Raw genomic sequence first — 57,671 nt, 5'->3', positions numbered from 1 at the left:
ACTTAACTATTCAAGAATGAATGATCGCTGTTTAATAAAACCTATAGCCATGAGTAAAAATGCCTTGAAACGAAAAAGCCTTCCTAGAAGTTACCCCCCAGAAAGGCTTTGGTCAATTAGGAAATTACCAATTGTTTCGTGTACGTGGTTGATAACAGTCACGGCAATATACAGGTTTATCATTCGTCGGTTGGAAAGGTACAGTCGTCTCTTTCCCGCAATTAGCACAAATTGCTGGGAACATTTCTCTTTGTGGACGAGAGTATCCATTGTTGTTTCTGCCTTGTGCCTTTCTAGCGGAACGGCATTCTGGGCATCGGCCAGGTTCATTGGTGAATCCCTTTTCTGCGTAGAATTCTTGTTCTGAAGCGGAGAAGGTAAACTCACGACCGCAATCCTTACACGTTAAAACTTTTTCTTCAAACATTAAAAAAACCTCCAAAATTTATTACCCGCTAAATGGGAAGTATTTATTGCTTCCTATAGCTTTAGGCAATAGAGGAAGGTTTACGTAAATCCACAAATACTAACGAGCTTGCTAATTATAACTTTAATTTAGAAATAAGTCAAATATTTTAATAAATATTTTTTAAGAGCAGCCTCTCACAAGGGCTTGTTCCCATCCCAGTGGAAAAGATTAGCTCTAAGATTTCAACACTTCATCCAATAAATTAACTGCTTGTTCTTCTTTAAGGCCCTTAACCTCCATTATTTCGCTGACAAAAACATGACGTGCACTATTCAACATGTTTACGTCATCGGCACCAAGTTTATTTATTTGCCCCTTACGTGTTAAATCACGGATAATTTCCGCACCTTTATAAATGTCACCACTTTTAAATTTCTTTTTATTAATATCTTTGCACCATCGTTGATTTTCAAAGATAATAGGGTCAGTATTTCCAAGGTTAAAATCACTGAGTATATTTTCTAATATCTCAGGGTTAACTATTTGGCGCATACCTATTTTGACAGCTTTGTCCATTGGAATCATAACTTGCAATTTCTCCCGAGGGATGTTCAAAATGTAGCAGAGTTTTCTTTCCCCTAAAATCTCCTTTTCTTCAACTGCTTCAATAAAACAAGCCCCATAAACTGGATATACAATCTTGTCACCAACGTTAAACATCATAACACCTACCTTCAGAGTACCTCTTAAGTATATCATGAAACGTTGAAAATTAAAAATAAATATTCTACCATATTATATTTATTCATGTCAATAATTATGTGAAAAAAATAATTTGAATAGGATAATTCAAATGTAACCTCCTAATAGAAACGAGATAGCATTAGCTATCCCGCCAGTTATTCAATGTATTAAGCTTGCTAAAACAAAGTGGTAACTAACAAATATATGCCTGTAAAGAATAGCAAAGTATATATTATTTTTTGAAACAGTTGTTGATTAAGTCTTGAAAATAACCATTGGCCCAGATAAATTCCTAATAATGTAAACGGTAACCCCCATAAAGCCGAAATCCATACGCCTTTTGAGATACGATACATTGAGAACTGAAGCAAGAGGCTAATAGAATATACGAATACATAATAAGCTAACGTTGTACTGCGAAGAGTTGATTTATCGACCTTTGCCCCCGCAAAATAAATCAATAAGGGGGGGCCTGGCATACCTAAACTTGTGGTTAGAAAGCCCGATAATACTCCTGTTAATAATTCTTTTGGGTTACTTTGCTTGACAGTAACTTTAGCTGCTAATAGACCCGTAGATACGAGGATCAGAACACTAACAAATATTTTTAAAGGACGCATATCAAGAAAGATAAAAAGCAAAAGGCCGGGTAAGATTCCAATTAAACATCCTTTTACCAATCGTTTTAGGCTCTCTTTATTAATTTCATTTCGTATTTTAAAGGTCATAAGAAGAGATATCAAAAGAGAAAGTATTATATTCAACTGGATTGCGTCGTGTGACTCAAATATTAACAGTAAAAACGGAGTAGCCATAATTGAAAATCCAAATCCGGTTCCTGCCTGTAATATTGATGCGGCTAAGACTATGATGACTAGAATAACTATGTGCATACAATGTCCTTTCAATAGTTTTAAATCAATAAGACATTATAAATTAATAATAGCATATTATAAATGAAATAGTTTACATGCATTCGCTGCATTGCAGTCTATCTTTGAGATTGTAACAATAGTTTTATCTGGGCCATTTCACTTTCAATTCTATGGAGATGTTCTTGTATGTCATCAACTTCGAGTTCCGCCTTATAATTAATTGCAAAATCTATGATAGACTCTCGTTTATCACGAGCGGTCTGTCGGTTTTGGCTCATCATGATGATTGGAGCCTGAAATGCAGCAATAAAGGATAGGATAAGATTGAGCAATATAAAGGGCGGAGGATCAAAATGGCCTAGGATATTTAACGTATTGATAAGTATCCAGGCAGATAAAAAAGTAGCAAACATAATGATGAAGCTCCAGCTACCGCCAAACGCTGCAATCCGATCAGCCAGCTTATCTTGCCACTTTGTTTGTTTCAGATAATCCTCGTTTAGGTGCTCTGCAATGGTATGTTCATAATCAACTATAACTCGTTGCAGCCTTTTTGCATAATCTTTAACGTATTTGCGCTCATCAGGCATATTCTTCAACCTCTCTCTGACTGTTTTCTGTTAATTTTATCACTAAGTAGTAAGAGGAACAAAAATAATGGCCGAAATTCGTAAAGGATGTTGGCTTGATTTATTGATCTTGGATAATACTAAGGAAAAAGTTTCTGAAAAGAAGGCAGAGGCATCCCTCCATAAATCCGTTCGCGGCGCAATGTCAATAAGTCATCTCCTGAATGAACCCTTCCTTGCTTAGTAGTAAACCCTAATTGATATCCTGTTTTTGCCATCAATTCCAGGGTTGTTTTGTTGAATTTTCCTGAGGGAAAGCAAAGGGCTTGTACCTTAATACCAAGATGATTTTCCAGAGCTTCCTTTGAACTTATAAGTTCATTTTCTTGTTTATTATAAGAAAGCTTCGATAAATCTAAATGGTGAACGGTATGGCTGCCAATAGAATTTCCTTGTTTCACCAAGTCGCTAAGTTGGTCCCAACTCATCATTCCTTGACCTACTGAGTTCGTAACAATAAAAAAGGTTGCTCTGAAACCACTTTTTTGTAGAATCGGCCAGGCTGAAGTGTAATTATCGCTATAACCATCGTCAAATGTGAGTAATATTGGCTTTTCCGGAATAGGAGCTTTATTTGCTAATGTTTGATACAGTTCGTCAGTTGTTATGGAATGATAGCCTTTATTGTGAAGCCACGTTATTTCTTCGGTGAATTGTTTTACTGGAACGCCCAATGAGTTGCCCGGAAGGGTTTTGATGGAATGATACATAAGTACAGGTATACCAGCTTTGGGAAATGTAGTCATTTTTGGTTCAGCTTGATTTACAACAGCTAAAGATGGGGGTGCGGGGGAAACCAGAGGTTTACTAGAGTTTGATTTTAGGGAATCTCCCGGTAAATAATCATTTGCTGCAGGGCATTTGACAGCAAATGAGACGATGATTAAAACTAGAGTACAGAGGCTAGCGAGAAATAGCTTGAATTTTAGGTTCATGTAGTTGTGCCTGCCTTAGAATTTATTTGTTAATAGGATAACGACTGTTTGATAACTTTATGCATTTATATAACATAGATACGATTGCCCCCCGACCATTTTTGAAATCACGAAGGGGGCTGTTTTTTGTACAATCAGAAATTATTACTTTCAGTTAAATACTAAAAGAAGGGCTAATTGGTGCGAAGACAGTGCCTGCGGGGGCCAGCCAAGTTTTTATAAAAATGGTTATTAACTTAGGTTTCAAGCCAAACTAACCAGAGATTTAATTATGGAGGATAAGTTTTGGCAGAAAGAAAAAATATAAAAGTTCAGTTGCTATTTATGCTGATAAATATTTGCATCATACTTCCTATTAAACCTTCAACTGTTCAACAGACAATTCCTACGGATTCTAATATAATTACCCCCCCGATCAAGGCTTCAGCGACAAATTTAAGAGATCAGCCACTATTGCAGTTTGGAGTTGTTAGTGATATTCACGTTCAAGCCAGCGACAAGTTGGCAAAGACCAAATTTTCTAAGATGCTTTACGACATGAAAGAACATTTGAATATCAACAATATCATCATTAACGGCGACTTAGGAAATGGAAATTTACAGGACTATAATGTATTCCATAACTTTATAACGACTAAAGGAAAGAACATTAGATTTTACTATACGATTGGGAACCACGAATTTTATAATGCTTTTAGAAGCAAGAAAACAAACGGATGGAGTCCGAAAACCTTTCCAAATGGTGAAACAGAACAGTTAGCTATCAAGCGGTTCTTAAGTTTAACTGGTCAACCAAACGTATACTATGACAAATATATATCTGGCTATCATTTTATCTTTCTTGGTTCGGAAAAGTCGGCAATGAGCGGAAAAGAATATAAAGACAAGGCTTATCTTTCCGCCAATCAATTAGCTTGGCTTCGGGCAAAACTTAAAGAAAACTATTCACCCCATAAACCAATGTTTGTTTTCTTACATCAACCGTTTCCCAATAATACCACCTGTAGCTGGTATCGTTCGATACAGGGTTATGTTATTCAGCGGGATCAATTAAAAACGTTGTTAGGGCACTACCCGGAAGTAATTTTTTTCAGCGGACACACTCATTGGCAGTTAGAGCTGGGTCGGGAGATTGCGAAAGGTCCGTTTTATATGGTCAACGATTCATCCGTGGCAATGCCAATTGATGTTAATGGCAAGAAGTTATCTAATAAAAGTGAGGGTCTCGTGGTAAATGTTTATAAAAATAGAGTAGTCATCAAAGGGAGAGATTTTAGCGGTGAAACATGGATTTCCAACACAAGTCATGAACTAATTTACAAGAAGGAATCTTGAACTATCCGATTGAATTCGATAGGCGCAACTTAACGACTTAAAGACAGCTTTAGATAAGCTAGTCACAGCAGGGACTATAACTCAAGCTCAAGAAGATGCTATCTTAACAAAATAAGACAATCAACGTCAAAAGCGTCGGAATAAGTTATTCCGACGCTTTTGACGTTGATTGAAATAAGTACTTTCCTTTAGGCTTTCACATCAAGGTTGCCACCAAGATTCGGGTTCAATGACCGTTCCATCATCTGTACTAGTGCATTACCTTCCATTTTAGCGGTGTCCATGACTTTTTTTAGTACTGAAACAGATGCTTGGTTTTGAACTTGGCCTTGGCTCATGATAGACGCTGTAACTGCTAAATCCATTTGCATTTCCCTCCTTTATACTGAAGACTTTCATAAGATTTTGATCGAAAGACGAAATAAAAAATCGCCATATCTTTTTAATACAGCGACAAAAATAACTGTTCGGTAACCCAGCCATCCTTACCTTAAGTAGAGGATCTGTGGCTTTGCGTCCCCTGCTTTCGCAGGGTTTGCCATTGTCGCAGCTATATTAAATATAGTCTATAGTAATTGAGTATTGTGGTACTTTTATGATAGTATCTTTTGAGCCTTATAGTATTAGTATAACACAAAATAGTGGCCTAAAGCTTTATTTTCACTAAGACTCGCATTCTATAAGTGGGAGTTACCCTCTCTCTTTCTTCGGTAGGGGCAGTGTCTCCCTCCGCTGCGTAGTTTCTTTTCTGGAATAGAGGGCTTCGGCCTAGATAATATTAATGGGCGGTATTAGAGATAGTTACCACCATACTGACTTCACCGGATGTTTTGGCAGCATCAAAAACCTTCTTGATACCATTCCATACTTGCTCATCATTTCCATCAATGTGAGTGCTAAGGGAACCGACTTTGTACTGGATGTTTTCATTGGACAAAGAATTAATTGAATTGTTAATAACCTGGCCGGGACTGTTTGTTTTCTGTGGGTAAATCGATACTTCAGCACATAACATGGCAAAATACCTCCTAAGCTATATTATCTGAGAGTCTTTTGAATTTTGAACCTTGGGATAGCCTTCCCAAGTTAATTGAATCTATTAATGCTGGTATATTTAAATTAGGGATTACTGAATAACCTCGAAACCTGCATGGGAGTAGGAACTAAGGCCATTTTCGTGGTATAATAAAGCAAGATAAAGGATGAATATGGTCGAAAAACCTTGCAGATGGGGGACGAAAATGTACCGAAAACCTACAGGTCAAATTAGCTTACTCGAAGACTTCAGATTTTTTGCAGGCGGCAAACTTGATGCGAATAACCGTTGGGTCAAGATGGCCGATTTGATTCCCTGGAACGTTGTTGAAGAGCGATATGCTTCTCATTTCCCAAAGCATACTGGAAATGTTGCGAAACCAGTTCGTGTCGCATTGGGTGCCCTCATCATCAAAGAAAAGTGTGGATTTTCCGACGAAGAAACCGTCCAACAAATCATGGAAAACCCCTATTTGCAATACTTCATCGGGCTGGAGGAATTTCAAACCACTCCACCGTTCGATTCATCGAGTATGGTCCATTTTCGGAAACGCCTCGACGCTAAGGTAATTGCTGAACTGAACGAAGCCTTATGTAAGGGAGAAACAAAGACGGAAACTGAAGATCATAAAGATCAAAACACTCCCCCACCAAGTTCAGGTTGTACAGACGACAATCGTCGTGAAGATCAAGCAAGCAGTGAGCAACCACCCCAACAAAACCACGGAAAACTCATTTTGGATGCCACATGCACCCCGGCCGATGTGAAATATCCCACGGATTTTTCTCTACTAAATGACGCACGGGAAAAGTTAGAGGCCATGGTGGACACCTTGCATGAGAATCAAATAGGGAAAGAGCTCAAGCCAAGAACCTATCGACAAAAGGCACGTAAACTCTATCTGAAGTTAGAAAAGAATCGGAAACCCAGAAGTCGTGAAATCCGCAAGGCCATTCGGAAACAGCTGAGCTTCGTTACAAGAGACCTTCAGATCGTCTTGAAACTATCAGCCAAGTACCCAGAAGGACTCAGTAAACGGCAGCAAAAAGACTTAGAAACCATACAAACACTCTTTGAACAGCAAAAACCATGTATGACAAACGAGTCCACACTATAGAAGAGCGTATCGTGAGCATTAGCCAACCGCATGTTCGCCCGATTGTGAGGGGTAAAAAAACAGCAGCCACAGAATTTGGAGCGAAAGTTGCCATAAGTATCGTCAACGGATTTGCTTGGATCGAGAAGTTGAGTTGGGAAGCCTTTAATGAGGGCACCACCCTGATTGATTCGGTAGAAACCTATAAGGAGCGCCATGGAAACTATCCTGAATCCGTGATTGCCGATAAAATATATCGGAACCGAGACAACCTGCAGTACTGCAAGTTACATGGCATTCGGCTTAACGGGCCCAAACTAGGTCGACCCTCGAAGGATAAAAAAGAGCATTTAGAACAAAGGCGGCTAGAGAAACAAGAGGCAGGCCTAAGAAATGCAGTCGAGGCGAAATTCGGTGAAGGAAAACGTCGTTATGGACTAGGTCGAATAATGGTACGTCTCAAAGAAACGAGTGAGACGGTCATTGGCTTACAGTTCATCATCATGAACCTGGGGAAGCGCCTCCGGGATCTTTTGTACCTTTTTTGGGAAACGCCTTTTTTCGAGTTGGGAGATTTTGTTTGTTGCCTAGAAACTAAAAATATGGGGACTGTTCAGTAATCCCTAAATTATTCAAGGCTGAAAAAAACTATATACGTCAAATAGAGGAGTTTTTTCATAATTGGAAGAATACATAAAATGCGCTTAGTTACTAAGAAAGTAGGGATATAATAGTGCAATATGCTGAATTTTTAGGATTATTGGAGAAGGAACTCGTAGTTTCCTTAGGTTGTACTGAGCCTATGGCGATTGCCTATGCTGCCGCTTTAGCCAAAAGTTATGTCCGGGGAGAAGTCACTTCCGTCAAGGTCCTTGCAAGTACTAATGTCATAAAGAACGCCATGGCTGTAACCATTCCCGGCATTGAGGGAAGTGGAGTGAATCTTGCTGCCGCCCTGGGGGTGATTGCCGGGGATTATAGAAAAGGACTGGAAGTCTTAACGGGATTGACTGCGCTTGATGTTGAGAAAGCCAAGAAAATGATTGCGGAAAAATTAATAGCTGTCGAGGTTGCTGAGACCCCGAAGAAACTATATATAGAAGTAACTATTACGGCACAGGAGTCATACGCCAAGGTTATCGTTGCTGATGAACATACACGGGTTGCTCTCATCGAAGTTGACGGCAAAACAGTTCTTGATACATTTGCGGAAGATAAGGCTGACGAGCATGAGGAGAGTCAATACTCATTTTTATCAATTGATTCTATCTGGGATTTTGTGCAGAATGTCAGTATTGAGGATTTGTCCATCATCAGGAAGGCAATCGAACTTAATAAAACGATTGGCTTAGAGGGATTACTTAACGAGTATGGTTTAAGAGTGGGTAAAACGATCAAGGAAAGTGTCCAGAAGGGGATTTTTGCGGATGACTTGATCACTCAAGCCATGGCTTTGACGGCCGGTGCCTCCGATGCCAGAATGTCTGGCTGTCCTTTGCCTGTTATGAGCAATTCGGGCAGCGGTAATCAGGGGATTTCTGCAACCTTGCCGGTTGTGGCTGTCGGGGAAAAATTGGGGGCGGCTCATGAACCATTAATACGGGCAGTAACGTTGAGCAATCTCATTGCAATTTATATTAAAACAAAAATCGGCCGGCTCTCGGCCTTATGTGGGGCTACAGCATCGGGAACAGGTGCGAGCTGTGGTATTACCTATTTGCTTGGCGGCGGTAAGCAAGAAATCCAGACAGCCATTCAAAACATGCAGGGTAATGTGGCCGGAATGTTCTGCGACGGGGCAAAAGCTGGATGTGCCTTAAAACTGTCAACGTGCACGAGCACTGCGGTTCAGTCGGCCGTTATGGCGATTAAGGGGATTGCCATCCAGTCCACAGATGGTATTATAGAAAAAACGGCCGAACAAACGATTGCCAATCTCGGTCGTCTCGCAGCTCAGGGCACCCAAGAAGTCGATCGGATCATTTTAGATATTATGGTCAATAAGAAAGTCGGATAATAATGGCGGTTGCACGAGGTTTATGGGGTAACTTAAGTTCTGACCTGCAGAAGTAAATCTCTTAGAAAAAGTCCTATAGCGATGCCATGGATTGACATCGCTATAGGACTTTTTTCTTTATAGGTTTCTCTGAAGAATCCTTTGTCAAAGCATGATATAATATGAGGTATTTGGAGGAACAAATCACATGAATATCATGACTGTTGAAAATTTAACTAAAAGTTATAGCGATAAGATTCTTTTCAAAGAGATTTCCTTTGGAATTGATGAAGGGGAAAAGATCGGAATTATTGGGGTAAACGGTACGGGCAAATCTACCCTGCTCAAGATCCTGGCAGGAGTTGAGAAACCGGATCAAGGCAGTATTACGATGGGCAGCAATGTACACTTAGAGTTCTTACCCCAAAATCCTGAGTTTGAAGATAGTGCGACGGTTCTGCAGCAGGTCTTCAGAGGGAATTCTCCTGTCATGAACTTGCTGAGGGAGTATGAAAGCGCCCTGGAGAAATTAAACAATCAACCGGAGAATTCCGGTTTGCAGAAAACCGTGATAACTCTCGGTCAGCGGATGGACGAACTTGATGCCTGGCAGCTGGAGAACGAAGCTAAAACAATTCTTACGAAATTAGGAATTGCTAAGTTTGATCTGGTGGTGGGAACCTTGTCAGGGGGACAAAGAAAACGCATCGCTTTAGCCAGTGCGCTGATTAATCCCGCAGATATTCTGGTTCTGGATGAACCGACGAACCATATTGACAATGACACCGTGGATTGGCTGGAACAATATTTAAATAAGCGCAAGGGCGCCTTAATTATGGTTACCCATGATCGTTATTTTCTTGACCGGGTTGTGGGCCGTGTCTTGGAAATTGATCGCGGCAAATTATACCCGTATCCCGGGAATTACAGCCGCTTTCTGGAATTAAAGGTTGAACGGGAGGAACAGGCGGAGGCAAGTGAGAAAAAACGCCAAAATCTTTTGCGCAATGAACTGGCCTGGATGCGCCGGGGGGCTCAGGCCCGTTCAACAAAGCAGAAGGCCAGAATCGAGCGGTTTGAAAAACTTCAAGCTGATAAGCCTTTTGAGAACAGCGAACGTTTGGAAATGTCGGCCGTGGCTTCACGTTTAGGAAAAAAGGTTTTAGAATGCAGTGCTGTACAAAAAGGGTTTCCGGACCGGGGAATGGTGATTAAAGATTTCAGTTATGTGCTGCTGAGAAATGACCGGGTGGGGATTATCGGACCGAATGGGAGCGGTAAATCCACGCTCTTGAATATCCTGGCGGGGCGTTTGTCTCCGGATCAAGGCAGTATCGATGTGGGATCTACGGTTAAACTAGGGTATTTTGCTCAGGAAAACACGGCCTTGAATCCGGAAAATCGTGTTATTGAGGAAATAAAAGAGATAGCAGAAGTGATTCCCACGGGGGACGGCGGAGTTTTGACAGCCTCGCAAATGTTGGAGCGCTTTCTATTTCCCCCGTCTTCCCAGTGGACGCCTATCAGCAAGCTTTCCGGCGGGGAAAAGCGCAGGCTCTATCTTTTGAAAGTTTTAATGGGGGCTCCGAATGTTCTTTTATTGGATGAACCCACCAATGATTTGGACATTCAGACTTTGACGGTGTTGGAAAATTATCTGGATGACTTTCCGGGAGCTGTGGTCGCCGTTTCCCATGACCGTTATTTTCTTGATCGGGTGACGGAAAAGATCTTCTCCTTTGAAGGGGAAGGAACGATTCGTCAATATGTGGGAAACTATTCAGATTATCGCGAGCAGCTCTATGCAGCAGCTCAGGAGGAGGCTCAGGCGGCTCAGCAAGCAACTCTGCGCGCAGCGATTTCCAAATCCGGTCAAAGCGGCAACAAATCCTCAAGTCCTTCCGGCATGAGAGGTCAGGCAGAAAATCAAGAAGCTGACAGGAAAAAGGAACGGCCCCTGAAAATGACCTTTAAGGAGCAGCAGGAATTTGCTCAAATTGATGCTCAGATTGCCCAGGTTGAAGAAGAATTGCAGACGAATTCACAAAAAATGAATGAGGCAGGCAGTGATTTTGGCAAACTAAATGAGTTGGCAAAGCATCAAGAAGAATTAGAACGACATCTCGATGAACTCATCGAGCGCTGGACCTATTTAAATGAATTAGCCGAAAAGATTGCTCAAAATAAGAAGCAATAACTAAACTTGAGGGGATAGCTCTATGGATGATAAGACAATTGCCCAGATGAAAAAGATTCTTGCGGATAAAAAAATGAAGAGTTCTCAACAGGGAGGGCCGGTTAAGTCCACCCAAAAGATCGGTGAAACCCGTAAGGGTATTAAGCGGCGAAAAGCCGGAGGCATGTTTGATAAGTAAGGAGAGAAGAAACGGTCAATGAGCGTATTAAATGTTGAAAACGTGAGCCATGGATTTGGTGGACGCAAAATTTTGGAAGATGTCAGTTTTCGCTTGTTAAAAGGGGAACACGTGGGTTTAGTGGGGGCCAACGGAGAAGGAAAGTCTACCTTTTTAGATATTATCATTGGGAAACTCATGCCTGATAAAGGGAAGGTCGAATGGTCGAATCGAGTGACGGTTGGATATTTAGATCAGCATTCGGTTTTGAGCAAAGGGAAAACCATCCGGGATGTTCTGAAAGAAGCCTTTCAAGGAATGTTTGATTTGGAAGCGGAGATTATGACCTTATATGACCGCATGGGAAGCGCTTCTGAAGAAGAGATGAATAAACTTTTGGACGATGTGGGAGAAATTCAAAGCATCTTGGAGCATAATGGTTTTTATATGCTGGATGCTAAAATTGAAGAAGTCGCCAATGGTTTGGGCTTAGGGGAAATCGGCCTCGATAAAGATGTCACAGACTTAAGCGGAGGGCAGAGAACCAAGGTACTGCTGACGAAACTCCTGCTGCAGAATCCTACGATTCTGATTCTGGATGAACCGACGAACTTTTTGGATGCTGAGCATATCGAGTGGCTGAAACGTTATCTCATTAATTATGAAAATGCTTTTATTTTGGTTTCCCATGATGTTCCTTTCTTAAACGCCGTGATTAATGTGATTTATCATGTAGAGAATGCTAATTTGACTCGCTATACAGGGAATTATGAGGAATTTGTCCAGTTGGCTGAAACACGCAAACAGCAAGAGCTTAAGGCTTATGACAAACAGCAAAAAGAAGTCGACCGTCTGGAGGATTTTATTGCCCGCAATAAGGCAAGAATCTCCACCACGGGTCGGGCTAAGAGCCGGCAGAAGCAGTTGGACAGAATGGAATTGATCGAGAAACCTAAGGAGAAAATTACTCCCACCTTTAAGTTTCGCGAAGCCCGGGCACCGGGGAAAATGATTTTCACGGCTCAAGAGATTGTTCTGGGTTATGATGAGCCTTTGACCCGTCCCTTAAATTTGGCTTTGGAGAGAGGCCAGAAAGTGGCGATTCGGGGAGTTAATGGTTTAGGAAAATCTACGCTGCTCAAGACCCTTTTGGGCTATATTGAGCCGATTTCCGGAGCAGTAGAATTGGGCGACTATCTGTATCCAGGTTATTTCGAGCAGGAATCAAGCCGGAAGAATGAGAAAACGGCTTTAGAAGAGGTTTGGGATGAATATCCCAGTATGGCCAATGCCGAAGTTCGAGGAGCCCTGGCTCGGTGCGGTTTAACCAGCGAGCATATTGCCAGTAAGATGATGGTTTTGAGCGGGGGAGAAAACGCTAAAGTGCGGTTATGCAAGCTGATGCTCAAAGATGTGAACTGGCTGGTTCTGGACGAACCGACGAATCATCTGGATGTGGAAGCGAAAGCAGAGTTGAAGAAAGCGATCATGAATTATCGCGGAACTGTGCTTGTTGTTTCCCACGAACCTGATTTCTATGAGGATTGGGTGACGGATGTGTGGAACTTAGAAGAGTGGACGACTAAAATCGTTTAATCATTGTTACAAAGACAACCTTGTGCCAGGGCAGTATTTAGATGAGGTTAACTGTTGAATTAAATAGGGATAAACTAACATGCCGTTCAAATCGTTATTTTGAACGGCATGTTAGTTTATCCCCAACTATGAGGCTCAATGAAAAAACTTTCACGGCAGACGATCGTCAACAAAGCCACGAGGTCGGTTTCAGCTGAATGAGTCCACTTTAGTATGGAATTGAGTTCTCTATAGCATTTAATTACTACGGTTTATGAAATTTGTGCCAATGGCACGATTATTTGAGACCTTTGGTCCTATTCATGAATCGCGGCATTGACTATAATGGATGTTAATGAAATCTTAACATAAATTCCATAAAATCTAAAGATAGCGCTAACCTGAACACTTTGAGAAAGAAGGCGAGTCCATGAAATTTAGCATCAAAGCAAAACTGATTGTCATTATTGTGACATTAGTACTTGTATCGACATCAGTGATTACGCTATTTGCAGTTGAAACCTTTCGCAATGGCATGGTAACTGTAGCGCAAGAAAAGTTGCCATCAGATCTTGCGATGTCTAAATATATGATTGATAAGTTATTTCCAGGGGAGTGGGCCATTAAAGATAACAAATTGTATAAAGGCGAGAGTATTTTAAACAGTACTGACATTGTTGATCAAATTGGAAAATTGGCCCATGACAATGTCACCATTTTTCAAGGAAATATAAGGGTTGCTACAAATGTAAAAAATGCTGATGGTTCTCGAGCAGTGGGGACTAAGGTTTCGCCTGCAGTTGAGCAAGCGACCCTTAAAGAGGGGAAAACCTATACCGGCGAAGCAATTGTCGTTGGTGTAAAGAATCAAACGATTTATGAACCCATTAAGGATCAACAAGGGAATATCATAGGGATGTTATTCATTGGTGTACCCAGTTCAACCATTGATAGTTTTATATCGCAGCTCACGACAAAAGTAATTATGTTTATTATCCTTGAACTCTTGTTATCGGCCTTATTGATTTGGTTTATCGTCACAAAAACTCTAAGACGTTTGCATCGAATCATGGATTCGGCAGAGCAAGTTGCCAAAGGGGATTTATCCTTAGAAATACAACAGGCAAACGAACATGATGAATTTGGCCAATTAAGCAGTTCATTCCACGTTATGACGAATAACCTAAGACATTTAGTACGAAGTGTCCAGGAATCCTCTGTAAACGTCGCTAAATCTTCTGATGAGATGTCAGCCATTACCGAGCAAAGTGCTCTGGCATCATCTCAAATAGCTGCTGCTATTGAGAAAGTTTCCAGCGGTTCCGAAAAACAGGTTAGTGCTATAGCTGATACCGTAAGTGCAATTGAGCAGTTGTCAGCCAGCACGCAGCAAGTTGCCGCTTCGAGTAATGATATTTCCTTATTAACGGTTCAAACCGCTCAAACAACGGATAACGGTCAAGAGGCAATTAATAAAGTCATCGCTCAAATGGATAGCATTCATAACAAGACGGAGTTAGTACAACAGTGTGTTCAAAAGTTGGAAGAGAGTTCTGACCAGGTTAATAAAATAATCAATGTAATTACGGGTATAACAGAGCAAACAAATCTGCTTGCCCTGAACGCAGCGATTGAAGCGGCACGGGCAGGGCAACATGGGAAAGGATTTGCGGTGGTTGCGGATGAGGTTAGAAAACTCGCCGAGCAGTCGAAAGAAGCGGCTCAACAGATTTCAGCTTTGATCCAGGAAAATGGAGTAAATATTCAAAAGGCCGTAAGTGCCATGAATGATGAAGTGAATGATGTCCTTGAAGGCATAAATATCGTTGATCTGGCAGGAAAGTCATTTTTGGAGATTACAGAACTTGTCCAGCAAATATCGAGTCAGATACAAGAAATATCATCAACAACCCAAGAAGTTGCGAGCGGTACCGGACAAATTGCCTCTTCTATTCAAGAAATTGAACGTATTAGTCAAGATACTGCGGATCAAACCCAAACTGTATCTGCGGCAGTGGAAGAGCAAGTTGCTTCCCTTGAACAGATTAACTCAGCCAGTAAAGGATTGAGTTCAATGATTCAAGATTTGGAGAAAAACGTTAATAGTTTTACAATCTAGGTTGCTAAAATAATCTCTGGGTTTGGCAAGAAATTGAAGGAGATGGGCCTAAAGAAATACTTAACTATAACAAGAAGTTAATATCAGTTGTACAGAAAAAGACTCTATGGTTAAACATTTTATCAACTGTTTGATCCATAGAGTCTGTATATTCTTTTCCATAAACTCTTCTATGATTCCATAACGGAATAAGTGCAGAAGATTGCAAAATTCATTATCCCATAGGGATAACCGTGCTACTGTTTTTGAGGATAAATATTATCCTTAGGGGATAATTGTTTAGCTAAAAATATGATGTAAAAATAATAGTAATGGTGATTAAAGAAATAGAATAAAAGGAGAATCAATATGAACTGGTTTTTAAATCGGCAGATTAGAACTAAAATTTTTGCGCTGATTGTCATCATGGCAATCTTTATGGGAGGACTCGGCTTCGCAGGTTACTATTATAACGAAAAATCAAATAGGGACTTAGTCCTTATGTATAATAGCTACATGTTTAAGGCGAAGGATAATTATGATATGCGCAACCAGCTCCGAGCAGGAGAAGCTTCAACGTTAATGCTTTTACAGGGGCCATCAATTATAACTAAAGAGGACCTTTTAAAAGATATCAAAAGTCGTAATTCAAATTTTGAGGCAGACCTGAATGATCTGGCGTCACGACAGACAGACGCCTACGAGAAGGCCAAAATTGCGGAAATTAGACAATCCCTTGCGCTCTATGAAAGATCCCAACAGGCTGCCATTAACATGTACATCTCGGATGCACAATCTTCGGAGTCAAAAGATGGCGCCTATCTGTACTATTTAAATACAGCATTTCCATACCTGAATTCTACCAACAACCCCCTCATGGATATATCAAACTATGAAATGAAAGATGCGGCGAATGTTTATTCACAGAACGAAGCAGATATATCAAGCGCAATCCGAACAATATTTGTATTGTCAATAGCAGCTTTGGGGATCTCTATTGCATTGGGCATCCTAATTGCAAGTTTTATTTCGAACTCCTTGAATGAAGCCATCGTTCAGATAGAACAGATTGCAAACGGCAATTTGCTGATTGAAAATCTCAAAAGAAGGTCCAATGATGAGGTTGGACGCTTGACTAGAGCGTTTAACAAAATGGCCCAGAATCTGCGTAGTCTGGTGACTGAGGTTGCTGAGTCCTCTGAGAAAGTTGCCGCATCCTCCGAAGAGCTGCTGGCAATCACTGAGGAAAGCACAGCGGCTTCAAATCAAATAGCAACGGCGATGGCAGATGTGACCAAGGATGGCAAGAAACTAACTGCAGCTATCGATGAAACATCTACAGATATCAAGAACGTGTCTGCCGGTGTGCATGAGGTTTCAGAGAATAGCAGCAATGTCGATAGACTTATGCAAAGAACTTCCTCGGCAGTAGTGGAGGGGCAGAGAGCAGTACTAACAGCAGTTGAGCAGGTGAACAGAGTCGGGCAAGGGACGGAAGTGGTCAACCAGGCAGTTGGTGTAGTAGCAACCAGTTCAGGGAAAATTAGAGATATTATTGCTGTGATCAGTGCCATTGCGGAACAAACAAACTTGTTGGCACTTAATGCGGCAATTGAGGCGGCTCGCGCCGGAGAGCAAGGACGTGGGTTTGCGGTTGTCGCCGAAGAAGTGAAAAAGTTAGCGGAACAATCCCAAAAAGCGGCTGAAGAGGTTGCATTCTTAATCCAGGAAAATCAAATCAATATTGATCATGCGGTCAGTGCTATGAGTTCCGGAGCAGCAAATGTCCAAGCCGGTGTTGAAACTGTACGTAAAGCAGGAGATGCTTTTGAAAAAATAGCTGAGCTCGTCAACGAGGTATCACCTCTTATCCAAGGAATTTCCCTTTCGATTCAGGAAATTCTGAGTGGCGAAAAGAGCATTGAGTCGTCGATTGAGGTTGTCGGCGTTATCAGTCAAAAAACTTCCCACCAATCTTTGATAGTTTCTGCATCCGCAGAGGAGCAAATGGCTTCTATGGAGCAGATTTCAGCATCAAGCCAGACGTTAACCGTGTTGGCCCAAAATCTTCAAGAAGCTATTAGCATGTTTAAATTTTAGTATTTTTCTGCTTAAAGGCCCTGTGCAACTAAGTGCACAGGGCCTTTTTCCGTATTTAATAAATTCGAGTTATTATTGAATCTGATGAAATATAATTCGCTGTATTGGTTCCAGACTATTTAAGAGCATTCTGTTCCATGGCTCCATAATGGAATAGGCGCAGCCCAAAATCTGTGATTGGTTGAAAGATTGAACTGAACTTCCAGAGCAATCTGCTGCAGAGAGTACCAATGACCATTCCGGCAATGACATCGGTTGGCCAATGCACTCCGACATACACGCGGCCGACCGCATTTAGGATGGCTAAAATAGTAAAGCTGATGGTAATCCAGCGGGGTGCCTTTCCCCAGGATGCGGCAGCGAAGCCAAAGCTTCCGGTGGTATGATCGCTTGGAAAGGACGCGTCGGCACTATGGGGAATAAGCTGAGTAAATGTCCCTTTCTGAAGCACGGTAAAAGGGCGTGGACGGAAGTAAACGTGGGATATCAGGACGTTGACGATGAGTCCTAAAACACCGGATAGTCCCATTATCAGTAAGGCATGCCGCTGCTTAATTTCGGATTTTGGCATGGAAAACCAGGCGATAATAAAGAGGACGATATAAAGCTCAAGGGAGTACTGGGCGAAAAAAGAAAACATCTTATCAAGTATTGCGTGATGCCCGGCAAATTGGTTTAACAGATGGTATCCTTGCAGGTCAAATGAGTTCATTAAATTGGTTCCTCCTTAAGATATTACAGGATTGGTTGTTCTTCTTTTCTTTGTCAGAAGCGTATGCCTGTATTTTTGCGTTAGGCAGTATGTTACAACATAAACATTAAAAACAGATTAAAAAAGTAAAATAAAAAACATTATAAAAAACAAAAAGGAAAAAAACGAAATAAAAAAACGGATAACTAGGTTCAGCAGTTTATATTTCTTTTTTGTCAAATAAGTAATATCCGCCAGTGAAGAAGATAATTCCGTAAGCCAAGAGGAGCAGGAGCAAGTTTAGCCCTCTTAAAAGATTTGTTCCATTGGGAAGCCACAGTGAGTACCAATTCAAATAGGTCGTAAAAATGTTGTTATTTAACAAGGTGTTAAAGAGGGACAAAGCTTTAATGCCAATAAAGATGAAGATCGAGCTGATGAGAGCCGTACTCCCGCTGCGAAAAAATTGGGCAATAAATGAGGCAAAAATAACTAAAATAAGCGCCGGAATAATGTCGGTTAAGTAGCCAACGACAACACTTGTGATACTGGTGACAGTAATTTTTAAGAAAAAGGCAGAGGCCATGGAAACAAGAAAGATTAAGAAGAAATTGAAAATGACATAAATGCTGACAGCCAGTATTTTCGAGAGATAGATCTTGAAACGGCTTACCGGCATGGTTAGAACCAGCTTTAGCGTTCTGTCTGCGACTTCGCCGGAAAATAAATCTGAGGCTGTCATAAAAACAAAGAGAGGCAGAAGAATATTTGTAAAGATGGCTAAAAGCATTAAGGGATAGCTGAAGGAATTGACAGCAATAAAAATGAGTTTGGCTTGAATGTTTGCTATAAAGAAGGCTGTTAAAAAGCTTATTATAGCCATAATTACCAGGAATACCACTGCCTTTTTCTTTAGGAATAATTTTCGAACTTCGTTAATGACATTTGCCCTTAGACTATCCATCAGACCATTCCTCCTTCCGTCACCTGATTCAAATAGAAGTCCTCTAAAGACTGATAGGATTCTTTAATGCTCTCGATGGATACGCCGTTATTGACAAGTCTTCCTTCATGAATGATGGCAACTTTGTTGCACATAAGTTCAATTTCATGGACTAAATGACTCGATATGAAGAAGGTCATTTTTCTTTTTGCGGCGAGTTCCTTGATGAGATTCCGCATTTGGACCGTACCTTCAATATCCAAGCCATTGGTGGGTTCGTCTAGAATTATCAGCTTAGGATTTGGCAGTAAAGCTCTGGCAAGGGCCAGCCTTTGTTTCATGCCCAGGGAAAATTTACTTGCCTTTTCTTGTTTATAGCTTGTCAGATTCACCAATTCAAGAATGTTATCGATATCTTCTTCATGAATAGTTTGATGGAAACGTGCAATGAATTTTAGGTTTTCATAAGCACTCATATATTCATAAACATCAGCGGTTTCAATAATTGCACCGACATTTCTCATGGCGTTTTCAAACTGGGAGTCCAAATTATACCCTAATATTTTAACATGCCCCTTTTGAAGAGTATTTAACCCTGTAATCCCTTTCATGACAGTGGTTTTGCCTGCCCCATTGGGACCTAAAAAGCCGAAGATATCACCTGTGCAAACGTCAAAGGTAATATCCTTCACTCCGCGTCCATTCTTGTAAATCTTCGTGAGCCCAGCCACTTCTAATACCTTTTCCACTAGCTTCACCCGTTTTTTGTTAATTTATCAGAAAATGAGCAAATTAAGATTGCTCATTTTCTGGCATTTTTTTTATACTTTCAGCGAAGACAATGTCTTCGTCTTCTAGCATCCGTGCAACTTAGCTGCCGCTCTCGCCGGAGGCTTGGCGCCAGCTAAGTTTTCTTTATAACCTGATGGTGAGTTACTCTTTGTGAAATGACATGGTTGTTACTTGCTTTCCTGTTAAATCAATTTTATCAGGAGTCGTGCTGTTGATATTGGACAGATTCAAATTAAGATTAAAGATCAGATCATGCTGAGTACCCTGAGCATCTGTGCCTGATACCTCGATCTTTGCAGTCTGGTCTGTAATAATATCGTCTTTATTGATACTCCCTGTAGAAGTAACGCTGACAACTTTGATATTGCTTTGCAGCTGAGGAATCGCGTCCTTTAAATCTTTGGTGTTATTGGAATCATTGCTTTCGTGATGAAAGGAACCTCTGTGATTTTCTGCCGTGAAGACTAACGAGGTTAAGGCATTGACGAGAGGTGTTACATCATTTTCCCCTAGGTTGATAGCGACGGTTTTAGTTCCATCTGGGTTGGCAGTAGTATTTACTTTATTTTGCATGCTTCCGGCCAAGGTATCGGCCACAACTTCCATACTCTGTTCAACCACGGGATTTTGACTTTCTTTTATAGAGTTAGAGGTAGAATGGCTGTCGTCTCTTACATAATATTGATCACTATTACTGTTTTTAGTGATTCGTTTTCCGTCTTGTTCATAACTGCTTTCAGTTTGGGTGGTATTACCCGAAGTTATAGTAGTTACTTTACTCATGGCATTAGCGCTCTCATTAAGTTTCAGATTCGAAGTAACGTTTAGCAAGCTCTCGCCATTATCCGTAAGGGAAGCTTTTAAATCGACGGTTTCATTTTGGAGATTTTTCGTATCCTTTACAGCATTTTTATAGGTTTCATAGCCGGATAATTGCGAAGCGTTTGTTAACACTGCTCCAAAAAGCAGAGATCCGCCGATGGCTAGACTTGCAGCCATGGCCATAGTTTTTTTGTTCATTTATATGCCTCCAGTTATTAGCTTAAATTGATTCAATCTTGAGATTCTCACCGAAGCCCCGCTGTTCAGCTTATGCTAAACTAGTTCACTAAGGAAAATTGATCTGTTATGTTCAGAGTGTGAGAGTATTGTGATCATTAAATTCGCCACTGTCTATTTTTTAGACTTTAGTGATTTTCTCTTGCGGATAATCCAGAAACCAACCAGCATCAAAATTAGAAGAGCGACGATTAAATCAAGGCGATGAAACAGTGGTTTAAGGGTATTCCAATTTTCCCCCAGTTTCTGGCCGGTAATAATAAGCATTAGGCACCAGGGCAGAGCTCCGGCGACAGTGTAAACAGCCATTTTGAAAGCGTTCATTCTTGCGATGCCTGCGGGCAGGGAGATAAAGGTTCGTACTACAGGCAAGAGCCTGCCAATAAATACGGTTAATTCGCCGCGTCGTTCAAATAATTTTTCGGTGTTGGACAATTCTCGCTCACGGATAAAAATATAGCGTCCAAACTTCTTGATGAACGGTCGGCCTCCCCATAGTCCGATATAATAGGCAATAAGTGCTCCAAAGAGGTTGCCTAAGGTAGCAGCCAGGGTTGCTTGCCAGAGAGTGAACCGGCCCAAAAAGACCATATAACCGGTGAAAGGAAGAATGATCTCACTGGGTAGGGGAATGCAGGCACTTTCAATGGCCATGGCCAGAAAAACTCCCAGATAACCGAACAGAGAAATAACACTGACAACAAATTGCCCAAGGTGGGATAGAATAGTTTCCACTTTGATTCTCCTATATTCAATTTCTTAGACTCTTTAAAAATGACAAATGTCCTATGGTATCGTCTTCACCTCCCTAAAAAGAATTTGCCGTCGCCACAAATTTTGAATAACAAGTTTCAAATCTCTAAAATCTGTAAGGCAAATTTATATTCGATTACCTTGATCATCCCCATGATAAAGTACCAACCTTTAATTTTTCTTAGAATTTTTCCCTGAATTAATACTTTTTTCATAAGTAATGGGGCCTTATTATCAGTGGCCAGGGGAGATAAAACTTTATTTTTTAAGCTGTTTTTAAGACATTAATAGTAAGGTTATGTAGGGACATCGATAGGTGAAGGAGGAGTAGTAGGGTTGAACTTTTTGGAAAGTATTAGGATTTCACTCAGGGCTTTGCGGGCCAATAAACTTAGGTCGGCTTTGACAATGCTGGGGATGATTATCGGGGTAGCGGCTGTCATAGCCATGGTCGGCATCGGTAATGGTGCAACGGCACAAATCACCTCGCAAATTCAGGGACTTGGTTCGAATCTTATTACCGTTAGTCCTGCACGAACTAACTTCGGAGGAGTCCACGGGGGAGCCGGTAGTTTAACGACTCTGACAATAAGTGATATCGATAAGATCAAATTAGATGCGGCTGTGAAAGCGGCAGCCCCCTATACGGATAATGATTATCAGGTGGTGTTGGGTGCCGGAAACACCTCAACTCAAATTAGCGGAACCAATGAGAGTTATCAATTAATTAAAAACGTCACCATGGCCAGAGGCCGATTTCTTACCAAAAACGATGTGGATAGATATGCCAGGGTTGCTGTCCTGGGGCCGAATGTAGTCAACGATCTTATGGGGGACCCCAACGCCGATATCATTGGCAAGAACATCAAGATCAACGGCGTGCCTTTTCAAGTCATTGGAGTGACAACCAGTACTGGGTCAACGGGCTTTCAAAGCAGTGATGATATGATTCTTGCGCCGATCACAACTGTTCAGGAGCGTTTAGTCGGAAGGAAAAACTTACGCAGCATCTTGGTTTCGGCTGCCTCCCCGGATTTAATGCAAACTGCACAAAATGAAATCACCTTAGACATGCGCAAAGCTCATAAAATTAAAGATGGCGAAGCGGATGATTTCACCATTCAGAATCAGGCGGATGTTTTGGCTTCCATGCAAGGGGTAACCCAAACTCTAACCATGCTCCTCGGCGGAATTGCAGGTATTTCTCTCTTGGTTGGAGGAATTGGCATTATGAATATCATGTTAGTTTCAGTGACGGAACGAACCCGGGAGATAGGGATTCGTAAGGCCATCGGAGCAAAGCACAGTGATATTTTATTGCAATTTCTCATCGAAGCTATTGTACTAAGTGTTTTGGGCGGAGGCATCGGCGTTGTTCTTGGCTCCGCAGGCTCTTTTTTGATAGGAACGGCGCTGAAGATGAGCACCAGTATTTCATTATCTTCTGTATTGGTAGCCTTTGGTTTTTCCGCCGCTATTGGTATTATTTTCGGCGTATTCCCCGCACGGAAAGCTGCCTCAATGGATCCGATTGATGCTTTAAGGTTCGAGTAAGCTAAATTATTATGATCCATGAAATCCGACAGGGTTGTTCCTGTCGTATCGGTAGTAAGAAAGACTGCCCATTAGAGCCATGGGCGGTCTTTTTTCGTCATTTTTCATCTTGCTTTAATCTTTGAGTGGTAAAATAGCATAGCCTTTGGATTTGAGCAGTTCTCAGTGATTTAGTTTAGAAAAGGGGAAGACTTTCTTACATGAAAAGAAAACGCAGAATTCGAGTGAAAGTAATTATTACATTTTTAGCCTATAACCTCATCCTTCTTATGATCTTAGCTCCGTTTGTTTTGTTCTGGGGTCCTTTTCAGGCGCTAAAAGTAATGGCAGTTGGTTCAGTTTATACTTCCCGTCATCCTCAGGTTGTCAAGGCATTTCTCTCCCAAGCAGAAATCGACCGAATTATGAATCAGAATGATGCCCAAGGAGTTAGCAGCAGTCAAAGCATTGGGCGTAAAAAAGTAATGGCTGATGCCAGTTCCGGTATTACCATTGAAGATATTCAAGGTCCAAGCTTCAAAGGGAAAGTAATGCTCATTAAAGACCCGAAGCGCGTGAAGGCAGCGGTTACTAAAGAGATTGGCGTAACGGGTGAAAGAGTCAGCGATCTTGTAAAGGATACGGGAGCAGTTGCCGGTATTAATGCGGGGGGATTCTACGATCCTAATGGCAAAGGAAATGGAGCATTTCCAGACGGGCTCACCGTGCAAAATGGAAAAATAGTCCACAACAATGTGGGCAATCAGGCGGTTAATATTGTGGGGTTTAATGATCAAGGCAAATTGATTATCGGAAATTTGACTGCAGCACAAGTAGCTCAGAAACATATCCTTGAAGCGGTTACCTTCGGACCGAATTTAATTGTCGATGGAAATCCTGTCATTTCAGGGGATGGTGGCTGGGGGATTGCGCCTCGCACAGGAATTGGGCAGATGGCTGATGGAACGGTGATTTTTGTGGTTATTGACGGCAGACAGCCAACTTGGAGTATTGGAGCAACCTTACGGGACCTGATGAATGTTTTCGAAAATTATCATGCCGTCAATGCTGTTAACCTTGACGGCGGCTCTTCATCAGAACTTGTCTATAATGGACAAGTTGAGAACAAGCTCTGGGATATTTTCGGGGAACGCTATATTCCTACTGCCTTTGTCGTAACTCCTTAGGGTTTGCTTTCAGCTAATTTATTCAGGAAGACTTGGCCTGATAACGTTAAGGTCGTCTCTGCAAAATATAAAGGAGAAATCTGGGATGAAGAAAAGATTACGTACTTTTTTTGTTTGGACATTCACTTCCGTATTACTGCAATTTGGCGGTTATTCTATTTTAAATAACCAAGTCCAAAACGTTTTATCACCGCCTGGGGTCACTGCCCAACCGATAACGACTCAGATTAAAGCCACTATCCCTGCCGCCGATCTTACAAATATTAAGGTTTCCTATGCTAAGGATTATGTCGCTTATATGGAAAACGGTACCTTGAAAGTTTTTAATCTCAAACAAAATAAAGTAGTCTTTCAGAAAGCACCGCCAAGTCATGATAAAGGTTTAGGTGTTCTCATATATCAATGGCTGCCGGACCGCAACATGTTACTGTATTTCTATGCTAAGAAAAACCCTCATTCGGTAACTTATAGGACCGTTTACTCTCCCAAAAGAACGATTCAAGTACCGGCTCCAACGTCTGGTTCCACCCAGCTCATACCGAAAACAGAAGATCCCAATCAAAAGATCGCCCGGGAAGTTCCCCAAACCGTTACAAAAGAGATATCCGGGGCGCCTCATCTTGAAAAGCAATATGGAAATCCGCAAATCACTGAGCTCTATTCCCTGGATCTCCCCAATAGCGATGAGACCACTGCACCTGACGATCGCTTTAATCAAACAATAAACTCGTTCCCTGCCGGAGGTAAAATCGAAAACTTAGTTGTCTCCACGTCCACTAATTTGATGTACCTAACGGTAAAAGGTGTGTCGAAAGAATTGCTTTTGGAAATCGACGTGATGAAAAACGTTCGTACCTTAAGCAGATCGGGAGAGACCATTGACAATATGGCGGCCTCAGACCGGTATGGAACGCTTTTTCTGGATAGTGACGAAGGCGGAGTTCACCGCGTTATTGCGCTTGACGGCAGCAAACGGCAAGTCATTTCTGAAAATAACAATGAACGAATACTAGGTATAAAAGATGGAAAAGTGTATATCGGAGAGGTACAAAATAAGCAGTTGATTAAGGTTAAAACTACACCTGACCTCACTCACATGGCGAGCAGACCCTCACTGACCACAGAATGGGAAGGTGCGATTCCTTTTAACAGTAATACGAATACTCTAATTGGTGCCAAAGGACAACTGATAGCTTATGATCAGCGGACCGCCTATATTGAAACTGCAGGTCATTTGAGTGAGGTTAAATTGCACGGAGATGACAATTACATCTCGTCAGATGGGGCTGAGCTCATTCAATTGACCAAGCAAGGGAACTCGACTTTGGTAGAGTTACAGCCGCTTCAGTCTTAATCTTTCTTTAATGTTAAAGGATTAAGATTAAGACTAAGACTAAGACTAAGACTAAGTCTGAAAGGAGGTGAATTATATGATTACAGGAATCAGCAGTAACAGTATGTTGCCCAGAATGGCAATGGTTAACCAAAATGTTGCAGTGAGAACAGGTGCCAGCGAAGAAGCGAAGGAAAGCATGAGTGAGCGGATAGCTGAAGCTCGATCTTCATCGGCTAAGCCGGCCAATATGCCAAGTCCAAGCCATTTGGGGAACAAGATTGACCATCTAGCATAATTTGCTACGTCTGGGGTTCAGGGCTGCGGCATTGCCTCCTTTGAACCCTTGGACGGAAGCAAGTTCTTTGTAAACCAAGGGGATAATGTATTTGTCTTTTAATATTGAATATTGGATTCTAATCCGCTTAATGATAAATTAATGGTTGGGTTGAGAATTTGAAATAGATCCCAGTACGCCTTAGCTTAGAAATTAAAAGCTGAAGTCCGATAGTGCGATATGGAGATGGTGATACGAAGGAGGCTGTCGAAAATCATGCAGGAAACAATTCTCAAAGTATTATTAGTTGAAGATGACCGTGCTATTGCTAAAGTCATAGCGTTGGAATTAGAACATCATGGACATAGTGTTGTATTGGCAGCGGAGGGAAGGATGGGGCTTGATATGGCCTTAACGCAGGAATGGGATGTCATCCTTTTGGACCTTATGCTGCCTTTTCTCAATGGCTATGAAATTTGCAAACAAATACGAGCACGCAAAGATACCCCAATTCTGCTCTTGACTGCGAAAGATGAAGTTCAGGATAAAGTCTTTGGTTTGGATATTGGCGCCGATGATTATTTGACAAAACCTTTTGCCATGGATGAATTAATGGCTCGGATTCGCGCCGTATTACGGCGTAAAAATCCGCCGGTTAAGAAAAATTTAGGCCAATTAACCTTTCGGGAACTTGAACTTGATACCCAAGCCTATCAAGTTTATTTTCGAGGTGAGGAAATTAGTTTGACCAAAAAGGAATTTGAACTATTGACCATGTTTTTAGAGCATCCGAACCGAGTTTTGTCACGGGAGCATATTCTGGAAAACGTTTGGGGGTTCGATTTTTATGGGGAATCGAATGCCGTTGATGTATATGTGCGCTTTTTACGCGGCAAGATTGACGAACGCTTTGGAGTTCATTACTTTCATACGGTGAGGGGAGTGGGCTATGTCCTGCGAGCCGAAGACTAGGTCGATTGGGAAATTCCGGCTGCCTGGATTTAAATGGGGTTTGGCCTGGAAGATAACACTCTGGTATATTCTCCTGCTTCTTTTGACGGTGTTTATTCTCTCGACAATTACATATTGGGGTAACAGCCAGGATTTACATAAAGAAAAAAAGCAAGTGCTTGAGACGACTGTTTCTCGTGTGCTCGGTACACTGGATGATTCCACGGATGGGCAGGCGGGAGATATTCATGATCCTGAGGCTTTAAATGACAATGTCCCCAAAGGTGTGACAATACAACTGACTTCCTTGCAAGGCAAGGTGGTTCAGAAGAGAGGTAATGTTCAGGTTCAGCTGCCCATCGAGCAACAGGCTGACCCAGAAGTGAGGAACCTTGACGGTAAAGATGTCTATTATATAGCTCGGCCGATTATGTCCGGCGGGAAACTCATTGGTACGCTTCAAGGTGTTGCTGATTTGGAAGATGTGGAACTCGCCGAAACTGTGCTTTTGCGCCAGTTACTGTGGCTTGGCGGTTCTGCTTTACTGTTGGCTTCTCTCGGAGGATTGTTTTTATCCCGAAAGGTACTGACCCCATTGGCTGAGCTGAATCGGGAGATTTCGCTTTTGACAGCTAATGATCTTAACCGGCGTCTGCCGCTGCGGGGAAGCGGGGATGAACTTGATTTGTTAGGACAGAATTTCAATCATATGCTGCAGAGGTTAGAAACTTCGTTTCAACAGCAAAAGCAATTTGTAGCCAATGCTTCTCATGAACTGCGCACGCCGTTGATGGTCATCCGCGGGCATGCAGATATTTTACAGCGCTGGGGAGCCGAGGATCCTCTCATTGTACGTGATTCTGCCACCGCTGTGATTGAAGAGACAAAGATGATGACGAAATTAGTGGAAAATCTTTTGACCTTGGCTCGGGAAGAGCTGTATCTGAATTTGGTTCCTCTTAATTTAAGTGAGCTTATTATTGAAAGCGCCAGAGATTTGCCTTTTCTGCGCTCCTATACTGTTAAATATGACCTGCTTCCGGATATCGAGTTGAAGGGAGATGTTCTCTATCTTAAACAACTTATCAGAATCATTCTGGAGAATGCCGGCAAATATGTACCGTCAGGCGGGTTGATTGGGATATATTTGCAGAAGATCGAAAATAACGTAAGGATTGTTATTGAAGATAATGGGCCCGGTTTTCCGCCTGATGCTCTGGAATTGATCTTCGACCGATTCTATAGGGTTGATGAGGCCCGTTCTCGCGAAATTCCGGGACATGGGCTTGGGTTAAGTATTGCCAGAAGGATTGTTCAAGCTCATGGAGGAAGGATTTGGGCAGAAAACCTGGAACCCCGTGGGGCGCGGTTTTGCGTGGACCTTCCTTACAATACGGTGGTCACACTATGAGCAGATTTTCATCATTAAGTATTGCAAATGGGTAAAGAGCATTCATGTCTTCGTTGTTATTGATTCACCCTATTATTTAGCTGGATTCCAATCGGAGTCCAGTTTTTTCTTTATAGATTTTAAATCCTTCGTTCATTATTCTTTAATCTTGCAATGATACATTAAAGCTGAAAGGAGACGATGTTAGCAATGGTAAAACATGGAGAACAATCGAGAAGCAAGGAGGTACATATGTCTAAATCAATAGGATTGGTCATTGTTGTTACTACGATTTCGATGACTGCGTTACTCGGCGGCTGCGGAACGAATAGTTCGCCGGCTCCACACATGGCCCCCAAAGCCATGTCGTCTGCAAATAACATCGGGACAACCCAGCCGTCGCAAACGGCTGCTGTGACAGGATCAAGCTCGGAAAAAGCTGTGGCACCGGAAAAAAATCCGACAGGTGATATTCCGGATACTCAAGCCTTTGTAAACTATACTTCTGCTTCGGGCGGGTATGATCTTGTCGTGCCGGAAGGATGGGGGCGCACGATTAAGGGCAGTGATGTTATATTCCAGGATAAGTTAAATGGTGTGCAGGTTGCCGTCAGCCAAGTATCTTCCCAACCTACTGTGACGAGCGCGAATAAGAATCAGGCGGCGGAACTGCAGAAAACAGGAAGGGCCGTCACTATTAAACGTGTAAAACAAGTAAATTTATCCGGCGGCCAGGCTGTTTTAATTGCTTATGACTCGAACTCCGTACCCGATCCGGTAACCGGCAAGCAGGTAAGATTGGAGAACAATCGGTATCTCTTTTATAAAAATGGCAAGCTGGCAACTTTAACCCTTTGGGCACCGCTGGGTGCTGATAATGTGGACCAGTGGAATCGGATGTCTGCAAGCTTTACGTGGAGGTAATATGGGAATCATTGACGCGTTTGATCTCTATCGCTTTTATCATACCGGAGAGGAAGAAACTTTGGCCTTACGCGGAGCAAATATCCATGTGGATTCCGGCGAAATCGTGGCTGTGATGGGACCTTCGGGGAGCGGAAAATCGACCTTAATGGCTTGTCTGGCCGGGTTGGATGAACCGGACGGTGGATATGTGGAATTATTAGGCAAACGTATTACCCGAAGACCGGAAGCAGAACGAGCTGCTATTCGTGCTCAAGAGATAGGAATTGTACTTCAGTCAGGAAATCTGTTCAATCACCTGTCGGTGGAAGAGAATATTCGCTTGCAAATGCAATTGGGACATAAGGTCGATGAAGAACGTCTGACAGAGCTCTTGAAGCAGGTTGGTTTAGATAAACGGCGGGAGGCCCGCCCTACCCGGATTTCAGGCGGGGAACTTGCCAGAGCTGCTCTGGCGGTAGCCCTTGCCAACAGCCCGAAGGTACTCATGGCTGATGAGCCGACGGGTGAAGTGGATGCAGAGACGGAGAAAAAGATTCTGGATCTCTTCGAAAATTACCGCCGGAACGGCGGTGCTGCAATCATAGCAACCCACAGTGAAGCATTGGCAGCTCACGCTAATCGTATTCTCAGGGTATTTGACGGGAGGATTGTTAAGTATGATTGAGTCCCTCGTTGAAATGCAAAAGATTAGTAAGATTTATTATCGCGGAGATGTAGAGGAGACTGCTTTAGTGTCGGCAACTTGTTCTGTAAAACCAGGGGATCGAATTGCTCTGGTAGGCCCTTCCGGCAGCGGCAAGTCCACCTTGCTGCATCTGATGGGAGGGTTGGATCATCCCAGCTCAGGGAATATCTCCTGGCCGGGACTAGGAAGTTGGGCGAACCTTCGCCCGCAAAAGATCAGTTTCATTTTTCAGATGCAGAGTTTACTGCCCCCGCTGACCGTGGTGGAAAATGTTGAACTGCCGCTGCTTTTGGGACAAATAGAAGCGATCAAAGCTCGCAAAACTGCCTTAGAAACTCTGAATAGAATGAGGCTGAATATCATTGCCGATAAGCTTCCTGAGGAACTTTCCGGCGGTCAGGCCCAGCGCGTTGCGGTGGCCCGGGCCTTAGCCTCCAGGCCGCAGCTTATTCTGGCTGATGAACCAACGGGTCAGTTGGATCATCCCACAGCCCAGCATTTGTTTGATGTACTGCTTGACTCACTGGAAGGGTCAGATACAGCCTTGGTAGTAGCAACTCATGATCAGGCTATTGCCGAGCGGATGAACACAATCTGGCAGATGCAGCACGGTGTTATGGAGGTAGTTACATGTTGAGAACATGGTTTAAAGGAATTTTAACCTATCGTCAAGGACGTTTGCTGGGCTCTATCAGCGGTGTTGCGCTTACTGTTGCCTTGCTGGCCTCTCTGGGAGCATTTATCGCTTCTGCCGGTGCTTCGATGACCCAGCGAGCTGTTCAGGAAGTTCCTGCAGACTGGCAAATTCAACTTTCCCATCCTTCGGATGCCAATGCCGTTAAAGCGGCTATCGGTAAGGCAACGCCTTATACAACTTTAGAGCAAGTTGGATATGCTGATGTCAAGGGATTAATCGCCAATACCGGTGGGACTGTGCAGACAACAGGACCAGGTAAAGTACTGGGAATCAGTGCAGCCTACCGTGCTAACTTTCCCCTGGAATTTCGGCAGCTCGTAGGGTCGAGTCAAGGTGTGCTTGTTGCCCAGCAAACAGCAGCCAACTTACATGTCAAGCCGGGTGACCGGGTGACCATTGAAAGAGTAGGGCTGCCTCCCAGTGAGGTAATTGTGGATGGCGTTGTGGATCTCCCTAACGCAGATTCCCTCTTTCAAGCCATTGGGTTACCGGCGGGAGCAGCGCCACAGGCTCCCCCGGATAATGTACTTCTGCTTCCCGAGGCTCAGTGGCAGAGAATTTTTGGACCGCAGGCTGCGGTGCGGCCTGATTCCGTACATGCCCAATTTCACGTCCGAATTAGCCATGCTTTACCGGCTGATCCCGCTGCTGCCAATCAATTTGTGCAGCAATTGGCGCACAATCTGGAAGCCAGAATTGCCGGCCGGGGCATCGTAGGGGATATTCTGGCGACCCGTCTCGGGAGTGTTCAAGCGGATGCAGCTTATGGCAACGTACTCTTTTTGTTTTTAGGTTTGCCGGGAGCTATTCTGGCAGTTCTGCTAACTATGGCTATTGCATCATCAGGAACAAATCGGCGGCGCAAGGAACAAGCGTTGCTAAGGATAAGAGGAGCCTCTGTGCAGACCATTATAGGGCTGGAGGCTATTGAAGCTCTGATTGTGGCGCTCGGAGGTGTGGTACTCGGTAATGTTCTGACCCTTGGAATTCATAGGATGTTCATGCCGGGAAATGAACTAATAGGTAAGAGTTCTCTGTTCTGGACAGTAAGTGCATCTCTCATGGGTTTCGTCTTAGCCATCGCTGCCATCCTATATCCTGCTTGGAAAGAGATACACCATTCCACAGTAGTGTCGGCGCAAGCGACTGTAGGCCGAGGGCGCAAAGCTCTATGGCAGAAAGTCTATTTGGATGTTGTTTTATTGGTTATCTCCGGGGTTGAGTTTTGGCGAACAGCTAGTACAGGTTATCAGGTTGTCCTGGCTCCGGAAGGGATCACTACAACATCGGTAAATTATGAAGCCTTTGTGGCTCCCTTGTGTTTTTGGCTTGGTGCAGTTTTATTTTCGACTCGCTTTTTGGAAGGATGGATGTCCGGAGGACGCAAGTTACTGGCCCGGCTGCTTAATCCTGTTGCCCGTGAGCTTTCCGGAGTGGTGTCATCATCCTTATCCCGGCAAAGATTACTCATTGTCCGCGGGATTATCTTAGTAGCGTTAGCGGTATCCTTTGCCGTATCAACGGCGGTTTTCAATACCACATACAATGCCCAGTCTCATGTTGATGCTGAATTGACGAATGGTGCTGATGTAACCGTTAGCGGTTCAATAATGTCCGCCCCCAGTACGCGATTCAGAGAATTAAAAGCGTTGCCCGGGGTTGCCGCTATCCAGCCGATGCAGCATCGGTTGGTCTATGTGGGCAACGATTTACAGGATATGTACGGTATTGATCCGCAAACTATCGGCCAAGCAACGAATATCGCCAATGCCTATTTTGCCGGAGGCAACGCCCGGGGAGTCTTGGCGGAGTTAGCAAAACAACCGGACGGTGTTTTGGTCTCGGAAGAAACGGTAAAAGATTACCAACTTAAACTCGGGGATAAAATCAATCTTCGTCTCCAGAATATTAAAGACCATCAGTATCATATAGTACCGTTTCATTTGATCGGGATTGTCCGGGAGTTTCCCACGGCACCGAAAGACTCGTTTTTGGTGGCCAATAGGAATTATATTGGGCAGCAAACCGGATCGGACGCCTCAGAAATTGTCTTAATGCGGGCGAAGGGTAATCCTGAGGCTCTTGCTTCCCAGGCAAAAGCTGTGGTGAGTACATTGGCCGGCGCCAAAGTGACTGATATTAATTCCACTCAGCGTACTATCAGTTCAGGCTTGACAGCCGTGGATCTTCATGGGCTTACGCGGCTGGAATTGGGGTTTGCCGTTCTGTTGGCTGCAGCCTCGACGGGGCTGATTTTAGCTCTCGGTCTGGCCGAACGGCGGCGGACCTTGGCTGTACTCGCCGCTTTGGGAGCAAAGAAGAGACAGCTCGGGGCATTTGTTTGGAGTGAAGGCCTTGTTATCTTGACGGGGGGCAGCCTTTTAGGTATCATATTGGGTTTCGGGGTGGCTGAAATGTTGGTCAAGGTGCTAACGGGAGTTTTCGACCCTCCGCCTGAGGTTCTCTCTATACCTTGGGGCTATCTGGTATTATTGGCGGCGGCAGCCATTTCTTCCACGGCAGCTGCGATTTTCGGTACAAATCGTCTATTTCACCGACCGGCGATTGAGGAGATGCGCAGCCTCTAACTGATTTAAAGAGAACGAACAATTATAGAAGCGATTTATTAGAACAAAACCTATAGAAAAAGATTAAGTAAAACCTTTGAAAATGAAAAGAGCGACCCACGCCTGAAATTAAAATCATTAAATAAGGAAAATTAATAAAGTTATCTGTTACTTTGCCTTTTATATCTTGCTCCTTACAAAGTTAATATAAGGTTTATTTAGTTCGCTTCAATATGGAGATAACGATTGAACATAGTCAAAATATACCATGCACGAAACTGAAGACGAGTCATAAAACAGCCTTGGTCCTTGAACCAAGGCTGTTTTCCTCTTTGCTGATAAAGTATTTTTAATTAATCCTAGTCTTAGAAAGTCGATTGATGTGGAGTGTACTATCTCTTGGTGCTGAGATATTTTTAATCAAACTTTAATCTAATTTCATACGAACTCGCTGACATTTCCAATAATTATTTACGATAGGTTCTGGGTGTCTATATCACCATTGTTTTTGTTTTATCAATTCTCATTATTTCTGTAACAAATGGCATTATTTCTGCAAAAATATTTAAAAAAATTATTGTTCCCCTTGATATGCTTAATTATGGAGCAGAACAAATTAAAAACGGTAATCTTGATTTTGAGATTAAATATGAGAATAGGGATGAATTCGGATCTGCGATATCAAATTTTGATGAAATGAGGGCCAGACTGCATCAATCCATTCAGGCGCAGCTTAAATATGAAGAAGATCGCAAAGAACTTGTTGCAGGAATTTCACATGATTTAAGAACTCCTTTAACGGCGATTAAAGGATATGTTAAGGGACTCAAGGACAGCTTTGCCAATACCCCGGAAAAGCAACAACGCTATTATGATATTATTTACAAAAAAGCTTGCGAAATGGATGTCTTAGTCGATCGTTTGTTTCTCTTTTCGAAATTGGATACGGGGCATCTTCCTTTTTATTTTCAAAAAGTCAATTGCAAAGAATATTTTGATGAGCTATTAAACCAGATGACTGTGGACTATGAAAGAAGCGGTCTGAAAATATCCTATTATAATCGTTGCCATTGTCGGTTACCTGACTGTTACTCGGAGAGATGTCCAGAATGAACACGCCGCTTAAGGATGTTTTTGTTATTATGCCTGGCTTGGTGAATTGAGATCTTTATCGAATTTTAACACCGATTTAACAGAGATAGACAAGCATTCCCTCTTATGTAATATTATAATTAATAGGGAAGGCTAATAGCCTGAACATTAATAGATAGGGAGGCTAGCTCAAGTAATGACTTTATTACAAACGATTATTATTGCTATTGTCCAAGGTATCACTGAGTTGTTTCCGATTAGCAGTGTGGCTCATAATGTGTTTACCCCTTATGTCTTTCACTGGAATCTTAATCCTGAGTTCTTAAAGATGAATTTTTTACCTTTCGTAGTTATGCTTCATCTTGGTACTGCACTGGCCTTATTGATCTTTTTCCGGGACGACTGGATGAGAATAATCCGTTCAATTATTAATTCCGGCAAAGAGGTTTCATTACGTTTGCTTTTGTTACTTCTGGTTGGGACGATTCCGGCAGCTTTGATCGGGTTTGTTTTAGAAAAACATATTACCAATATGTTCAGCAATGTGACAACAGCCGCCATCTTTCTAATTATTAATGGTCTGTTATTATTTTTTGGTGAAAAAATGAAGAAGCGAGGCACGAAAAGCATCAATGACTTATCTTACGGGCAGGCGGCAGTCGTCGGCTTATTTCAAGCTTTGGCTTTGGTTCCAGGCTTTTCTCGTTCCGGAGCAAGTATGACAGCAGGATTTTGGATGGGACTTAAACACGAGGAGTCCGCACGCTTTTCTATGTTGTTAGCCACTCCTATCATTGCCGGAGCCGGCATACTAGAAGTTCCAAAGCTGATTAAACACAGTTCCCATGGTTTATTCGTTAATTCCCTAATCGGCGGTCTGTTTGCTGGATTATTTGCCTATATTGCTGTAACAATTTTAATGCATTGGTTTAAGAGGAAAGAGATTAATGCCATGAAGCCTTTTGCTTATTATTGCTGGATTGTAGGTGCTTTAATTTTGCTATCTCATTTTATTTGAGTGTATAATTCTTTAAACTATTGATGAATCATCACTTATAGTTTTTTTTATATTTCTACCGAGGGGCTTTCGCAAATACTTAAAATTTTTTTGCTGCTATTACCCTAATGGATAGTGCCATGGCTTCGACTTTTTGCAGTGACCATCCAGTTGACGCCGATATCGTCATTTGGATTTTTAAAGATTACCCAAAACACAGATTTATTTATTGCCATAGCGAAAATTAATATATAAAGATAAACTAGGTGCTTTAAGATGAGCGCCTAGTTTTTTTATAACAAAGTCCGTCGAAAACAATAGATTGCAATTGATTGAATCTACTTCTATTGTGAGTATCTTCTTGTTCATCTGCAACGATTGAGAAGACCCGACATAACGGTGATTAAATTGATAACTTCGATATCCGCGCCACCTTGGCTTGTTGGGCTTTTGTAAGGAGATGAGTTAATGATGACTAAATCCAGCATCACACTGGACGTTGCCGTCCGAGCACTTGTTTATTTCTGGTTTATTTTTGGTTTATTAAAAGTTTATCTCTTCTTTATTAGCAAGTTATTCCTATCCTGTAGTATATATTGAGCGGTTAAATAGAGTTTCATCGAAAGAGGCCAACCGCGGCCCAAAATGGGAGGTGAAAACTTGGGTCTGATTTTTAAATTTGTGCTGAAAAATATCAGTGAAAAGAAATCCCGAACGTTATTAATTATTTTATCGATACTGATTTCTTCGGGACTCTTCTTTTCATCAAATGCTTTTGCTGCATCAATATCTAAAATGTATGATGAAATGCTAAGATTGTCCACTGGGACATCAGACATAATTGTCAAAGCAACTATGAAATCTCCTTCGCAGTTTTTTAGTCTAAGATACGCTCAAGATTGTAATGACCAAACCCAGTACGTTATTGGTGCTATTAATGAATCTGCTAATTACAAACCAATGATCAATGAACAATCTGTTGCTATTAACCTTGAAGGAATCACTTTAGAAGATCTTCAAAGGTGGAACCCTATTTCCTTTGCAGCAACCTATCATTTAAATTCTTTCGCAGGCAAAAAAATTATTATCAGCCAAAATACGGCCTTGAAGTATGGCTTAAGAGCAGGGGATACCCTGGATATAATGATCAATTCCAATAAACAGAGGTTTTTAATATGTGGTATTGCAAATCCGGTAGGAATTTTTACTGATGAAAGCAAAGGCCTTAATGCTATTGTGCCCAAAGATGTTCTCGGAAAGTTATATTCGGAGGAAGGCAAGGTTAATTGCGCCTACGTCAAAGTAAAAAAATCAGCTGATTTGCCGCAAGTGATTAATTCTCTTTCTCAAGTGTACAACAAATACGATGTAAAGGAAGCATTTTCACCGGAGCAGATCGCCAGTCTGACGAATCAGATCATTACCCCGTTTAAATTAGTTGTTGCCATCGTAACCTTTATGTGCATGTTTATCATTTATTCTTCATTTAAAGTGATCATCGCAGAGAGGCTGCCTGTTATCGGAACGTTACGCAGCATTGGAGCTACGAGAAGAACAACGAATTTTATCCTTCTTCTCGAAAGCGCCTTATATGGTGCTATTGGAGGTTTGCTTGGCTGTGGAGTGGGGATAGGATTACTTTACTTAATGTCATCCGCCATCTCAAGCGGTTTTGCCCAAGGTGCCGGCGTTTCTGTTCAGGTCAATCCGCTCTTATTGCTAAGCACCTTAATTTTCGCCTTTATCCTATGTCTATTCAGTTCTCTCTTGCCTATCATTCAGGTTTCAAGAATTCCTGTCAAGGATATTGTCTTAAATTCAATTGAAAAAGTAAAAGACAAGAAACTAATCAATGTCGTACTAGGCTTGCTTTTCCTTACGACGTCCATTGTCGTGCCAAAGTTCGCCTTCGGGAAAATGGCCATCGTTGCGGATACTGCTTGCCTTGTTATCTCGATAGCCGGAATTTTTTTGCTGGTTCCGTATCTAATCGCATGGTTTATTAAACTAACGGAAGGGATCTATACCTTGGTATTTGGAAATATAGGGACTCTTGCTTTAAAAAACCTGCGGGACAATAAAAGCATGATGACAAGTTTATCCCTTCTGATTATCGGGGGAGCAAGCCTCTTGATGGTCAACACCTTTTGCAGTTCTTTATCAAAACAGCTGGTCAGTATTTACGTTGATTACCAGAAATTCGATGTATTAATCGAAAAGATGGATAATAATGTGGATAAAAACCTTGAACACTTACTTTATAGCGTTGATGGCGTAACCGGTGTGTACAGGTATTTTGAGAAGGACGATATAAAAATTACGAATAAAAATGGAAGTATTGGAACTATCGCTGGGATAGATATCACAAAACATTTAGATTATATGAGAATTGATTCAGATATGAACCTCACAGATGAGCTGAAGCAATTGGAATCGGAAAGAAGCATCCTGCTGACGTATACGTTGCGTGACAAATTTAATCTGAAGATAGGCGACGTACTTGACTTGAAAATGTCCGAAGATAAAGGGTCTATTCCCTATACGGTCATTGGCTTTTATAATACCGCAGAGAGCTTTGGCGATATCGCTTTGGTTTCTGAGAAATACTTTCAAGCGGATACCGGTGGGCAATATAATGCAAAAATTCTTGTCAAGACTTCTAAAAATCCACGTGATGTGGAAAATGCCATTAAAAACGACTACGGTCAATATCATTTCAGTATACAAACAAGGCAAGAAGAGCAGGCGGGTATTTTGCATAAGATAAATCCAATTCTTAGCATATTGACGGGCTTCTTGGTGTTGGCTATGTTTATCGGGCTTATTGGGATTTTCAATAACTTCATTATCGGTTTTATTTCGAGAAGACGTTCATTGGGAATTTTGAGGTCTGTGGGCATGAATAAACTCCAAATGATGAAAATGATATTAATTGAATCTGCAACAGTGGGGATTTTGGGAGGCATCACAGGAGTCCTTGCCGGAATACTCCTGGCAAATAATATGACGTATATTTTGCAAGCGATCAGTATGAGGATTGTCATGCAATACTCCTTAAGTTATATGGCTGCATCAATTATTGTCAGCTTCGCTGTTGCAGTTATTGCTTCTGTAAGCCCCGCTTTAAAGGCTTCCAAAAATAGCATTATTCAGTCTATTAAATTTGAATAACCATAAGTCACCCTATTAATTTAAATAGCTGCATTAGGGAGGGAAATATGAATCAGGTCATTGTTACGCAGAATTTATTCAAGGCTTATACCATGGGAACCTTAAATGTTGAGATTTTAAAAGACATCAATATTTCTATTAATAAGGGCGAATTCGTATCGATCATGGGGCCTTCAGGTTCAGGCAAAAGCACACTGCTTTATCTGTTAGGCGGACTTGATAGACCCACTTCCGGCAGTATAAAAATTAATGACAAAGAGCTATCAAGCATGTCGGATAAAGCAGAGAGTGCCATGAGACGAAGAGATTTAGGGTTTGTTTTTCAGTTTTACAATCTAGTTCCAAATCTTAGTGTCGAAGAAAATGTATTATTGCCCATCTTATTAGACGGGAAAAAGGCCAAAAAATATCACGAACGTTTAAAAGAGCTTCTTGAGTTGATTGGACTTGCCGATAGAAAAAATCACACACCGAGAGAACTCTCCGGCGGGCAGCAGCAGAGGGTAGCTATAGCCAGAGCCTTAATTAATGATCCTGAGATTATCTTAGCGGATGAACCGATAGGGAACTTGGACAGTAAAACAGGAATAGAAGTTATGAGGTTGCTTAAAAGAATTAATTTAGAAAAGTCTAAGACAATCATTCAGGTTACCCATTCAAGTGAATCAGCAGAATACGGGAATAGAACGATTAATTTGCTCGATGGAAGGGTGTGTCAACAATAAAACGAAGAATAATATTAGCTCTTGTCGTGGCCTTGACTATGTCAGTTTCCGGATGCGGTACCAATAATGCGGCCAAAAGCGTAACAGTCAATAGCGGAACTGTGAAATCAACGAAAACAGTCGATGGGTTTGGCGTTGTAAAAGCCGTGGATATCAAGAATATCACGGTTGATTTTCCTGCTGCTGTTAAAACAATAGATGTTGTAGAGGGGCAAAAGGTAAAGAATCAGGATTCATTGGTAACTTTAAATTTGACAGAGTTTGAAGATCAGATTAAAAGCAAGGAAATGAGCATAAGTTCCGAAAGCCATGATATCGAAGAAATTCAAAATGATTATTTGAACACTAGTAATGCTCCTGATTTGCAAAAGCTCCTTAACGATTTGAAAAATGCCCAAGATTTATATAATCAAGTACAGTCGGAATATGCTGCGCAGCAAACGCTTTTCAAGTCAGGGGGTATTTCCAAATATGACCTTGATCAATCTAAAAAAACAGTTGATGCGAAGAGAAACGATGTTGAGGATATCAAATCGTCAATTGATACTCTGAAATATGAGAAACAACAGACTGTTGATTCCAAGAAAAGCGATCTGGCGATTTTAGAATCAGATTTGGCCGCAATGAAGGACAAACTGAATAAGTCCTATATCAAAGGCAGTGATATTATCTCCAATGTCAATCATGGGATCGTTTATGACATAGGATATGTGCCTGGAGATATAGTTAGCTCAGATAAAAAAGTTCTAAGTTTATTAAATTTGGACAGTTTAATTGTCGAAGCAAATATTCCGGAAGAATTCATAAAAAGCGTGAAGATGAGTGCAGATGTAGACATAATTCCTCAGGCAGACAAATCAAAAACAATTAAAGGAAAAGTCATTAGAATTTCAGATAAGGCTGTTGTGAATAACGGAGAGACGGATGTTCCAGTTGATATTTCATTTAACAATAGTGATGGTTTTTTGCTGCCAGGGTTCAATGTGGATGTAAAAATCAATCAATGAATTATCTCCTTATTCTTAAGATGGATGTGCAGGCGTTTTAAGAGTTAGATAAAAAAAGTCTCTTGTGTCAGGCGATAAATAGCGGTAGGGTGATCTAGTCATAGAGGGGTCGAGCTTTGTTCCAACCAACGAACCATTGCTGCTGCCGGAAGTATGATGCAGGAAATTAAACGTAACCCAATAGCTGTTTATATCAAGCTCCATCGCCCTGATGCTTCCGGCACTAAGTAAAGCATGGGCTAGGGTTTCAGCTGTGAGATTATTACCGGCGGCATAAATAATTTGCCCTTGTCCGTCAATCCCGATGCCAGAGCGCCACACCCGGACAGCATTATTAACTGTTGCGCCCCATTTTGCCTGATCAGAAATAAGTGGATTTAGCTTACCGTTGTCTATCAACATTGGCAGGTTTTGTCTCAGGGAAATCATATTGGTTGTAGAACTTATTTCCTTACCCCAAGAGCCGATATCAATTTTCCCATCTTTATAGATGCAAAAGGTTGCCAGTCCTTTTTTTGGCAGCTGATAGACCTGATTGTTGACCATGAAGCCATAGACTCCATCTCTAGCTTGAAAGCCAGCATTAAAGTCTGCTATCAGATTATTCTGTCGCTGTACTGACCAAGGTATCATACCGGTTCCATGAATGCCCGTAACCGAGACAGGGTCTTCTGTACCAGCTGTTAGATGAAAATCGACCAGCTTCGGGTTAATTTTCACTAAGCTCGCTTTAATATATGAGCGAGAGGGATCCGGATAGACTATTGACTTTACCAGAGGCGGGCTGTTGTCTGGAACGATTGGCAAGGCAGGCTTTTGAGGAATGGCTGCTGCGATGTCTTCGGCACGGATTGGGTTACTTTGTTGCTTCCTGTTCTTTACTGAGTAAAATAGACTTGTAAAATTGTCTTTAGTTTGATACCAGGTGTTTTCTAAAAAGGCCACTGTGCTATTGCCCATGATCTGCTTTACCCCTTCGACCAATCGAATAAAGGGTGACGTGTTATCGGAGGGAGGGGCCATATATTGCAAGTCATTAGGCGAACTGCTGAAAACAGTATTCTTATTAATAGTAAGAAAAACATTCGCCGTCTTTCCGGCATTCTCAACCAATCGTACTTTTACCTGGTTTTTGTTAATAGGTAGGATATTTGCGTTTTTGACAACGTTGGAAAACGTAAATATATTTTTTTTGTTGTTCTGCAAGTTATAGGCATTAATAGACTGGGGTTGTCCATTAAAGGAGCTGACATAAAACATAAAAGGATACGCCATAGTCAGTGCTGAATCATTGACCTGCGGCCCGTTGCTTAAGGATTCCGGCGGCAGGGTAATGGAATAGCGGCCGTTTTGATATGGTGTTCTAAATACATAGATTTGGTTCGTTTTGCTGACTTTTCGTGCGTTGACCAGTATCTTCTTAATTATTCCATTATTGCCAAGAGCGTAGATGGGCTGAGTGTTGTCTGAAGCATTAGAAGAAACATGGTATTGTTTTGTAGAATCTAATAGCTGAATAAATTGCCTGGCCGTTTCTTTTGAGAGGTTAATGGGAGTCACTGGGTCATAATTATTAATCCGCTGAATTAATGTGGCAGCTATTGTGCCTAATATTGTAAAAAAGATTAATGCTGTCAAAAGAAAACGTTTCAAATTCAATTTGTATCTTTTTCCATTGATTCTCAAGACTCGGCTATTATTCATTCTTTCACCTTCATATTTGATGGAGCCATTTCAAGATGTTTTCGGACATTATCCTCAGAGATTTAGTCTTTTAAAAATACTTTCGGGTATGTGCTGGATAATGAGCATGATCCAACGCCAGAGATTTGGTAAATAGACAACATTCCTTTTTTTGGCAATGCCTGTTACAATACCGACAGCGATATGATCAGGCTTTGACCATAAGACACCCTTCTTGGCAAAATGAGCGGTCATCGGTGTGTCCACGAAGCCGGGTTTAATAGTGATAACATTGACTCCCCGCCAGACAAGGCGGTTGCGAAGACCTTGCAAAAAGAGGGTAACCATGCCTTTGGCAGAACCATACACATAATTGCTCCCTCGACCGCGATCCCCGGCAACCGAAGTTATCACGGCTAAAGTGCCGTTTCCTTGCGTCTCCAAACGATTAGCTAAGATAATGAGTAAGGCGATGACACTCAGGGCATTGGTGCGAATCTCTTGCATAGTCAAATCCACGGACTGTTGGCAGGCCTGTTGGTCCGGTAGAGTTCCATGAGCGATGAGTACTATATCTATTCCTCCGAGGACTTGTTCCGCTTGTGAAAGGAGAGTTTCATGGAGCCTGAATTCGTTTAAATCGGCTATTACCCCTTCGATCGTTTGTTCAAAAGAAACGTTTTGCCGAAGATCGTTGAGAAGCGCCATCAGCTTTTCTTGACTGCGTCCTACCAGAAAAATGCTGTTGCCTTGCTTCGCCCATTGGCGGGCACATGCGCCTGCTATTGCCGATGTAGCGCCAAATATAACAATTCTCTGCCGCTTACTCATTGTGTGACTCTCCTCCAAAAACTGGATGAGAATTTTGGATCAATGAAGTCGGCAAAATGTTCCCACCGCGGAAAACCGCTCTTGAACATTTTAGCCGACATGCGTGCATCTTTCGAAGGATTAAGAACACCTTGAGCTTCAGACACAATGGCGTCTAATTCTTTGAATAGACGCAGCGTTGTTTGACCATGATTGGGGAAATCCAGAGCTAGTGTGACGCCCGGGCGAGCAAAGGACATTAAACCTCTCGAAGGTATATTTCCAAAAGTTTTTAGAACGGCAAGGAACGAACCTTGTCCGCTGGCAGCAATCTTTTTCGACATGGCTTTTATTCCGTCCTGAGCGTCCTCCGGCGGCAGAATGCATTGATATTGGAAAAATCCTTTTTTCCCATAGATACGATTCCAATCAAGCACTCCGTCAAGGGGATAAAAAAAGGGCTCGTAATGAGATAATGCCGGCATATCCTTGATCGGTTTATGGTAATAAACAGTATTAATCAGTCTCAGACTGACAGGATTAATTAACGAAAATGACGGGTCAAATGGGAAGCGCAGCGACTTAGGGTGGCGTGGGGGGAACTTATCTGTCTCAGCCGCGTGCTGCCCCGATATATACACACCCCGGCCTTGGCCGCGTCCTGCCGAGAGGCAGTCATACCAGGAAACAGTATAAGGCCAGCGATGCTCGGCCTCGCTATTAATCTCCCAAAATTCATCCAGGCTGGAAAAGCGTCGGGATTGAGCTAATATCCAGGGGTTATTCACGGGGATCAGCTGTATCTCCGCCCAAGTAATCAGGCCTGTCAGTCCTAAGCCGCCAATGGTTGCCGTGAACCAATCTTTGGCCTTCTCCATGCTGCAGACAATTCGCTGTCCATCAGAACGCAGTAATTCCAGACGGATCACGTGGTTTCCGAAGGAGCCGGCACAGTGATGATTTTTGCCATGTACATCATTGGCGATAGCTCCGCCAATTGTAATAAACTGGGTCCCAGGCGTTACGGGTAAAAACCAATTTTTCGGTACAACCAATTCGAGAATTTCCTTTAGCAAAACCCCGGCTTCACAACGCAGGCGGCCCGTTGTTTGGTCAAAGTCAATAAAATGATTTAATTTTCGTGTATTCAGCAGCACTCCATTTTCATTGAGACAGACATCACCATAACTACGGCCGTTTCCGTAAGGGAGGCAGAATGACTCAGTCCGTGGTAAGCTGACAAAACCTTCAGATAAGTTAAAGACCTCACGATGCTTTAAGCGAGGGAATCGATTCCAGGAAAGATCCATTTGTTTTATACCATCCTTTTTAATAATTTTATTGAATTAGTTGCCTTGCTCTTCAGTGCCGGAAACTAGCACTCGCTTGCCAAGGACTAAAGCTATCACACCTAAAAATACGGCAAACCATAAAGTGGTCAAGCGAATAATAACAGTCGCCGCAATGGCCTGTGTTCCAGGCATGCCATTCATAAGAAGTAAACCGGCCATCGCTGCCTCTGTACCGCCGAGACCTCCCGGCAGAAAACTTATTGCCCCAGCTAATGTTGCGAGAGCATATACAGAAAAGGCAAAAAGCAGACCCGCACTGAACCCTAATTTGTAAAGAAGAAGATAAAAAGCAAATGCTTCAGAGGACCAGGCTAGAAGTGATAAAAACGTTGCACTGATTAGGATACGCGGACTATGACAGCGCCGCGCTTCTTTGAGAAGTGTTAGCCAACGCCGTCCTGTTTTGGATGAAAGATGTATAAGTCTGGATAAATTGCCAAGGAATTTGAGAGGGAATTTAGTGTGTAACGATAAAAACAGGCTGATAATCGCAGCGACGATTATCACCGAAATTATCATAAACCAGTGGAGTTGGTGGAATGTGCCCAGTAGTGTCAGCAGAAGAATTGCCGATAAATCGGAAATGCGCTCGCTTACAAAAACTGCAGTGCTGTTGGTATAGGTTACGCCATAAGTCTTAAGAAAAACACCGCGATACAATTCTCCCGTTTTGCCAGGTGTCATCGTAAGGGCAAAACCTGCTACGTAAATCAAAGCACTCAAAGTAACGGGCAGATTTGCACCAAGGAATCTAAGGTAGTTTTGCCAGCGAATAATCCGAAGAAGATAATTTAGAAGTGAAAGTATAAGAAGTAAACAAAGCCATGTCATACCGATGGTTTGAACAGCAGAGAAATAGTTTTCTCTATTACTCCATTGGGCAAAGATCAGACAACCCGCCAGCACCAAAACGAAGAAGAGGACAATGCTGCTTAATTTTCGTTTGCTTAACCCTGATATGATCATGCTATGATCACTACAGTTACTAGTCCCCAGATTAAAACAGTTACTAATAAGTGGGGGTCTGAATAGAGATCAAGTGCGGTGTCGTTACCCTTACCGCGTCGATGTAATAGAAAGATATAACGAAAAACACCATAAACCACGAAAGGTAACGTATAGATTAAGGCTGTAGTGCCGTATCGAGCGACCGTTTCTGAATTAACGGTATAAAGACCATAGCATAGAATGGTGCAGGCGGAACTGACTGCCATAAACTGGTCAATCATCATGGGGCTATAGTCTCTTAGAACCTGTCGCGTTTGATTTTTGGTCTCGGACAACCCACTGTTCTCAAGAGTAAAAAATTCAGCCCGACGCTTGGCAAAGCCCAGGAAGAGGGAGAGCATAAATCCACAGAGCAATAGCCAAGAGGAGGGAGCAATGCCGAGACCGATTGTTCCGGCAAGAATACGCAGCATGAAACCCGCGGAAATAATAAACACATCCAGAACGGCAACTTGTTTTAAGCGAAGTGTGTAAGCGATATTTAACGCTGCATACATAACAATAAACAACACGACCCATGGTCCCGAAACTGCAGCAAGCAACAAGGCTGTTAAAACCAGTCCGCCCGCAATCATCCAGCCGCTTCGAGGGGAAATCAACCTGCTCGCGAGCGGCCGCGTTTTTTTTGTAGGATGCTGGCGGTCAGCCTCAATATCCAGTAAATCATTAAAGACGTAGATGCTGCTCGCGATACAACAAAAGGCTCCAAAAGTAACAAAGGCAAGAAATAAAGTTGCCAGGTCCCATTGTTTAGAAAACATTATACCCAGCAAAACAAAACTATTCTTAATCCATTGATGAGGCCGCAATAATTTTAGAAAATTCATTACACCTATATTTTCCTCCCGAAATTTTTGTTGGACCTGATTCGCGGACGAATTCTTTTAATCAGTCTAAAGTTTAAACATTAAGAGAGGATTAAATTGTAATTAATAATGGATAAATAAACGAGGCTTGAGCAATAAATGCTTTAGCCTCGTTTTCTTATGACTTCAAAAGACTGGAATAGTTATGAATAAGAAAATAAAATTTTCATGGTCTTTTAATCTTTTTCCCCGTCGCCAATGATAACTTCCTTGACTTCAAGGTAATCGCGGACGGATCGGAATCGCCTAGGATGAGAGAGTGCCTTCTCAACGATTGGCTTACCAGCGATCATTCGTTCTCTAACAATATAGTGGCCGTCAGCCCAACAAAAATTTAATTTTTCAGATTTTTAATGTTCTTCAATGAACCTGAAATATCTTAACATAGTAGATTTAGTTGTTCCTATAAGATGATTAAATAAGGATTAAAGTTAAAAGAAATAGTAGGACTTTTAATCTTGGGTTAATGAAGGGTATGAAATAATTAGATACAATAATAACTAAGGTAGTTGACAACCGTAAAAATCTATGAGGTGCATTTAAAACCCTTTTCACCTGACATAAACGATTCCTCAATATCTAAGTTAAACGCACTCTACTTTGGGACGCGGCAAATTTGAACGTTTCGGCTTCTTCCGCATAGTATTAAATAGAAATACTATGAGAAAGGTGTTTTATAAATGGCAAACTTACCAACCTTAAGACTAGGTTCTCAAGGTCCGTATGTAAAAAGGCTTGAGATGAATTTAAACGGTTTAGGTAAAAACTATAATAGCTTTGTAATAGATTATCTTTTCGATCGAAAAACTGAAGACGTAGTCAAGAATTATCAAGATGATATTAGGTTACCTCGGAATGGTATTGTTGGTCCTGCCACATGGGCTAGCTTGATCGACAGGGTAAAAATGATACAAGTTAAGTTAAATTCTTTAGGCTATAATTCAGGAACTCCTGATGGGTGGTTTGGTCATAAAACCACCGAGGCGGTACTTAGGTTCCAGCGCGATCATGCGCTCGTTCAAGAAGGAGTAGTAAACCCAAGAACCCGGATAAGTCTATTTGCTCCCCACTCGGCGGACAAGTTTGAAACCCGACCAAGCTCTACATCTTTAAGTTCACTTGATCCTTACGTCGCTTCTCTCGCTAGTGAATTTCTGAATTTAACAAGAGCCCATAACTTAGACGTCCGCATTACCACTGGGTTTAGAAGCTGGGACGAGTCAGACAGGCTATATGCTCAAGGAAGAACAATGCCTGGTCCAATTGTAAGTAATGCCAGAGCCGGAGATTCCTATCATAATTGGGGCCTGGCATTTGACGCTGCACCTTTTGTAAACAACCAAATTTCCAATGATCAAAACCTATATATCTTAATGGGACATTTAGGGGGACAGGGCGGGCTAGAATGGGGTGGAACCTTTAAAGCCATAGTGGATTATCCGCATTATCAATACACCTTTGGATTGACTACTGAGGACCTTCAAAATGGGAGAAGACCTTCTAGGTAACTATAACAATAATTTTTAACCTCGTTGCCAAGATTATGTTGTAAAATGAGATGAATTACTTAGTTAAATATTGTAAAAGGTACCTCGAAATTAAGGAGATAATCAATTGGATTATCTCCTTAATTATTTGGGTAGAATAGAAAAAAATACATACAAAGGGGCTTTGTCTATGAAGACTAATGGATTTATCAACGATAAAATAAATTTCAATGAAGTAAAATCCTCTCATCCCATAAGAAAGACGCTGAATAAAGTTCCTGAAATTACCATTTTCTTTTGGGTGATCAAGGTTTTGGCAACAACAGTCGGTGAAACAGCCGCTGATTTTTTGAACTCAAACCTAAATTTAGGGTTAACTATTACAACATTTATAATGAGCGTTCTTTTGATGATTACTTTATTCTTTCAGTTTAAGCTAAGAAAATACGTGCCAAGTGTATACTGGCTTTTAGTTGTTCTAATTAGTGTTGTCGGCACACTAATAACCGATAACCTTGTGGACCATTTTGGAGTACCTTTAGAAATAACGACTATCGTGTTTTCTGTGGCTCTCATCGCAACTTTTGTTGTTTGGTATGCCAATGAAAAGACATTATCAATTCATTCTATCTACACAACTAAAAGAGAGGCCTTTTATTGGTCAGCAATTCTATTTACGTTTGCCTTGGGGACTGCGGCGGGCGATCTTATAGCAGAGCAGCTTAATTTAGGTTATTGGAAATCAGCCCTTATGTTTGCTGGTTTAATAGGGGTAGTAACATTTACTTTCTATCGCTTGAAGATTAATTCAGTTCTTGCATTCTGGATCGCTTATATATTAACCCGTCCTCTTGGGGCATCTTTGGGCGATTTTCTTTCACAATCTCGAAGTGCCGGAGGACTTTCTTTAGGAACAATTGATACCAGTTCAATATTTCTCATCGCAATATTGAGCATTGTAATTTTCCTAACTATAACAAAGAGAGATCAGAACCTTATTGCTATTGGTGAGAATATCGGTTATGTAACAAGTTCCGAATTAAATGAAACAGAGCAAACAGATAACCTCGTTTCTGATTGAATAAATTTTTCATTTTTGAGAGCACAAGCGAAGGAATGGGATTTAAATGGGGAAGCCAATGCTTATAATTATGGTTATAAAAGCGGACTGAATGAAGAGTTCATTCAGTCCTTTCCAATTTGATTAAATTTTTAAAGACTGCAATGCCTTAGCTCATATTTTTAATCAATTTTTCATGTAATTTGGTTAAAGAAAGGCAATAATAATCGTGGTGCAAGAAATAAGGAGGAAATATCGTGTGCGGCATTTGCGGCCAATGGCATATAACCAGATAGCGTTTCGCGAATCTGTGCATTTCATTGTTTTGGTTACTAGTGGTTTAGTAAATAAGGAACACGATGATTAATTATTAAGATTCGACTGAAGGCGGCGAATTATTTAATAGTGAGCTGAATTACAGAGTAAAAACGAGGCTTTAGCAACAAATGCTTTAGCCTCGCTTTTCCATCTGACTTCAAAAGGATTCGAATAGTTATTAAATAATATTTTCATGGTCTTTTAATCTTGTTAGGATAAACTAGTGTTATTAATGAGCTTTTTCGTCATATTATGCATGTTCGTGATTATCGGACAAAAAACTATCTTAATAAAAGAGGAGATTTTAAACAAAGAGACCGTTGCTAATCTGTAATTTGATAAGGCGCAGAATTTTAGCAATTATTTCATCAGCTATCGGAAGTATAACAGGGATTACTATTGCTTATTTTCTGGGACGATTTTTCGAAGCAAACGTATTGGTATACCTAAGAAAACATGCGGGAAGTCAGCGCTTGGAAAAGGTGCTTAGTTGGTACCATCAACATGGTGGTAAACTTCTGACGGCAGGATATTTTATTCCTGGAGTACGTCATCTGTCTGGCTATATTGCCGGTTTAAGCCGCTTAAATTATCGGGATTTTGCACTATATTCCTATCTCGGGGCCATTTCCTGGGCAAGTGTATTTATCCTGCTGGGAAGGACTTTGGGCAGTCAATGGAACACTATTCTTCCGATCATCCATCGTTATTCTATCCTACTTGGAGTAATTGCAGCTGTTCTCTTTATAATATTTTATCGGTTGTATAAGAATCATGAACGATGGGGAGCTTGGCTGTCTGGGGAGTTTTTGCGTCTAACCAGTAATTATCGTTCGTTAGGTAAGCTGCGATTATTAATTATTATAGGCTCTGTAACATTTGTAGGACTTTTTGTTTTTTTAATGAGTCTAATTCAAGATTTTGTGACGAACGACGTTGCTGAATTTGATCACATGGTGGCTTCCGGTCTGGAACTGGCTTCTCCACTCTGGATGATCTACTCAATGCAGCAAATTAATGCTTTGAGTACTCATATTGTGATATTAAGTGTCTTTTTAGTTGCGTTATTTGGCTATTGGTATAAAACTAAGCAATGGATTCATGTTCTTCCCCTTAGTCTTGCTTGGGGCGGAGGAACTTTGGTTGATTATTTTTTTCGATTCATTTTCCGGGGTGAGAACGTAAGTATCTTTGAAAACATTATACCCTTTCAAGCTCCAAACACTGGTTTTTTACTGGGCAGCTTATCATTTTACGCAGTTCTTAGCTATGTTTTAGCACGAAAAGAATCCTGGTACAGTCGGCTTTGGATTCTGATCGCAGGGGTTCTGCTAGTATTCTTCTTAGGACTAAGTCCTGTTTATCTGCGGATTCATACACCAAGCGCCATGGTCACAGCTTTAACAGTCAGCGGCCTGTGGACATATATTTGTGTATTCCTTTATGAGTTCTTGCTATACAGGAATATGCCGGGCAATAAAACACGGAAAATTAAATTAAATCTTCTTTTACTGAAGAGATTCGATTGAGGAGGTATTTCCTATGAAGAAGCAATATTTGATCCTCATAGGGGGAAGTATGATAATTGCTTTAATTCTGCTTTTACCACATAAAGAGATTCACAGCGTTATACCCGTATCGACTCCAGGTAATACTCAAGCTCCGAAAGTTATAAACAAGATTCAGGTTAACAAATCACTAAAAATAAACGCTCCTGAAGTTTATTTAAATAAAAAACTATATGACTATCTATCTAAAGAAGCCAATCGGCAGAAAGTAATAAAAAGGGCATTGCAGCTAAACAATGGGCAGTATAGGAATGCATGCGTTTACTTTGTTGCTGAAGCACTGAGGCAAAATGGAGTTAAGTTACCCGACACTACCTGTAATACCAGAGGACTCATTAATCAACTGGAGCATAGAGGTTGGACACGCAGCTCCGCATACAAAAATCTGCAGCCCGGTGACATCTGTTTTACGATGGATCAGAATAATTGCAGCCTGGGTGACCCTGCTCATTCCTACATCTTTATGGGCTGGGTTTTACCGAACAATTATGATTATGCTTATGTTTGTGACAATCAGGCGGATAGATATGGAAAAATATATCACGAAAGAAATGTAGCTAAACTAGACATCTATAACGGTGAGGAAAAGGAACCCTTTCGCTTCTTGATGAGAATGAAGGGCAGTTGAGCAATGATAACCATTTTTTAAGTTTCTTTTAATAAACATATGTTAATCTTAGGATGAGAAGATTCTCTGCGAAAAGAATTCCTGAAATCATTAATATTGGAGTTTTTTGAATGAATACAGTTTGGTCTAAAAATATTTTTGGAATTGAGACATTAATTAAAATTCGCGATTTTCGCTTTAACGTCAGATTTTCAAGATTATATTTAGAAGCCTTGCCTATACGATGTGGCATGAAGTTGCTTGACTTGGGATGCGGTCCAGGTTCATTTACAAGATGTGTCTGCGACTGGTTTGGCGGGGATTTACAGGTTGAAGGAATTGATTTGGACAGTGGCTATATTGATTTTTGCATTGAAACAGACGCCAAGAATCACTACAATATTGCCTACAATGTATGTGATGCCTGTAATACGCCATTTCCTAACGAGAGTTTTGATATTACAACTTCATACACAGTCGCACAACATGTAGAAAATACATCTTTCTTTCAAGAACAATATAGACTCTTGAAACATGGCGGATATATTGTCGTTATGGATGTAGGAGAATACGTTGAAAATATTGAGAGTCAGTTAGAAGTGATTCCAATGTCTCAGGAGGAACTTTACATTCTGCTGGCACTTCAAATTATTGACGAGAATAATAACATAAAGGCCGAGCGATTTAACAAACATAAACATTCTGATGATGAAACGAAGAAACTCTTGAAAGATATTGGTTTCACCGACATCCAGCATAAAAAGATTACAATAAGCGGTTGTCCGGATAATCCACAATCCGATGATTTTTCGCGACTAATTATTGACAACTTTTATTGTAGTTATATTGATTTGGCAATTTCTGTATTGAATAATGATAACAGTGAAGCTATAAAGCAACTAGCGAACCGATATATCGATTTAGTAAACGAGCGGAAAGCAAAACGCATTGAAATGTATGAAAACAAAATAAAAGTATGGGACAGCATCGAAACAGAAGTGAATATCATTGTTGCGAAAAAATATTAGATTTTCAACCATCTGTTGTGACAGAGCCAAAAAATAATATCCAATCCTTAAAGAAAAATTTCAGGGTGACAGAATTTATATGAAGGGAACGATTATATCCAATGAATCAATCTATATCCGTTACCAGAAATAGAGAGAAACAGTTCTTAATGAAGGTTCCAGAAATCACGATATACTTTTGGATTGTCAAACTGCTGACTACCGCCATGGGCGAATCGACATCTGATTACCTGGTCAATAATATCAATCCATATGTGGCTGTAATCTTGGGGGCAGTAGGATTCTTTATCGCACTAATCTTACAATTTTCAGCTCGCAAATATGTGGCATGGATATATTGGCTTCTCGTGGTCATGGTGGCTATCTTTGGAACAATGGTTGCCGATGTCATACATATCGTTTTAGGTGTTCCGTATTATGCGTCCACCATCGCCTTTGCCATTATTTTGACCGTGGTATTTGCGACTTGGTACAAGGTGGAAAAGACGTTATCTATCCATAGCATCTATACACGTCGACGTGAGGTGTTTTATTGGGCTGCTGTACTTGCAACGTTTGCCATGGGAACTGCCACGGGGGATATGACTGCAATGACTTTAAACCTTGGCTACTTGGCTTCAGGAATCCTATTCATCGTATTGTTCGTGCTTCCTGCAGTGGGTTATTTTTTGTTTGGTCTGAACGAGATATTTGCATTCTGGTTTGCCTATATTATGACCCGTCCTCTTGGTGCCTCCTTTGCAGACTGGTTTGGAAAACCAAAGGGCATTACGGGTCTGGGATATGGTGATGGGATTGTCGTGGCGGTATTAACGATACTCATAGTCATATTTGTCGTTTATTTATCGGTGACACTCAGGGATGTCCAACAGTTGGAGGATTAGTTCTATTGAATCACATACTATAGATCTTAGATAAAATACAATCAATATAAACGGCCAAAGTATCAAGGATTGAGGAAAGTAAAAGTATGGGTTACTACAGTGAAGATTCGGTGCCTGGCAAAGCTTTGGCGGAGAAAATTCAGAGCCAGTTGATAAAACTTCAACCCGATAATAAACGAACGGCCAAGGTTGGTGATTATTATCTGCTTAACCAAATCAAAATACCGGCAGTCATTATTGAAGTTGGATTTTTGTCCAATGCACGAGAGAGTAGAATGCGATCTTAGAGGAGAACTCAGTCATGGTAACTGCCGCTTTATTATAATAAGGAACAGGTATTCGAACCGCTAACTTGAATGAAGGAACTCTCAAATTGACCCTCCCCCTAGTTTGGGGATTCTATTTTTTTCTGCACTCGGTCTGGTACAGACGTTAATTTGTGCTTGCTGCCAGAAAGTTAGGTACACTTCCAATACGTAGAGCGCCCAAATGAGGCGTGACGAATGGGAAGAATCAGCTTGAAGCATCTTTTCAATTTGCTGCGGCAGGAGAAATTCCCGCAGGCGGGCTCCAGGGTCTAATAAAACGTTCTTTACTTCTGGTTTCAGTTCGTCCATTAACCAGGCTGTAAGAGGTACAGGGAACCCATTTTTCGGCAGGGTTACCACTTCTTCAGGTAAGAAGCCTGCCAATGCCCTGCGCAAGACAACCTTGCTTTCCTTGGGAGTGACTTTGTAGGGAAGTGGAAAACTCATGCCCAATTCAACGAGTTCATGATCCAAATAGGGCAGCCGTATTTCCAAACCGTGCTGCATGGTCATCTTATCCGATTTCATCAGGGTATTTTCCGGCAGCCATGAACACATATCAAATTGCAGCATTCGTTCCTCCTCAGACAGTATTTCGTCTTCCAGAAGGTGTTGGGTCGGAAAATAGGATTTTTCTTCTGCTAGTGCGGAAAGCATTTTTCCGGAATATAGGGATTGTTTTTGCGAGAAACGCATAAGTCCTCCAACTCCAAAGTAACGCTCGCTCAGTGAGAGGGAGAAGCGTTCTGTCTTTTGAGGGAAAGTATGTTCCAGAATGTTTCGAGTCCAACCTGGAAGCTGATGGTAGCGGCGGAAGTTTGACGGCTCAAGATAGGTGCTGTACCCGCCAAATAACTCATCGGCACCTTCTCCTGAAAAGACGACCTTTTCTCCTCGCGAGGAGGCGAATTCACTAAGGAAATAGAGAGGAATTGCTGTTGGATCGGCAATTGGCTCATCCATGGCGGTTAAGATTCGCCCAAGGCGCTGCTGAACCTCAGCAAAAGGGACAACCCTTTCGCAATGCTGCGTCTGTAAAACTCTGGCTGCATTCCGAGCTTGATCTAATTCCGAATAATAACGAAAATCCCGCGTGTGATGAGGACGTTCAAATCCAATAGCGTAAGTTCGTGCCCGCTCATGATAGAGACTCTGGTGCATAGCGATCAAGCCGCTCGAATCCAAACCGCCGCTGAAATAATAGGCTGCCGGGACTTCATCAGGCCAACGAATTTGCAGGGCTTCCTTTAAGGTGGTGTGGACGAGCTCACTCGCCTCTTTTAATGAAATTTCTTTTTTTACGCTTGGGACCAGCCAAAAGGTTTTCGTTCGTACTTGAAGTTCGCCTTTTTTAAAGGTCACCAATAACGTTGTGCCCGGCGGAACTTTATAAATACCCCTGAAAATTGTATTAGGTGCCGGAACATACCGATAACTTAAGTATTGATCCAAAGCTTGAAAATTAATAGCCGGTTTCTCCGCTCCGATGAGCAGGGCTCCAAGTTCTGAAGCAAATGCTAAACTTTCGGAATTATAGCGGACATATAAGGGTTTTACACCTAAACGATCGCGAACGAGTAACAAGCGGCGAAGCCGCTCGTCCCAAAGCGCAATGGCGAAAGTTCCTCTTAATTTAGAGGGGAAATCTAAACCATATTCCTCATAAAGGTGTGCCAGAACCTCACCATCACCCGCCTGCTGTAAGGAATGTCCGTGGCTGATCAGATGCTCTCGTAGTTCCTTGTAATTATAGATTTCACCATTAAAGATAATGCGGATACGCTTATCTTCGTTCGATAAGGGCTGCTGTCCTCCCTTTATATCCACAATAGCTAACCGGCGAAATCCGAAGGCAAGAGTCGGTGAAACATAATAGGCTTCCTGATCGGGGCCTCTATGCTTCATCGCCCGTGTCATTTGTTTGAGCCGAGGAACATCGATATATTTAGCTGGGCCAAACTGCCCACAAATACCGCACATAAAACTTTAAGCCTCCCCGGATTTTTTATAATCCACACAATTAGAATTCCCAATTTTCATAAGGTTAAACCTCGATTATTCCTGCAGCTGCTGCAGAACTTTCTCCATCTCGCTTTAAGTCCGTAAAGATTGGCTGCTTCTAAGGATGGTAGTTTATTTTACAGAAGAGATTTTAACAAAGAAAAGCAACGGATAAGAGAGCTATTAACAGAGAAAAAATACAGACAATGATGATACCGGTCCAGGATGCTTGAATCCAAATAATAGCATTGACAGAGGTTCCTATTCCGGCACCGATATAATAAAAGAATGTGTACAAGGATGTTGCTGTTCCTCGGTTTTTTTTGGCCCAATCCCCAATTAATGAAGTAGCCGTAGATTGTACCGAAAAAAGTCCCAAAATTGTTAGGGTGATACCGGTAAGGATAAGGATTAGGGATGATGATATCGTAATCCATAGCCCTATAAGCATCAGAGATAGTGCTAAAGCGAGAACGAAACGCCGCCCGATGGAATCGGATAAACGGCCGGCTCGCGGAGCTGCCACAGCTCCCAGTAAATAAAGCACATAGATGAGGCTTATTTGTGAGGGATTTAAGCAGTAGGGTGCTTTGCTCAGCCTAAATGGCAAATACGTTAACACACTTATAAAACTGGCATGCATTGCCGCACCTACTAGATAGGCTCCCAGCAAATGGCGGTTACGCAGGTGATCATAAAAGGAGTTAAGAGTATTTTTGAAGTTTTCTTTGGGAGCCGAGTCACTGACAGCTAAGGAGAGGTTTGCAGCTGGATTCAGTTCGTTGGGCAGGATTCTGTCAATAAGAATCCATGCTATTAATGTGTCGAAAGCGGCACTGAAGAAGCCGGCTTTCCAATCTAAGAACTGGCTAAATGTACCTATCTCGATTCTGCCAAGCGGTCCCGCTATGGCAGATGCAGCGGCAAAAATCCCCATACCCGCACCACGTTCCGTTGGCAGGAAAATATCATTAACATAAGAAATAACGGTCGTCATGTACCCTGGCAACAAAAGTCCCTGTAAAGCACGTAAAAGGAGCAAAACTCTAAAATTTGGCGCTATAGTCAACAATAACGTTGGAATGATTAATCCCACGGTACTCCAACGCATAACTGTCCATCGTCCATATCGGTCTGAAACGCATCCGTAAAGAAGAGAAAATAAAGCAATTAAAATTAAGGGTAAAGATATTATTAAGCTGACTGTTTGAGGCGGTTGATGATAAACTTGAGTTAAAGAGGGAAGAATCGGCTGTGGGCTATAGATATTAGCAAATACAAATAGGGTTGAAAAAAAGAGAGCTATTTTTTGTTTGCGCGTTAGTCCAATCCCATCGGCTCTGCTCGAATTTATTAAATTCAAAGGAAATTCCTCCTTGGGTATTTTAGATGAATTTAATATGCCCTTCAAATGAGCCACCTATATTAAAGTAAGATTAAAAATGATTGAGATTTTTTAATCCATTGATTGCTGAAATTTTCTGTGATCTGTGGATTTCTAAAGAGAACTTGGGCAAAATTCAACTCTAAGATGGATGAATAATAAAAGGAAATAGAGAATACTTGTAGAACCTTTAAGCTGGATTCATTATGATCGAAAAGTTCCCGAGTGAAGAAATAGTGACAAAGCGGCTCAAGGAGGATGATATTTTGCTGAAATGGCTTATCATGAGTTACAATTTGCCGTCAGAGCCATCAAGATTAAGAGTAGGTACTTGGAGAAGCCTGAAAAAGTTAGGGGCCGTCAATATTCATCAATCGTTATGGCTGCTGCCAATGAACGATGAGAATTATACAGCGTTGGCAACAGTCGCTTCGAATATCAGCGAGAATCATGGAGAAGTTCTCTTGATGCAGACCATTGCTATGGAAGAAAACTATGAAAAGGCCATGATCTCCCGCTTTAATAAAGCGAGAGAAATTGAATATGAGGAAATCATTGATAAATGTAATGATTATTTTTCTGAAATAAATAAAGAACTAGAGCGAAAAAACTTTACCTTTGCCGAAGCCGAAGAGAATGAGGAAGAACTGGAAAAACTTCTATCCTGGTTTGAAAAGGTAAAATTTAGAGACGTTTTTGTCTCGCCGCTGCGGGAGGCAACGGAAAAGAAACTTGAAGAATGTCGGAAGTGTTTTGAGGATTTTAACAGTAAAACCTTCGAAAATGAAAAGAACGACCCGCCGCCAGAAATAAAGATCGTTAAAGAGTGAAAATTAATAATGTTATAACGCTGCCCTGTTTTAAAAATATATAAAAAGGCCAAAAGGAGAAAGAACTTTCGGAGTTCGTTTTTCTTTTGGCCTTTTTCTAAGCTTGATCCTTATAAATGTTCTTTTTCTGTTTTACAAATTTTAAAGATAAATTTAAGGTTAATTAAAGGTTTATATAGTACCCTTCAATATGAAGATAAAGACTGAACCATAGTCTTAAGACTATAGCTATTTCAGAAAACGAATAAAATTTTATTGTTACATTATAGAGATTGAATAGAGATGGGAGTGCTATAGTTGCCAATACTGTCGGAACAAACTTTTAACAGAGTAACAAAAGTTTTGTTAGCTCCGGTTAGTCCGCTGCAGATTTTTTTAGATGCACCAAGCCCGACCCATGGTTACTGTTTGCAGCAAGCTTACGATATTCTAAGACAAGATGGTAAAGATGAGGTGGCTGCTTACTTTTGCTCATATGATAATGACCTTCAAGAAGGTCTTTCTTGGGCAGATCGGGG

Annotated in this window: 50 protein-coding genes, 1 pseudogene and 1 riboswitch (1 of these 52 only partly in view); of the genes and pseudogenes, 32 read left to right on the top strand and 19 right to left on the bottom strand. The window is 41.6% G+C overall.

Annotation, left to right across the window (positions count from 1 at the left end):
* Positions 1 to 124: 124 nt before the first annotated feature.
* From DESACI_RS20130 to DESACI_RS20110, 5 genes are all read right to left on the bottom strand, one after another.
* Positions 125 to 427: a zinc-ribbon domain containing protein gene (locus DESACI_RS20130; RefSeq protein ID WP_014829067.1), complete on the bottom strand. Its 303-nt coding sequence runs from the start codon at positions 425 to 427 to the stop codon at positions 125 to 127.
* A gap of 216 nt (positions 428 to 643) precedes the next feature.
* On the bottom strand, positions 644 to 1,129 hold the full coding sequence (locus DESACI_RS20125) for a CarD family transcriptional regulator (RefSeq protein ID WP_041276678.1): 486 nt from the start codon (positions 1,127 to 1,129) through the stop codon (positions 644 to 646).
* Between the two features lie 200 nt (positions 1,130 to 1,329).
* The gene (locus DESACI_RS20120; RefSeq protein ID WP_014829065.1) at positions 1,330 to 2,046 is read right to left on the bottom strand and encodes a sulfite exporter TauE/SafE family protein; all 717 of its coding nucleotides are present in this window, start codon (positions 2,044 to 2,046) and stop codon (positions 1,330 to 1,332) included.
* Positions 2,047 to 2,144: 98 nt separating this feature from the next.
* On the bottom strand, positions 2,145 to 2,618 hold the full coding sequence (locus DESACI_RS20115; RefSeq protein WP_014829064.1) for a DUF1003 domain-containing protein: 474 nt from the start codon (positions 2,616 to 2,618) through the stop codon (positions 2,145 to 2,147).
* 119 nt (positions 2,619 to 2,737) lie between these two features.
* Complete coding sequence (locus DESACI_RS20110; RefSeq protein WP_014829063.1) at positions 2,738 to 3,592, bottom strand: polysaccharide deacetylase family protein; 855 nt, start codon at positions 3,590 to 3,592, stop codon at positions 2,738 to 2,740.
* A gap of 285 nt (positions 3,593 to 3,877) precedes the next feature.
* Between DESACI_RS20110 and DESACI_RS20105 the strand changes: the two genes are divergently transcribed.
* Positions 3,878 to 4,927 carry a metallophosphoesterase family protein gene (locus tag DESACI_RS20105; protein WP_014829062.1) on the top strand — a complete coding sequence of 350 codons (1,050 nt, stop codon included), beginning with the start codon at positions 3,878 to 3,880 and terminating at the stop codon, positions 4,925 to 4,927.
* Positions 4,928 to 5,115: 188 nt separating this feature from the next.
* On the opposite strand, the gene DESACI_RS23865 is transcribed toward DESACI_RS20105, so the two are convergent.
* Both DESACI_RS23865 and DESACI_RS20100 read right to left on the bottom strand, forming a co-directional pair.
* The gene (locus tag DESACI_RS23865) at positions 5,116 to 5,292 is read right to left on the bottom strand and encodes a YjfB family protein (protein WP_014829061.1); all 177 of its coding nucleotides are present in this window, start codon (positions 5,290 to 5,292) and stop codon (positions 5,116 to 5,118) included.
* A gap of 101 nt (positions 5,293 to 5,393) precedes the next feature.
* A riboswitch (cyclic di-GMP riboswitch) is annotated at positions 5,394 to 5,477 on the bottom strand.
* A 228-nt stretch (positions 5,478 to 5,705) separates the two neighbouring features.
* Positions 5,706 to 5,942, bottom strand: coding sequence for a YkoF family thiamine/hydroxymethylpyrimidine-binding protein (locus DESACI_RS20100; RefSeq protein ID WP_014829060.1), 237 nt, complete (start codon positions 5,940 to 5,942; stop codon positions 5,706 to 5,708).
* Between the two features lie 226 nt (positions 5,943 to 6,168).
* On the opposite strand from DESACI_RS20100, the pseudogene DESACI_RS20095 reads away from it, so the two are divergent.
* From DESACI_RS20095 to DESACI_RS20070, 7 genes and pseudogenes are all read left to right on the top strand, one after another.
* Positions 6,169 to 7,679 (top strand): annotated as a pseudogene (locus tag DESACI_RS20095) (IS5 family transposase).
* Positions 7,680 to 7,792: 113 nt separating this feature from the next.
* A complete protein-coding gene (locus tag DESACI_RS20090; protein WP_014829059.1) occupies positions 7,793 to 9,076 on the top strand; it encodes an L-cysteine desulfidase family protein in 1,284 nt (427 codons plus the stop codon).
* A 187-nt stretch (positions 9,077 to 9,263) separates the two neighbouring features.
* The gene (locus DESACI_RS20085) at positions 9,264 to 11,252 is read left to right on the top strand and encodes an ABC-F family ATP-binding cassette domain-containing protein (protein WP_014829058.1); all 1,989 of its coding nucleotides are present in this window, start codon (positions 9,264 to 9,266) and stop codon (positions 11,250 to 11,252) included.
* Between the two features lie 22 nt (positions 11,253 to 11,274).
* Positions 11,275 to 11,430 carry a hypothetical protein gene (locus DESACI_RS24850; protein WP_014829057.1) on the top strand — a complete coding sequence of 52 codons (156 nt, stop codon included), beginning with the start codon at positions 11,275 to 11,277 and terminating at the stop codon, positions 11,428 to 11,430.
* 18 nt (positions 11,431 to 11,448) lie between these two features.
* Positions 11,449 to 13,005 carry an ABC-F family ATP-binding cassette domain-containing protein gene (locus DESACI_RS20080; protein ID WP_014829056.1) on the top strand — a complete coding sequence of 519 codons (1,557 nt, stop codon included), beginning with the start codon at positions 11,449 to 11,451 and terminating at the stop codon, positions 13,003 to 13,005.
* 409 nt (positions 13,006 to 13,414) lie between these two features.
* Positions 13,415 to 15,103, top strand: a complete 1,689-nt coding sequence (locus DESACI_RS20075) for a methyl-accepting chemotaxis protein (RefSeq protein WP_014829055.1) — start codon at positions 13,415 to 13,417, stop codon at positions 15,101 to 15,103.
* A gap of 348 nt (positions 15,104 to 15,451) precedes the next feature.
* Positions 15,452 to 17,182 carry a methyl-accepting chemotaxis protein gene (locus tag DESACI_RS20070; protein ID WP_014829054.1) on the top strand — a complete coding sequence of 577 codons (1,731 nt, stop codon included), beginning with the start codon at positions 15,452 to 15,454 and terminating at the stop codon, positions 17,180 to 17,182.
* A gap of 115 nt (positions 17,183 to 17,297) precedes the next feature.
* Here DESACI_RS20070 and DESACI_RS20065 read toward each other — a convergent pair whose 3' ends face one another.
* From DESACI_RS20065 to DESACI_RS20045, 5 genes are all read right to left on the bottom strand, one after another.
* Positions 17,298 to 17,894 carry a phosphatase PAP2 family protein gene (locus tag DESACI_RS20065; protein ID WP_014829053.1) on the bottom strand — a complete coding sequence of 199 codons (597 nt, stop codon included), beginning with the start codon at positions 17,892 to 17,894 and terminating at the stop codon, positions 17,298 to 17,300.
* 199 nt (positions 17,895 to 18,093) lie between these two features.
* Positions 18,094 to 18,837 (bottom strand): ABC transporter permease, encoded by a 744-nt coding sequence (locus DESACI_RS20060; RefSeq protein WP_014829052.1) that lies wholly within the window; start codon positions 18,835 to 18,837, stop codon positions 18,094 to 18,096.
* Positions 18,837 to 19,565 carry an ABC transporter ATP-binding protein gene (locus DESACI_RS20055; protein WP_014829051.1) on the bottom strand — a complete coding sequence of 243 codons (729 nt, stop codon included), beginning with the start codon at positions 19,563 to 19,565 and terminating at the stop codon, positions 18,837 to 18,839. The genes DESACI_RS20060 and DESACI_RS20055 overlap by 1 nt, the downstream gene beginning before the upstream one ends.
* A 184-nt stretch (positions 19,566 to 19,749) precedes the next feature.
* Entirely contained in the window at positions 19,750 to 20,628 is an 879-nt protein-coding gene (locus DESACI_RS20050; protein ID WP_014829050.1) for a hypothetical protein, read from the bottom strand.
* A 153-nt stretch (positions 20,629 to 20,781) separates the two neighbouring features.
* Positions 20,782 to 21,402 (bottom strand): DedA family protein, encoded by a 621-nt coding sequence (locus tag DESACI_RS20045; protein ID WP_014829049.1) that lies wholly within the window; start codon positions 21,400 to 21,402, stop codon positions 20,782 to 20,784.
* Between the two features lie 354 nt (positions 21,403 to 21,756).
* Here DESACI_RS20045 and DESACI_RS20040 point away from each other — a divergent pair, with 354 nt between their 5' ends.
* From DESACI_RS20040 to DESACI_RS19970, 15 genes are all read left to right on the top strand, one after another.
* A complete protein-coding gene (locus DESACI_RS20040) occupies positions 21,757 to 22,974 on the top strand; it encodes an ABC transporter permease (RefSeq protein ID WP_014829048.1) in 1,218 nt (405 codons plus the stop codon).
* 200 nt (positions 22,975 to 23,174) lie between these two features.
* Entirely contained in the window at positions 23,175 to 24,140 is a 966-nt protein-coding gene (locus DESACI_RS20035) for a phosphodiester glycosidase family protein (protein WP_014829047.1), read from the top strand.
* Between the two features lie 85 nt (positions 24,141 to 24,225).
* Positions 24,226 to 25,494, top strand: a complete 1,269-nt coding sequence (locus tag DESACI_RS20030) for a hypothetical protein (RefSeq protein WP_014829046.1) — start codon at positions 24,226 to 24,228, stop codon at positions 25,492 to 25,494.
* Between the two features lie 76 nt (positions 25,495 to 25,570).
* Entirely contained in the window at positions 25,571 to 25,771 is a 201-nt protein-coding gene (locus tag DESACI_RS20025) for a hypothetical protein (protein ID WP_014829045.1), read from the top strand.
* 255 nt (positions 25,772 to 26,026) lie between these two features.
* Complete coding sequence (locus tag DESACI_RS20020) at positions 26,027 to 26,722, top strand: response regulator transcription factor (RefSeq protein ID WP_014829044.1); 696 nt, start codon at positions 26,027 to 26,029, stop codon at positions 26,720 to 26,722.
* Positions 26,700 to 28,112 carry a sensor histidine kinase gene (locus DESACI_RS23245; RefSeq protein WP_014829043.1) on the top strand — a complete coding sequence of 471 codons (1,413 nt, stop codon included), beginning with the start codon at positions 26,700 to 26,702 and terminating at the stop codon, positions 28,110 to 28,112. Before DESACI_RS20020 ends, DESACI_RS23245 begins: the two co-directional genes overlap by 23 nt.
* 231 nt (positions 28,113 to 28,343) lie before the next feature.
* Positions 28,344 to 29,015, top strand: a complete 672-nt coding sequence (locus DESACI_RS20010) for a PsbP-related protein (RefSeq protein WP_014829042.1) — start codon at positions 28,344 to 28,346, stop codon at positions 29,013 to 29,015.
* Between the two features lies 1 nt (position 29,016).
* Positions 29,017 to 29,682, top strand: coding sequence for an ABC transporter ATP-binding protein (locus DESACI_RS20005; RefSeq protein WP_014829041.1), 666 nt, complete (start codon positions 29,017 to 29,019; stop codon positions 29,680 to 29,682).
* Positions 29,675 to 30,340: an ABC transporter ATP-binding protein gene (locus DESACI_RS20000; protein WP_014829040.1), complete on the top strand. Its 666-nt coding sequence runs from the start codon at positions 29,675 to 29,677 to the stop codon at positions 30,338 to 30,340. The genes DESACI_RS20005 and DESACI_RS20000 overlap by 8 nt, the downstream gene beginning before the upstream one ends.
* Positions 30,334 to 32,988 carry an ABC transporter permease gene (locus tag DESACI_RS19995; protein ID WP_014829039.1) on the top strand — a complete coding sequence of 885 codons (2,655 nt, stop codon included), beginning with the start codon at positions 30,334 to 30,336 and terminating at the stop codon, positions 32,986 to 32,988. The genes DESACI_RS20000 and DESACI_RS19995 overlap by 7 nt, the downstream gene beginning before the upstream one ends.
* 462 nt (positions 32,989 to 33,450) lie before the next feature.
* Positions 33,451 to 34,080 carry a histidine kinase dimerization/phospho-acceptor domain-containing protein gene (locus DESACI_RS19990; RefSeq protein ID WP_085939241.1) on the top strand — a complete coding sequence of 210 codons (630 nt, stop codon included), beginning with the start codon at positions 33,451 to 33,453 and terminating at the stop codon, positions 34,078 to 34,080.
* 175 nt (positions 34,081 to 34,255) lie between these two features.
* The gene (locus DESACI_RS19985) at positions 34,256 to 35,077 is read left to right on the top strand and encodes an undecaprenyl-diphosphate phosphatase (protein ID WP_014829038.1); all 822 of its coding nucleotides are present in this window, start codon (positions 34,256 to 34,258) and stop codon (positions 35,075 to 35,077) included.
* Positions 35,078 to 35,716: 639 nt separating this feature from the next.
* A complete protein-coding gene (locus tag DESACI_RS19980; protein WP_014829037.1) occupies positions 35,717 to 38,227 on the top strand; it encodes an ABC transporter permease in 2,511 nt (836 codons plus the stop codon).
* Between the two features lie 47 nt (positions 38,228 to 38,274).
* On the top strand, positions 38,275 to 38,952 hold the full coding sequence (locus DESACI_RS19975) for an ABC transporter ATP-binding protein (protein WP_014829036.1): 678 nt from the start codon (positions 38,275 to 38,277) through the stop codon (positions 38,950 to 38,952).
* Positions 38,940 to 39,959 carry an HlyD family secretion protein gene (locus DESACI_RS19970; RefSeq protein WP_014829035.1) on the top strand — a complete coding sequence of 340 codons (1,020 nt, stop codon included), beginning with the start codon at positions 38,940 to 38,942 and terminating at the stop codon, positions 39,957 to 39,959. The genes DESACI_RS19975 and DESACI_RS19970 overlap by 13 nt, the downstream gene beginning before the upstream one ends.
* Positions 39,960 to 39,974: 15 nt before the next feature.
* Here the strand turns inward: DESACI_RS19970 and DESACI_RS19965 are convergent, their stop codons facing one another.
* From DESACI_RS19965 to DESACI_RS19945, 5 genes are read right to left on the bottom strand one after another with little or no spacing between them, the layout of a single operon-like run.
* Positions 39,975 to 41,663 (bottom strand): phosphodiester glycosidase family protein, encoded by a 1,689-nt coding sequence (locus DESACI_RS19965; protein WP_014829034.1) that lies wholly within the window; start codon positions 41,661 to 41,663, stop codon positions 39,975 to 39,977.
* A 54-nt stretch (positions 41,664 to 41,717) separates the two neighbouring features.
* Positions 41,718 to 42,473, bottom strand: coding sequence for an SDR family oxidoreductase (locus tag DESACI_RS19960; protein WP_014829033.1), 756 nt, complete (start codon positions 42,471 to 42,473; stop codon positions 41,718 to 41,720).
* The gene (locus DESACI_RS19955; RefSeq protein WP_014829032.1) at positions 42,470 to 43,762 is read right to left on the bottom strand and encodes an FAD-binding oxidoreductase; all 1,293 of its coding nucleotides are present in this window, start codon (positions 43,760 to 43,762) and stop codon (positions 42,470 to 42,472) included. The genes DESACI_RS19960 and DESACI_RS19955 overlap by 4 nt, the downstream gene beginning before the upstream one ends.
* Before the next feature lie 36 nt (positions 43,763 to 43,798).
* Positions 43,799 to 44,770 carry a lysylphosphatidylglycerol synthase transmembrane domain-containing protein gene (locus DESACI_RS19950; RefSeq protein ID WP_014829031.1) on the bottom strand — a complete coding sequence of 324 codons (972 nt, stop codon included), beginning with the start codon at positions 44,768 to 44,770 and terminating at the stop codon, positions 43,799 to 43,801.
* Complete coding sequence (locus DESACI_RS19945) at positions 44,767 to 45,639, bottom strand: decaprenyl-phosphate phosphoribosyltransferase (RefSeq protein WP_014829030.1); 873 nt, start codon at positions 45,637 to 45,639, stop codon at positions 44,767 to 44,769. The genes DESACI_RS19950 and DESACI_RS19945 overlap by 4 nt, the downstream gene beginning before the upstream one ends.
* 719 nt (positions 45,640 to 46,358) lie before the next feature.
* Between DESACI_RS19945 and DESACI_RS19940 the strand changes: the two genes are divergently transcribed.
* From DESACI_RS19940 to DESACI_RS19910, 7 genes are all read left to right on the top strand, one after another.
* The gene (locus DESACI_RS19940; protein WP_014829029.1) at positions 46,359 to 47,186 is read left to right on the top strand and encodes a peptidoglycan-binding protein; all 828 of its coding nucleotides are present in this window, start codon (positions 46,359 to 46,361) and stop codon (positions 47,184 to 47,186) included.
* 106 nt (positions 47,187 to 47,292) lie between these two features.
* A complete protein-coding gene (locus DESACI_RS19935) occupies positions 47,293 to 48,246 on the top strand; it encodes a COG4705 family protein (RefSeq protein ID WP_014829028.1) in 954 nt (317 codons plus the stop codon).
* Between the two features lie 632 nt (positions 48,247 to 48,878).
* Entirely contained in the window at positions 48,879 to 50,072 is a 1,194-nt protein-coding gene (locus DESACI_RS19930; protein WP_014829027.1) for a VTT domain-containing protein, read from the top strand.
* 13 nt (positions 50,073 to 50,085) lie between these two features.
* Positions 50,086 to 50,739, top strand: coding sequence for a Bacteriophage peptidoglycan hydrolase (locus DESACI_RS19925; RefSeq protein ID WP_014829026.1), 654 nt, complete (start codon positions 50,086 to 50,088; stop codon positions 50,737 to 50,739).
* A 110-nt stretch (positions 50,740 to 50,849) separates the two neighbouring features.
* Positions 50,850 to 51,746, top strand: coding sequence for a class I SAM-dependent methyltransferase (locus DESACI_RS19920; protein WP_014829025.1), 897 nt, complete (start codon positions 50,850 to 50,852; stop codon positions 51,744 to 51,746).
* 101 nt (positions 51,747 to 51,847) lie between these two features.
* The gene (locus DESACI_RS19915) at positions 51,848 to 52,630 is read left to right on the top strand and encodes a COG4705 family protein (protein ID WP_014829024.1); all 783 of its coding nucleotides are present in this window, start codon (positions 51,848 to 51,850) and stop codon (positions 52,628 to 52,630) included.
* An 86-nt stretch (positions 52,631 to 52,716) separates the two neighbouring features.
* Positions 52,717 to 52,917, top strand: coding sequence for an N-acetylmuramoyl-L-alanine amidase (locus DESACI_RS19910; protein WP_041276150.1), 201 nt, complete (start codon positions 52,717 to 52,719; stop codon positions 52,915 to 52,917).
* 81 nt (positions 52,918 to 52,998) lie between these two features.
* On the opposite strand, the gene asnB is transcribed toward DESACI_RS19910, so the two are convergent.
* Positions 52,999 to 54,918 (bottom strand): asparagine synthase (glutamine-hydrolyzing), encoded by a 1,920-nt coding sequence (gene asnB, locus DESACI_RS19905; protein WP_014829023.1) that lies wholly within the window; start codon positions 54,916 to 54,918, stop codon positions 52,999 to 53,001.
* A 172-nt stretch (positions 54,919 to 55,090) separates the two neighbouring features.
* A complete protein-coding gene (locus DESACI_RS19900; RefSeq protein WP_014829022.1) occupies positions 55,091 to 56,302 on the bottom strand; it encodes an MFS transporter in 1,212 nt (403 codons plus the stop codon).
* Between the two features lie 287 nt (positions 56,303 to 56,589).
* Here DESACI_RS19900 and DESACI_RS19895 point away from each other — a divergent pair, with 287 nt between their 5' ends.
* Together DESACI_RS19895 and DESACI_RS19890 are read left to right on the top strand one after the other, a co-directional pair.
* Complete coding sequence (locus DESACI_RS19895; protein WP_242833095.1) at positions 56,590 to 57,153, top strand: Chromate resistance protein ChrB; 564 nt, start codon at positions 56,590 to 56,592, stop codon at positions 57,151 to 57,153.
* 297 nt (positions 57,154 to 57,450) lie between these two features.
* Positions 57,451 to 57,671 carry the start of a zinc dependent phospholipase C family protein gene (locus DESACI_RS19890; RefSeq protein ID WP_014829020.1) on the top strand. 478 nt of this gene lie beyond the right edge of the window, so 221 of the gene's 699 nt are visible here — the first part of the coding sequence; the start codon lies at positions 57,451 to 57,453; its stop codon lies beyond the right edge, outside the window.

The sequence above is a fragment of the Desulfosporosinus acidiphilus SJ4 genome (assembly GCF_000255115.2).
In the GTDB taxonomy this organism is placed as follows: Bacteria; Bacillota; Desulfitobacteriia; order Desulfitobacteriales; family Desulfitobacteriaceae; genus Desulfosporosinus; species Desulfosporosinus acidiphilus.
Note: the sequence above shows the minus strand (reverse complement) of the source record. Positions and strands in the feature narration are given on the sequence as shown.

Bases quoted from the DNA above. Each gene is read 5' to 3' on its own strand.
- DESACI_RS19915 (WP_014829024.1), top strand. From the start codon at position 51,848: ATGAATCAATCTATATCCGTTACCAGAAATAGAGAGAAACAGTTCTTA.
- DESACI_RS20110 (WP_014829063.1), bottom strand. From the start codon at position 3,592: ATGAACCTAAAATTCAAGCTATTTCTCGCTAGCCTCTGTACTCTAGTT.
- DESACI_RS19960 (WP_014829033.1), bottom strand. From the start codon at position 42,473: ATGAGTAAGCGGCAGAGAATTGTTATATTTGGCGCTACATCGGCAATA.
- DESACI_RS19910 (WP_041276150.1), top strand. From the start codon at position 52,717: ATGGGTTACTACAGTGAAGATTCGGTGCCTGGCAAAGCTTTGGCGGAG.
- DESACI_RS19975 (WP_014829036.1), top strand. From the start codon at position 38,275: ATGAATCAGGTCATTGTTACGCAGAATTTATTCAAGGCTTATACCATG.
- DESACI_RS20020 (WP_014829044.1), top strand. From the start codon at position 26,027: ATGCAGGAAACAATTCTCAAAGTATTATTAGTTGAAGATGACCGTGCT.
- DESACI_RS20100 (WP_014829060.1), bottom strand. From the start codon at position 5,942: ATGTTATGTGCTGAAGTATCGATTTACCCACAGAAAACAAACAGTCCC.
- DESACI_RS20035 (WP_014829047.1), top strand. From the start codon at position 23,175: ATGAAAAGAAAACGCAGAATTCGAGTGAAAGTAATTATTACATTTTTA.
- DESACI_RS19965 (WP_014829034.1), bottom strand. From the start codon at position 41,663: ATGAATAATAGCCGAGTCTTGAGAATCAATGGAAAAAGATACAAATTG.
- DESACI_RS20000 (WP_014829040.1), top strand. From the start codon at position 29,675: ATGATTGAGTCCCTCGTTGAAATGCAAAAGATTAGTAAGATTTATTAT.
- DESACI_RS20050 (WP_014829050.1), bottom strand. From the start codon at position 20,628: ATGAACAAAAAAACTATGGCCATGGCTGCAAGTCTAGCCATCGGCGGA.
- DESACI_RS20010 (WP_014829042.1), top strand. From the start codon at position 28,344: ATGTCTAAATCAATAGGATTGGTCATTGTTGTTACTACGATTTCGATG.
- DESACI_RS23245 (WP_014829043.1), top strand. From the start codon at position 26,700: ATGTCCTGCGAGCCGAAGACTAGGTCGATTGGGAAATTCCGGCTGCCT.
- DESACI_RS20070 (WP_014829054.1), top strand. From the start codon at position 15,452: ATGAACTGGTTTTTAAATCGGCAGATTAGAACTAAAATTTTTGCGCTG.
- DESACI_RS24850 (WP_014829057.1), top strand. From the start codon at position 11,275: ATGGATGATAAGACAATTGCCCAGATGAAAAAGATTCTTGCGGATAAA.
- DESACI_RS23865 (WP_014829061.1), bottom strand. From the start codon at position 5,292: ATGGATTTAGCAGTTACAGCGTCTATCATGAGCCAAGGCCAAGTTCAA.
- DESACI_RS19940 (WP_014829029.1), top strand. From the start codon at position 46,359: ATGGCAAACTTACCAACCTTAAGACTAGGTTCTCAAGGTCCGTATGTA.
- DESACI_RS20125 (WP_041276678.1), bottom strand. From the start codon at position 1,129: ATGTTTAACGTTGGTGACAAGATTGTATATCCAGTTTATGGGGCTTGT.
- DESACI_RS20075 (WP_014829055.1), top strand. From the start codon at position 13,415: ATGAAATTTAGCATCAAAGCAAAACTGATTGTCATTATTGTGACATTA.
- DESACI_RS19955 (WP_014829032.1), bottom strand. From the start codon at position 43,762: ATGGATCTTTCCTGGAATCGATTCCCTCGCTTAAAGCATCGTGAGGTC.
- DESACI_RS19920 (WP_014829025.1), top strand. From the start codon at position 50,850: ATGAATACAGTTTGGTCTAAAAATATTTTTGGAATTGAGACATTAATT.
- DESACI_RS19985 (WP_014829038.1), top strand. From the start codon at position 34,256: ATGACTTTATTACAAACGATTATTATTGCTATTGTCCAAGGTATCACT.
- DESACI_RS20060 (WP_014829052.1), bottom strand. From the start codon at position 18,837: ATGGATAGTCTAAGGGCAAATGTCATTAACGAAGTTCGAAAATTATTC.
- DESACI_RS20030 (WP_014829046.1), top strand. From the start codon at position 24,226: ATGAAGAAAAGATTACGTACTTTTTTTGTTTGGACATTCACTTCCGTA.
- DESACI_RS20085 (WP_014829058.1), top strand. From the start codon at position 9,264: ATGAATATCATGACTGTTGAAAATTTAACTAAAAGTTATAGCGATAAG.
- DESACI_RS20005 (WP_014829041.1), top strand. From the start codon at position 29,017: ATGGGAATCATTGACGCGTTTGATCTCTATCGCTTTTATCATACCGGA.
- DESACI_RS20120 (WP_014829065.1), bottom strand. From the start codon at position 2,046: ATGCACATAGTTATTCTAGTCATCATAGTCTTAGCCGCATCAATATTA.
- asnB (WP_014829023.1), bottom strand. From the start codon at position 54,918: ATGTGCGGTATTTGTGGGCAGTTTGGCCCAGCTAAATATATCGATGTT.
- DESACI_RS19950 (WP_014829031.1), bottom strand. From the start codon at position 44,770: ATGATCATATCAGGGTTAAGCAAACGAAAATTAAGCAGCATTGTCCTC.
- DESACI_RS20065 (WP_014829053.1), bottom strand. From the start codon at position 17,894: ATGAACTCATTTGACCTGCAAGGATACCATCTGTTAAACCAATTTGCC.
- DESACI_RS20115 (WP_014829064.1), bottom strand. From the start codon at position 2,618: ATGCCTGATGAGCGCAAATACGTTAAAGATTATGCAAAAAGGCTGCAA.
- DESACI_RS20025 (WP_014829045.1), top strand. From the start codon at position 25,571: ATGATTACAGGAATCAGCAGTAACAGTATGTTGCCCAGAATGGCAATG.
- DESACI_RS19945 (WP_014829030.1), bottom strand. From the start codon at position 45,639: ATGAATTTTCTAAAATTATTGCGGCCTCATCAATGGATTAAGAATAGT.
- DESACI_RS20080 (WP_014829056.1), top strand. From the start codon at position 11,449: ATGAGCGTATTAAATGTTGAAAACGTGAGCCATGGATTTGGTGGACGC.
- DESACI_RS19925 (WP_014829026.1), top strand. From the start codon at position 50,086: ATGAAGAAGCAATATTTGATCCTCATAGGGGGAAGTATGATAATTGCT.
- DESACI_RS20130 (WP_014829067.1), bottom strand. From the start codon at position 427: ATGTTTGAAGAAAAAGTTTTAACGTGTAAGGATTGCGGTCGTGAGTTT.
- DESACI_RS19995 (WP_014829039.1), top strand. From the start codon at position 30,334: ATGTTGAGAACATGGTTTAAAGGAATTTTAACCTATCGTCAAGGACGT.